The sequence below is a fragment of the Bordetella sp. genome, from assembly GCF_057362025.1.
In genome coordinates this window covers 1-57,671 of the sequence record NZ_JBMQQZ010000039.1, presented here as the reverse complement: position 1 = coordinate 57,671, position 57,671 = coordinate 1, and the positions used below count along the sequence as shown (strand labels likewise).

Annotated in this window: 48 protein-coding genes (1 of these 48 running past the window's edge); 26 read left to right on the top strand and 22 right to left on the bottom strand. The window is 66.5% G+C overall.

Annotated elements, in window-relative coordinates; genetic code table 11:
• The 6 genes from ACO1P8_RS08970 to ACO1P8_RS08945 all read left to right on the top strand — a co-directional run.
• Positions 1-794, top strand: the 3' portion of a protein-coding gene (locus tag ACO1P8_RS08970) for an ABC transporter ATP-binding protein (RefSeq protein ID WP_486295547.1). Its footprint begins 265 nt before the window's first position; the window shows 794 of its 1,059 coding nt (coding positions 266-1,059); its start codon lies off the left edge, out of view; it ends in the stop codon at positions 792-794.
• Between the two features lie 15 nt (positions 795-809).
• A complete protein-coding gene (locus ACO1P8_RS08965) occupies positions 810-1,865 on the top strand; it encodes an ABC transporter ATP-binding protein (RefSeq protein WP_486295537.1) in 1,056 nt (351 codons plus the stop codon).
• Positions 1,866-1,952: 87 nt separating this feature from the next.
• Entirely contained in the window at positions 1,953-3,356 is a 1,404-nt protein-coding gene (locus tag ACO1P8_RS08960; RefSeq protein ID WP_486295536.1) for an amidase, read from the top strand.
• Positions 3,357-3,404: 48 nt separating this feature from the next.
• Positions 3,405-4,808, top strand: coding sequence for an amidase (locus ACO1P8_RS08955; protein ID WP_486295535.1), 1,404 nt, complete (start codon positions 3,405-3,407; stop codon positions 4,806-4,808).
• Between the two features lie 16 nt (positions 4,809-4,824).
• The gene (locus ACO1P8_RS08950; protein ID WP_486295534.1) at positions 4,825-5,040 is read left to right on the top strand and encodes a hypothetical protein; all 216 of its coding nucleotides are present in this window, start codon (positions 4,825-4,827) and stop codon (positions 5,038-5,040) included.
• Entirely contained in the window at positions 5,040-6,371 is a 1,332-nt protein-coding gene (locus tag ACO1P8_RS08945) for an amidase (RefSeq protein ID WP_486295533.1), read from the top strand. The genes ACO1P8_RS08950 and ACO1P8_RS08945 overlap by 1 nt, the downstream gene beginning before the upstream one ends.
• 50 nt (positions 6,372-6,421) lie before the next feature.
• Here the strand turns inward: ACO1P8_RS08945 and ACO1P8_RS08940 are convergent, their stop codons facing one another.
• Genes ACO1P8_RS08940 through ACO1P8_RS08930 form a run of 3 tightly spaced genes read right to left on the bottom strand, consistent with a single transcriptional unit; the run spans position 6,422 to position 10,340 of the window.
• Positions 6,422-8,653, bottom strand: a complete 2,232-nt coding sequence (locus ACO1P8_RS08940) for a xanthine dehydrogenase family protein molybdopterin-binding subunit (RefSeq protein WP_486295532.1) — start codon at positions 8,651-8,653, stop codon at positions 6,422-6,424.
• A gap of 16 nt (positions 8,654-8,669) precedes the next feature.
• Positions 8,670-9,674 carry an FAD binding domain-containing protein gene (locus tag ACO1P8_RS08935; protein WP_486295531.1) on the bottom strand — a complete coding sequence of 335 codons (1,005 nt, stop codon included), beginning with the start codon at positions 9,672-9,674 and terminating at the stop codon, positions 8,670-8,672.
• Between the two features lie 9 nt (positions 9,675-9,683).
• The gene (locus ACO1P8_RS08930; protein ID WP_486295530.1) at positions 9,684-10,340 is read right to left on the bottom strand and encodes a (2Fe-2S)-binding protein; all 657 of its coding nucleotides are present in this window, start codon (positions 10,338-10,340) and stop codon (positions 9,684-9,686) included.
• A 289-nt stretch (positions 10,341-10,629) separates the two neighbouring features.
• Between ACO1P8_RS08930 and ACO1P8_RS08925 the strand changes: the two genes are divergently transcribed.
• The 8 genes from ACO1P8_RS08925 to ACO1P8_RS08890 all read left to right on the top strand — a co-directional run bounded on the left by ACO1P8_RS08925 (position 10,630) and on the right by ACO1P8_RS08890 (position 24,041).
• A complete protein-coding gene (locus tag ACO1P8_RS08925) occupies positions 10,630-13,221 on the top strand; it encodes an ATP-binding protein (protein ID WP_486295529.1) in 2,592 nt (863 codons plus the stop codon).
• 232 nt (positions 13,222-13,453) lie between these two features.
• Positions 13,454-14,455, top strand: a complete 1,002-nt coding sequence (locus ACO1P8_RS08920; RefSeq protein WP_486295528.1) for a hypothetical protein — start codon at positions 13,454-13,456, stop codon at positions 14,453-14,455.
• A gap of 13 nt (positions 14,456-14,468) precedes the next feature.
• Entirely contained in the window at positions 14,469-17,060 is a 2,592-nt protein-coding gene (locus ACO1P8_RS08915; protein ID WP_486295527.1) for an amino acid adenylation domain-containing protein, read from the top strand.
• Entirely contained in the window at positions 17,047-18,246 is a 1,200-nt protein-coding gene (locus ACO1P8_RS08910; RefSeq protein ID WP_486295526.1) for an MFS transporter, read from the top strand. The genes ACO1P8_RS08915 and ACO1P8_RS08910 overlap by 14 nt, the downstream gene beginning before the upstream one ends.
• Before the next feature lie 12 nt (positions 18,247-18,258).
• Entirely contained in the window at positions 18,259-19,725 is a 1,467-nt protein-coding gene (locus ACO1P8_RS08905) for an amidase family protein (protein ID WP_486295525.1), read from the top strand.
• A gap of 95 nt (positions 19,726-19,820) precedes the next feature.
• Positions 19,821-20,999 carry an NAD(P)/FAD-dependent oxidoreductase gene (locus tag ACO1P8_RS08900; RefSeq protein WP_486295524.1) on the top strand — a complete coding sequence of 393 codons (1,179 nt, stop codon included), beginning with the start codon at positions 19,821-19,823 and terminating at the stop codon, positions 20,997-20,999.
• Positions 21,000-21,103: 104 nt separating this feature from the next.
• Positions 21,104-22,774, top strand: a complete 1,671-nt coding sequence (locus ACO1P8_RS08895; RefSeq protein WP_486295523.1) for an argininosuccinate lyase — start codon at positions 21,104-21,106, stop codon at positions 22,772-22,774.
• A 103-nt stretch (positions 22,775-22,877) separates the two neighbouring features.
• On the top strand, positions 22,878-24,041 hold the full coding sequence (locus ACO1P8_RS08890) for a winged helix-turn-helix domain-containing protein (RefSeq protein ID WP_486295522.1): 1,164 nt from the start codon (positions 22,878-22,880) through the stop codon (positions 24,039-24,041).
• Positions 24,042-24,086: 45 nt separating this feature from the next.
• Here ACO1P8_RS08890 and ACO1P8_RS08885 read toward each other — a convergent pair whose 3' ends face one another.
• The 3 genes from ACO1P8_RS08885 to ACO1P8_RS08875 form a co-directional block, all read right to left on the bottom strand.
• Positions 24,087-24,557 (bottom strand): YaiI/YqxD family protein, encoded by a 471-nt coding sequence (locus ACO1P8_RS08885; RefSeq protein WP_486295521.1) that lies wholly within the window; start codon positions 24,555-24,557, stop codon positions 24,087-24,089.
• A gap of 5 nt (positions 24,558-24,562) precedes the next feature.
• On the bottom strand, positions 24,563-24,829 hold the full coding sequence (locus ACO1P8_RS08880; protein ID WP_486295520.1) for a hypothetical protein: 267 nt from the start codon (positions 24,827-24,829) through the stop codon (positions 24,563-24,565).
• Between the two features lie 576 nt (positions 24,830-25,405).
• On the bottom strand, positions 25,406-25,966 hold the full coding sequence (locus ACO1P8_RS08875) for a LuxR C-terminal-related transcriptional regulator (protein WP_486295519.1): 561 nt from the start codon (positions 25,964-25,966) through the stop codon (positions 25,406-25,408).
• A gap of 134 nt (positions 25,967-26,100) precedes the next feature.
• Here ACO1P8_RS08875 and ACO1P8_RS08870 point away from each other — a divergent pair, with 134 nt between their 5' ends.
• From ACO1P8_RS08870 to ACO1P8_RS08830, 9 genes are all read left to right on the top strand, one after another.
• Positions 26,101-26,538: a cupin domain-containing protein gene (locus ACO1P8_RS08870; RefSeq protein ID WP_486295518.1), complete on the top strand. Its 438-nt coding sequence runs from the start codon at positions 26,101-26,103 to the stop codon at positions 26,536-26,538.
• Positions 26,539-26,726: 188 nt separating this feature from the next.
• Complete coding sequence (locus ACO1P8_RS08865) at positions 26,727-27,629, top strand: SDR family NAD(P)-dependent oxidoreductase (protein WP_486295517.1); 903 nt, start codon at positions 26,727-26,729, stop codon at positions 27,627-27,629.
• Positions 27,630-27,648: 19 nt separating this feature from the next.
• Positions 27,649-28,065: a Zn-ribbon domain-containing OB-fold protein gene (locus ACO1P8_RS08860; RefSeq protein ID WP_486295516.1), complete on the top strand. Its 417-nt coding sequence runs from the start codon at positions 27,649-27,651 to the stop codon at positions 28,063-28,065.
• Positions 28,062-29,231: an acetyl-CoA acetyltransferase gene (locus ACO1P8_RS08855; RefSeq protein WP_486295515.1), complete on the top strand. Its 1,170-nt coding sequence runs from the start codon at positions 28,062-28,064 to the stop codon at positions 29,229-29,231. The genes ACO1P8_RS08860 and ACO1P8_RS08855 overlap by 4 nt, the downstream gene beginning before the upstream one ends.
• 96 nt (positions 29,232-29,327) lie before the next feature.
• Positions 29,328-29,996, top strand: coding sequence for a 3-oxoacid CoA-transferase subunit A (locus ACO1P8_RS08850; protein WP_094843812.1), 669 nt, complete (start codon positions 29,328-29,330; stop codon positions 29,994-29,996).
• The gene (locus ACO1P8_RS08845) at positions 29,993-30,664 is read left to right on the top strand and encodes a 3-oxoacid CoA-transferase subunit B (RefSeq protein WP_486295514.1); all 672 of its coding nucleotides are present in this window, start codon (positions 29,993-29,995) and stop codon (positions 30,662-30,664) included. The genes ACO1P8_RS08850 and ACO1P8_RS08845 overlap by 4 nt, the downstream gene beginning before the upstream one ends.
• A gap of 97 nt (positions 30,665-30,761) precedes the next feature.
• Positions 30,762-31,724, top strand: coding sequence for a Bug family tripartite tricarboxylate transporter substrate binding protein (locus ACO1P8_RS08840; protein ID WP_486295513.1), 963 nt, complete (start codon positions 30,762-30,764; stop codon positions 31,722-31,724).
• 61 nt (positions 31,725-31,785) lie between these two features.
• On the top strand, positions 31,786-33,132 hold the full coding sequence (locus ACO1P8_RS08835) for a class-II fumarase/aspartase family protein (protein WP_486295512.1): 1,347 nt from the start codon (positions 31,786-31,788) through the stop codon (positions 33,130-33,132).
• Between the two features lie 247 nt (positions 33,133-33,379).
• Positions 33,380-33,910 (top strand): hemerythrin domain-containing protein, encoded by a 531-nt coding sequence (locus tag ACO1P8_RS08830; RefSeq protein WP_486295546.1) that lies wholly within the window; start codon positions 33,380-33,382, stop codon positions 33,908-33,910.
• Between the two features lie 101 nt (positions 33,911-34,011).
• On the opposite strand, the gene ACO1P8_RS08825 is transcribed toward ACO1P8_RS08830, so the two are convergent.
• The 11 genes from ACO1P8_RS08825 to ACO1P8_RS08775 all read right to left on the bottom strand — a co-directional run bounded on the left by ACO1P8_RS08825 (position 34,012) and on the right by ACO1P8_RS08775 (position 45,580).
• Positions 34,012-35,496: a mannose-1-phosphate guanylyltransferase/mannose-6-phosphate isomerase gene (locus ACO1P8_RS08825; RefSeq protein WP_486295511.1), complete on the bottom strand. Its 1,485-nt coding sequence runs from the start codon at positions 35,494-35,496 to the stop codon at positions 34,012-34,014.
• Complete coding sequence (scpA, locus tag ACO1P8_RS08820) at positions 35,481-37,652, bottom strand: methylmalonyl-CoA mutase (protein WP_486295510.1); 2,172 nt, start codon at positions 37,650-37,652, stop codon at positions 35,481-35,483. Before scpA ends, ACO1P8_RS08825 begins: the two co-directional genes overlap by 16 nt.
• A gap of 73 nt (positions 37,653-37,725) precedes the next feature.
• Positions 37,726-38,601 (bottom strand): Pnap_2097 family protein, encoded by an 876-nt coding sequence (locus tag ACO1P8_RS08815; protein ID WP_486295509.1) that lies wholly within the window; start codon positions 38,599-38,601, stop codon positions 37,726-37,728.
• 13 nt (positions 38,602-38,614) lie between these two features.
• Positions 38,615-39,913, bottom strand: coding sequence for an MSMEG_0569 family flavin-dependent oxidoreductase (locus ACO1P8_RS08810; RefSeq protein WP_486295508.1), 1,299 nt, complete (start codon positions 39,911-39,913; stop codon positions 38,615-38,617).
• 24 nt (positions 39,914-39,937) lie between these two features.
• Positions 39,938-40,228 carry an MSMEG_0570 family nitrogen starvation response protein gene (locus ACO1P8_RS08805; protein WP_486295507.1) on the bottom strand — a complete coding sequence of 97 codons (291 nt, stop codon included), beginning with the start codon at positions 40,226-40,228 and terminating at the stop codon, positions 39,938-39,940.
• 14 nt (positions 40,229-40,242) lie between these two features.
• A complete protein-coding gene (locus ACO1P8_RS08800; protein ID WP_486295506.1) occupies positions 40,243-41,379 on the bottom strand; it encodes an MSMEG_0565 family glycosyltransferase in 1,137 nt (378 codons plus the stop codon).
• Complete coding sequence (locus ACO1P8_RS08795; protein ID WP_486295505.1) at positions 41,376-42,392, bottom strand: sll0787 family AIR synthase-like protein; 1,017 nt, start codon at positions 42,390-42,392, stop codon at positions 41,376-41,378. Before ACO1P8_RS08795 ends, ACO1P8_RS08800 begins: the two co-directional genes overlap by 4 nt.
• Positions 42,392-42,943: an MSMEG_0567/Sll0786 family nitrogen starvation N-acetyltransferase gene (locus ACO1P8_RS08790; RefSeq protein WP_486295545.1), complete on the bottom strand. Its 552-nt coding sequence runs from the start codon at positions 42,941-42,943 to the stop codon at positions 42,392-42,394. The genes ACO1P8_RS08795 and ACO1P8_RS08790 overlap by 1 nt, the downstream gene beginning before the upstream one ends.
• Before the next feature lie 40 nt (positions 42,944-42,983).
• A complete protein-coding gene (locus ACO1P8_RS08785; protein WP_486295544.1) occupies positions 42,984-44,054 on the bottom strand; it encodes an MSMEG_0568 family radical SAM protein in 1,071 nt (356 codons plus the stop codon).
• Positions 44,017-45,081, bottom strand: coding sequence for a Nit6803 family nitrilase (locus tag ACO1P8_RS08780; protein ID WP_094843824.1), 1,065 nt, complete (start codon positions 45,079-45,081; stop codon positions 44,017-44,019). The genes ACO1P8_RS08785 and ACO1P8_RS08780 overlap by 38 nt, the downstream gene beginning before the upstream one ends.
• Positions 45,082-45,097: 16 nt before the next feature.
• Positions 45,098-45,580, bottom strand: coding sequence for an MSMEG_0572/Sll0783 family nitrogen starvation response protein (locus ACO1P8_RS08775; RefSeq protein ID WP_094843825.1), 483 nt, complete (start codon positions 45,578-45,580; stop codon positions 45,098-45,100).
• Between the two features lie 363 nt (positions 45,581-45,943).
• Between ACO1P8_RS08775 and ACO1P8_RS08770 the strand changes: the two genes are divergently transcribed.
• Positions 45,944-47,314, top strand: coding sequence for an aminotransferase-like domain-containing protein (locus ACO1P8_RS08770; RefSeq protein WP_486295504.1), 1,371 nt, complete (start codon positions 45,944-45,946; stop codon positions 47,312-47,314).
• Between the two features lie 7 nt (positions 47,315-47,321).
• Here ACO1P8_RS08770 and ACO1P8_RS08765 read toward each other — a convergent pair whose 3' ends face one another.
• Both ACO1P8_RS08765 and ACO1P8_RS08760 read right to left on the bottom strand, forming a co-directional pair.
• Positions 47,322-48,221, bottom strand: coding sequence for an isocitrate lyase/PEP mutase family protein (locus ACO1P8_RS08765; protein WP_486295503.1), 900 nt, complete (start codon positions 48,219-48,221; stop codon positions 47,322-47,324).
• 101 nt (positions 48,222-48,322) lie between these two features.
• The gene (locus ACO1P8_RS08760) at positions 48,323-49,288 is read right to left on the bottom strand and encodes a tripartite tricarboxylate transporter substrate binding protein (RefSeq protein ID WP_486295502.1); all 966 of its coding nucleotides are present in this window, start codon (positions 49,286-49,288) and stop codon (positions 48,323-48,325) included.
• A gap of 122 nt (positions 49,289-49,410) precedes the next feature.
• On the opposite strand from ACO1P8_RS08760, the gene ACO1P8_RS08755 reads away from it, so the two are divergent.
• On the top strand, positions 49,411-50,388 hold the full coding sequence (locus ACO1P8_RS08755; protein ID WP_486295501.1) for a LysR family transcriptional regulator: 978 nt from the start codon (positions 49,411-49,413) through the stop codon (positions 50,386-50,388).
• Here the strand turns inward: ACO1P8_RS08755 and ACO1P8_RS08750 are convergent.
• From ACO1P8_RS08750 to acnA, 3 genes are all read right to left on the bottom strand, one after another.
• Positions 50,377-51,543 (bottom strand): tetratricopeptide repeat protein, encoded by a 1,167-nt coding sequence (locus ACO1P8_RS08750; protein WP_486295500.1) that lies wholly within the window; start codon positions 51,541-51,543, stop codon positions 50,377-50,379. The genes ACO1P8_RS08755 and ACO1P8_RS08750 overlap by 12 nt on opposite strands.
• A complete protein-coding gene (locus tag ACO1P8_RS08745; RefSeq protein ID WP_486295499.1) occupies positions 51,543-53,645 on the bottom strand; it encodes a tetratricopeptide repeat-containing sulfotransferase family protein in 2,103 nt (700 codons plus the stop codon). Before ACO1P8_RS08745 ends, ACO1P8_RS08750 begins: the two co-directional genes overlap by 1 nt.
• Before the next feature lie 181 nt (positions 53,646-53,826).
• A complete protein-coding gene (gene acnA, locus ACO1P8_RS08740; RefSeq protein ID WP_486295498.1) occupies positions 53,827-56,493 on the bottom strand; it encodes an aconitate hydratase AcnA in 2,667 nt (888 codons plus the stop codon).
• A gap of 145 nt (positions 56,494-56,638) precedes the next feature.
• On the opposite strand from acnA, the gene ACO1P8_RS08735 reads away from it, so the two are divergent.
• Entirely contained in the window at positions 56,639-57,541 is a 903-nt protein-coding gene (locus ACO1P8_RS08735; protein WP_486295497.1) for a LysR family transcriptional regulator, read from the top strand.
• Positions 57,542-57,671 lie beyond the last annotated feature (130 nt).

The following is a 57,671-nucleotide window of genomic DNA, read 5'->3' as shown; positions in this document are numbered from 1 at the left end:
CGCAAATGCAGATGGTATTCCAGGACAGCTATGCGTCGCTGAATCCGCGGCTGACCATCGCCGACAGCATCGCCTTCGGCCCCACCGTGGCCGGCATGTCCGGCGCGCAGGCCCGCGCACGTGCGGCAAGCCTGCTGCGCATGGTCGGGCTGGATCCCGAAACCCACGCGCGGCGTTATCCGCACGAACTATCCGGCGGGCAGCGGCAGCGCGTCAACATCGCGCGCGCCCTGGCGATGGGACCTCGCGTCCTGATCCTGGATGAGTCCGTGTCCGCGCTGGACAAGTCGGTCGAGGCACAGGTATTGAATCTCTTGCGCGAGCTCAAGCGCGAGCTGGGCCTGACGTATCTTTTTATCTCGCACGACCTGAATGTCGTGCAATACATCAGCGACCGCGTGCTGGTGATGTACCTGGGCCAGATCGTGGAATCCGGCCCGGTCGCGCGCATCTACGAAGCAACGCGGCATCCGTACACCGCCGCGCTGCTGGCATCCCGCCCGTCGATGGATCCGCGGCGCCGCGTCAGCAGCCCGCCCTTATCGGGAGATCCCCCCAATCCGATCGATCCGCCGTCGGGGTGCCGCTTCCGTACCCGGTGCCCGCGGGCGCAGGACCGCTGCGCGGCCGAGATGCCCATGCTGACGCCCGCGGACGATGAGTCCGGCCATCTGAGCGCCTGTCATTACCCGCTCGACCGCAGCCAGGCCATGCGCTTTCGGCCCGATGCGCGCGAAGGCGACGGCACGGCGAGCGCGATCACCGCGGACGCAATCTCGCGGCTGCGCGCCTGAAGGGAGATTTCGATCATGAACGCGATTTCCGAAGGTATCGACGATTCGCTCGTCCGGGTGCGCGACCTGACCGTGCGGTTCGTCAACCGCGACATGAACGTGCCGGTGGTCAACGGCGTTTCCTTCTCGCTGCGCGAAGGCGAGGTCCTGTGCCTGCTGGGGGAGTCCGGATCGGGCAAGAGTGTCACCATGCGCGCCCTCATGCGTCTGCTGCCGGACAACGCCCGTCTGGGCGGACAGGTCTCCGTGGGCGGCCACGACATCCTCGCGCTGCCCCGGAGCAAACTGCCGGACATACGGGGTTCGCTGATTTCGATGATTTTCCAGGAACCGCTGACCGCCCTGGATCCGGTCTATACCATCGGCCAGCAGATCGCCGAAACGGTGCGCCAGCACGAGGGCGCCAGCCATCGCGATGCCATGCGCCGGGCGCTGGAGCTGCTGGAATTGGTGCAGATACCGTCCGCAGCGCGCCGGCTGGCCGCGTATCCGCACGAACTGTCGGGAGGATTGCGGCAACGCGCCATGATCGCGCTGGCCCTGTCCTGCCGGCCACGGCTGCTGCTGGCCGACGAACCCACCACCGCGCTCGACGCCACCGTGCAGATCCAGGTACTGCTGCTCTTGCGAGAGCTGCAGCGCGAATTGGGCATGGCCACCCTGTTCGTCACGCACGACCTGGGCGTAGCCTGCGAGGTCGCCGACAAAGTCGCCGTAATGTATGCGGGCCGCTTCGTCGAAACCGGAACGATCGAGGATGTCATGGAACGGCCCGCCCATCCCTACACGCGCGGGCTTTTGAAATCGACCGTGCATGGGGGGCTGCGTGGCAATGATCTCGAGCCGATCCCGGGCGCGCCGCCCGACCTGGCCGATCTTCCGCCGGGCTGCTGCTTCGCGCCGCGCTGCGCTCTGCGCCAGCCGGAGTGCGATGCCGGCGTGCCTGCCCTGCGCGAACCGGTGGGCGCGGACCGCGGTCTGCTCGCCCTGCACGGCGGCGGCCACGCGGCACGCTGCATCCGCACAGGCGCGGCGGCGCCCCCGCGCGCGCAGGCCGCGGCATGGCGATGAGCATGGCGCCGGCCATACCGGACGGATGGCAAGGTTCGATCGATGTATCCAGGACCGGCGAGCGGTCCGTAAGAAGGAGTCCACGGCATGGGCGATGAATTGTGTTTTCTCTCGGTGGGCGAAGCGTCGCGCCTGCTGCAAACCCGCAAAGTGTCACCCGTGGAGCTGGTCGACGCCTTCCTGGCACGCATCGAGGCGTTGGACGACCGGTTGCACAGTTACCTGCTGGTGACGGGCGACGCCGCGCGTGCGCAGGCGAAAGCCGCCGAACAGGACATCCTGGCGGGCCGCTGGCGCGGACCGCTGCATGGCATTCCCTATGCCGTCAAGGACAACTACTACACGCGCGGCGTGCGGACCTGCGCGGCATCGCGGCTGTTGCTGGATCATGTCCCCGACCATGACGCCACGGCGATAACGCACCTGCGCGCGGCCGGCGCGATCCTGCTGGGCAAACTCAATACCTGGGAGTACGGCACGGGAACCGGCGCGGTGCATTTCGATCTGCCTTTCGAACCGGCGCGCAATCCCTGGAACCTGGCGCACTTCACCGGAGGCTCTTCGACGGGAGCCGGCGCCTCGGTGGCTGCCGGCACGGCCATGGCCGCCCTGGGATCGGACACCGGCGGCTCCGTGCGGCTGCCGGCGGCGGCGTGCGGACTGCAGGGCATGAAGCCTACCTATGGCCGGGTCAGCCGGCACGGCATCCTGCCGAACTGCTATACGCTGGACGTACCTGGGCCGCTGACGTGGACGGTCGAAGACAGCGCGCTGATGCTGCGGGCCATGGCGGGCCACGATCCGCGCGATCCGGCCAGCGCCCGCCAGCCGGTGCCCGACTACGTCGCGGGCCTGGAGACGGGCGTTAGCGGCATGACGATCGGAATGATCCGCGACCTGGGCCCCGAGGGCGAGCAGGTCGACGAGGCCAATCGCATCGGGATGGAGGACATGGCTCGCGTCCTGGAGGCCGGCGGCGCCCGCATTGTGGACGTCATGCTGCCCGCCGCCGTTTCGGACTATCGCCAGGCGAGTAGCGTGATCAACTGGACCGAATCCCTTTCCATCCACGAAGACGACTTCATGACGCGCGCCGACCAGATGGGCCAGGCACTGCGCGACAAGATGATGAACGGATTCATGGTGCGCGCCGTCGACTATCTGGCGGCCCAGCGCCGACGCCGCGAACTTGCCTCCGCGACGGATGCGCTGATACGCAGCGTCGATGCGCTGATCCTGCCGTGTGCTTTCCACACCGCGCCACCCATCGAGGATTTCGACCGTGTCAAGGCGTATACGGCCGATACCGCGTGCCCGCCATTCAATCTGTCGGGCCATCCCGCGATGGCGGTGTGTACCGGCTTCGATGACACGGGCCTGCCGTCCAACGCCCAGATCGTCGGCCGCTACTTCGACGAAACCACGGTCTTCCGCGTCGCCCGCGCCTACGAGCGCGCCACCCGCTGGCGCGACCGCCGTCCGGCGCTGTAGATCGCCGCCGGCCCGCCGCGCTTCCCCGCACTCCGGAGACCAACGTCCATGAACACACCGCTGTTCCATTTGTCCGTCGGCCAGGCATCGCGCCTGATCCAGCGCCGCGAAGTGTCGCCGGTGGCATTGGTGGATGCCTTTCTGGATCGCATCGCCGCGGTGGACGACAAGGTGAATAGCTACCTGCTGGTGGCTGCGGACCGCGCCCGGACCCAGGCGCTGCAGGCCGAGCGCGACATCGCTGCCGGCCGCTACCGGGGGCCGCTGCATGGCATACCCTACGCGGTCAAGGACAACTACTACACCCGCGGCATCCGCACGACCGCCGCCTCCCGCCTGATGCTGGATTTCGTCCCCGGACACGATGCCACGGCCGTCCGCAAGCTCGACGAGGCCGGGGGGATCATGCTGGGCAAGCTCAATACCTGGGAGTACGGTACCGGCAATGGAGGCGTCTACTTCGACCTGCCCTTCGAACCCGCGCGCAATCCGTGGGATCTCGATCGGTTCACCGGCGGCTCGTCCACGGGCGCGGGTGCGGCAGTGGCGGCCGGCACCGCCATGATCGCGCTGGGGTCGGACACCACGGGATCGGTACGCCTGCCTGCCGCGGCCTGCGGCCTGCAAGGCATGAAGCCGACCTACGGCCGGGTCAGCCGGCACGGCATCCTGCCCAACTGCTACACCATGGATACGCCCGGGCCCTTGACCTGGACGGTGGAGGACAGCGCGATCGTCCTTGGCGTGATCGCCGGCCGCGACGCCCACGACCACGCGACCGCCGATCGCCCGGTCCCGGACTATCTACGCTGCCTGGACGCCGGCGTCGCCGGAATGACGATAGGCGTGATCCGCGACCTCGGCGCCGACCCCGGCGTCATGGACGAGGCGAATGCCGCCGCATTCGCGGACATGGTCGCGGTACTGCGCGACGCCGGGGCGCGCATGATCGACGTCGCGCTACCCGAACCCATTGCGGAATACCGCAGCGTCACCTCGGTCATCAATTGGACCGAATCCCTATCCATCCATGAAGACGATTTCCTCCGGCGCGCCGGCGACATGGGCTACGCGCTGCGCGACAAACTCATGTCCGGCGCCATGACCCGCGCGGTGGACTATGTGGCGGCGCAGCGGCGAAGGCGCGAACTGGCTCACGCCACCGATGCGCTGGTCCGGTCCGTCGATGCGCTTGTCGCCCCTTGTGCGTTTCGTGTCGCGCCGCCGTTCTCCGACGAACCGGCAATGCGCGCATACACGCGCGAGAACGCCTGCCCGCCATTCAACGCATCCGGCCACCCTGCCATGACGGTGTGCACCGGCTATGACGCCGAAGGCCTGCCGACCAACGCGCAAATCGTCGGACGCTGGTTCGACGAGGCGCGCGTGTACCAGGTCGCGCGCGCCTACGAACGGGCCACGCCCTGGCGCGACCGCCGTCCCTCTCTTTGACCATAGGAGCCTCGCCATGACTTCCCCTCCGCTATGGAACGCCGCCGACATCCAGGCGCACTGCGATCGCTACGGCCTGCGCCTGTCAGAACCCATGATGCGGCGCATGCATGAGCTTTCATCCGCCGTCACCAGGACCGGCATGGCGATCCCGCGCATGCCGTCCAAGGAATACGAACCGGCTTTTGTATTCAACCTTCCCGTCGCATCGCCCAACCGCGAGGAACCATAATGGAACCGTATGAACTGACCGCCACCGAGGCCTCCGCCCTGATCGCCGCGCGCAAGTTGTCTTGCGAGGAGCTGGCCCGATCGACGCTGGACCGCATCCGTGCGCGCGACGCGGACGTGCGCGCCTGGAGCTGGTTCGACGAAGACATGATCGTGCGCAACGCGCGCGAACTGGACAAGCGCCCGCCGCGCAGCCCGCTGCATGGGCTGACCTTCGGCGTGAAAGACGTGATCGACACGGTCGATATGCCGACGCAGCACAACTCCCCCATCCACGTCGACCACCGCCCCGGCCAGGACGCGGCCTGCGTGGCCGTGGTCAGGCACAGCGGTTCTCTGATCGTCGGCAAGACCGATACGGTGGAATTCGCATCCGGCGGACGCCGTGCCGTCACGCGCAATCCGCACAACCCCGCCCATACGCCGGGCGGTTCGTCCTCCGGCTCCGGCGCGGCGGTAGGGGACAAGCAGGTGCAGTTGGCCTTCGGAACGCAGACGGGCGGCTCGCATATCCGTCCGGCCGCTTTCAACGGAATCTACGGCATCAAGCCCACGCACGGCATCGTCAGCCGCGAAGGCGCGAAGATGTATTCGCACACGCTGGATACGATAGGCTGGTACGGCCGCTCGGTGGAGGACCTGCAGCTGGTCGCCCGGGCCTTCCGCGTGGTGGAGTCCGACGCGCCCCCGCCGGCCGGTGTCCGCGGGCTGAAAATAGGGCTTTGCCGCACACCCGTCTGGTCCTCGGCCGACGCCTATGGACGCGCCGCCTTGATGGAAGCCGCGCGCAGGCTGGAGGCCGAGGGCGCCATCGTCCGGGAACTGGACCTGCCCCCCGCCTTCGACGGCATGGATGCCGCGCAGCAAACGATCATGCGCGGAGAAGGCCGCGCGGCGTTCCTGCCGGCTTACCTTGGCAGCCATCATCTGCTGCACGAGGACTTCCGCGAGATGGTCGAGAACACGCGGGCGATCACGCCGGCGCAGCTGGTACAGGCCTACGACCTGGCGGCATCATGCCGGCGGGCTTTCGATGGTCTGTTCGGCGCGGATCTGGACGCCGTGCTCACCCCCGCGTCTACCGGCGAGGCGCCGGAAGGACTGCAGGACACGGGGAATCCCGCCTTCAATGCCATGTGGACGCTGCTGCATGTTCCCTGCGTCGGCATCCCGGTGGGGAAAAGCGCGCGCAACCTGCCGCTGGGGATCCAGCTGGTCGGGCCGCGCTTCGCCGATTCGCGCCTGCTCGACATCGCCCGCGCCTGCGCGCCCGCCATCCATCGAAACGGCGTGCTGACGGAAATCCAACCGGACGAAGCCGTGGCGGCCTGATACCGGCGGGAACCGCCCTGTCGGCGTGTCGATTCCCGCCGGGCCGCCCGTCAGGCCCGCATCAAGTCCTCGATGGTCGCGGGCAGCTCGCGCACCCGGACACCCGTGGCGTGGTAGATGGCGTTGGCGATCGCGGCCGCCGTACCGGCCAGGCCGATTTCACCGACGCCGCGCGCGCCCAGCTCGTTCAACACCGGGTCGGGATAATCCAGGAAGGTCACATCGATATCCGGCGTATCCGCATTCGACGCCACGATGTAATCCGCCAGGTTGCTATTGACCGGCTTGCCCGTGCGCTCGTCGTACATCGTGTGCTCGAACAGCGCCATGCCCACCCCCATCACCACGGCCCCCTCGATCTGGTTGCGGGCTGCCGGCGGATTCAGGATGCGGCCCGCATCGATCACCGTCACGACACGGCTGACACGCAGGCGGGCGATTTCCGGCTGCCATTCGACTTCGACGAAATGCGCCCCGTAGGAATTGATGGAGTACTTCCGCTTCAGCGGGTCGTTGCCGAAGTTGCCCTCGGTTTCGCTGCCCTCGCCGGCAATGGCACGCAGGTCGGCCGCCGCCACGATCTGCCCGAACGGCTTGCCGCTGTCGGCGGGCTGGGTCTTCAAGTGCACCCGCCCGTTCGTGAATGCGAGCTCGTTCGGCTTGTGACCGGAAAACGCCGCGCCGTCGCCTGTGCAGGCCGTGCGCAGCATGGACTTCACCGCTGCCCGCGTTGCCTTGAACACCGCCGGAATCACCGATGACGTTACCGTTGACCCGCCAGAGACCGGGCCCGGCGGCAAAGCCGTATCGCCCAGCGCCACATCGATGCGGTCGACGGGAATACCGGTTTCGGCGCTGACCAGCTGTGCCATGATGGTGTACGTGCCCGTGCCGATGTCCTGCGTCGCGCAGGCGACATGCGCCGAACCGTCCGCGCGCAGCTCCACCCGCGCATGCGTGGGCTGGCGCGCGCCCAGCCACGAGCAACACGCCATGCCCCATCCCAGGATCCTGTCGTCGCGCCGCATGGAACCGATGCCGGGAGTCCGCCGCGACCAGCCGAACTTCTCCGCGCCCTGCCGGACGGATTCGGTCAAATGCCGCGACGAGAACGGCAGGCCGTTACCCTCGTCATGGTCCGGTTCGTTCTTCAGGCGCAACTCGACGGGATCCATGTTCAGGGCCACCGCCAGTTCGTCCATCGCCGATTCCAGGGCGAAAAGGCCGGGCACCGCGCCCGGACCGCGCATCGCCGTGGGCGTGCCCATATGCCGCCGGCACAGCGCCGCCGTCACGCGCAGATTCGGCGTGCTGTACATATGCGGCGTGGCCTCCGCGCAATCCTCTTCGTAATCGTCCAGGATCGATGTCTGGTTCACATAGTCCTGCTGCAGCGACACCAGCTTTCCCTGCGCCGTCGAGCCAAGGCGGATGCGCTGCTGCGTGATGGGCCGATGGCCCACGTTCTGAAACATCATTTGGCGCGACACGACCAGTTTGACGGGACGGTCCAGCTGCCTTGCCGCCACCGCAGCCACCATGCAGTGCGGCCAGGGCCACAGCTTTCCGCCGAAGCCCGATCCCAGGAAGTGCGTGACCACGCGTACTTTATCCGGCGTGGTCCCCAGCGACTGCGTCATGACCGCCTTGTGGTTGTCCACCGCCTGCGATGTCTCGTAGAGGGTGTAGCTTGAACCGTCCCATACGGCGACCGTGGCATGCAGTTCGATGGGGTTGTGCGTTTCCACCGGTGTGACATAGGTATGATCGACCTTGACTTCAGCGGCATCGAAGGCGGACTGTGCCTGCCCGCGCTCGCTGCCCACCTTGGGCGGTGTGTCCGCGGACAAACGCGTAGCCACGTTAGGCGTGTCCTCCTTGTATCGCACCTTGACCGCCGCGGCGGCCGCCGTCGCCTGCTCGAACGTATCGGCGATGACCGCCGCGACATACTGACCGTAGTAGCGTATGACGTCGTCATGGAAGGGCGGCCGTCCTTCGTCCACCTTGGCGCCCTGCACGCGGTAGAGTTTGCCGATATTGTCCCGGTGAAGGACCAACCGGACGCCGGGCATGGCCTGGGCCGCCGACGTATCCAGCGCCTCGATACGCCCATTGGCGATGGTGCTGCATACCGGAACGGCGTAAAGCATGCCCGGAAAATGAAAATCGGAGGTGTACATTGCCTTGCCGCTGACCTTCAGCGGGCCGTCCACGCGCGGCGTATCGCGGCCGATGATCTGCGCGGCCTGCGCGCGCGCGCCCTCTGCGACTGTGCTCATGACTCGGACTCCTGTCTTAGGCGGCCTGCGTGGCCTGTTTCAGCGTATGCACCAGGCAACGCCGCGCCAGTTCGATCTTGAACGCGTTCTGGCTTTGCGGGCGCGCGTCTTTCAGGGCGGCATCGGCGGCGGCGCGAAACGTTTGCTCGCCGGGCGCTTTACCCAGCAGAACGGCTTCGGCCTCGGGGGAGCGCCACGGTCTCGTCCCGACACCGCCCAGGGCCACGCGCGCGTGCGAGATCGTTCCCTCGCTGACCACGCACACGACGGCAGCCGATGCCAGCGCGAATTCATACGAGGCCCGGTCGCGCAGCTTCACATAGACCGAACGGCTGCCGGGTACCGGCGCGGGCAGCGTGACGTGCGTCACCAGGTCGCCCGGCAGCAGTACATGCTCGCGCTCCGGCGTATCGCCGGGCAGCGTATGGAAGTCGCCGATGGGCACCGCCCGTGTGCCCTGCACCCCCTGTATGTGCACGGTGGCCTCCAGCGCGGCCATGGCGACATTCATGTCCGAAGGGTTGCTGGCAATGCAGTGATCGCTGGTGCCCAGCACGGCGAGATTGCGGTTGTATCCGCCGATGGCGGCACAGCCCGAACCGGGATTGCGTTTATTGCAGGCCGCCGCCGTATCGCGGAAATACACGCAGCGCGTGCGCTGCAGCAGGTTGCCGCCGGTCGTCGCCATATTGCGCAACTGCGCCGAAGCGCCGGCAAGCAGCGCCTGGGACAGCACGGCGTAATCGCGCTTGACCCTTTCGTCATTGGCCAGGTCGGCATTGCGGACCATGGCGCCGATACGCAAGCCGCCCTCGTCCGCGGCCTCGATGCGGTCCAGCGCCAGGCGGCTGATGTCGATGACTTGCCCCGGACGCTCCACGTCCAGTTTCATCAAGTCGACCAGGGTGGTGCCGCCCGCCAGGAAACGGATATCGGCGCCCTGCTGCGCGGTACGCGCGGCGGCCCCCGCGCGCACGGCATCCTGCACATCGGCCGCGCGTGTCAATCGGAACATTTCCATGGCATTCTCCTAGGCCTTGCGGCGCACGTCCTGGATGGCCGCGACGATGTTGGGATAAGCACCGCAGCGGCAGATGTTGCCGCTCATGGCTTCGCGCACGGCGGCGTCGTCCGGTCCCCATGGCTCGCGCATCATGGCGACGGCCGACATGATCTGCCCGGAGGTGCAGTAGCCGCACTGGTAGCCATCGTGCTGCACGAAGGCCGCCTGCATGGGATGCAGGTGCCCGGGGTGGCCCAGTCCTTCGACGGTGGTGATGGTGTCGCCTTCATGCGCGGCGGCAAAACTAAGACAGGAATTCACACGCCGTCCATTGACGTGCACGGTGCACGCGCCGCATTGCCCGTGGTCGCAGCCCTTCTTCGTGCCCGTCAATTGCAGATGTTCACGCAGTGCGTCCAGCAGCGTCGTGCGGGGATCGAGATTCAGGTCATGAGTTTGACCGTTCACTGACAAGCGCATGGGAATGGCTCCTTCCGGCACGCCGGATGCGGGCGGATTCGTTGGGGATGCGTCGGCCGGGCTCGGGGCGGCGTCCGCGACAAGATGCGCCGCCGCGCTGGCCGATAATCCGGCCGCGCCGATGCCGGCCAGGAAATTGCGCCGCGCCGGCCGGTTCAAGCCGCCGTCGCCAGCGGACGGGGCGGGTGGCGTAGTTGAGGGCATGTCGATCTCCAGGAAGGCGGACGAAACCGCCCATGTCGGCAAGTCGCATACCTGATGCCTCGTACAAAGCCAAAAATGTGCACCGCACGTCACGGTGGACTGACGTTCCAACGGCTCCCCACCGCGCCACCGGCGCGCGAGGGGAAGTACAACTGGCGTATCCCGACGATTTATTGCAGTATTGCGCGTTAACCTGTCCTCCTAATGGTGTCGTGCCTTCGAATAAGCAATTAAGGGCCCGACACAACGTGATTGCGTAACGCGTCACCTCGACGCACAGGCCACCCGGATGCGGTCACTCAAAACACGCTTTGTCAATGGCACGCTGCTGTTCGCGTTGTGGTTCGGCATATGGGTGCCGGCCGCCGCCAGCGCGCTGGTGCTACCTGGCGAGCCGGAATTCGCGCAGCCCCTGCTGCCCGCTGCACAGATCTACGAAGACCGCACCGGGAGGCTCGATTTCGACCAGATTCGAAAACTCGCGGCGGACGAACCCGGTGTTTTTCACACAGTGGAAACCGGCGTCCGAACCGACCGGCATCCGGATTCAACGTGGTGGCTGCAAACCGCAATAACGAACGCGTCCGAGCTATCGCGTCGCCTGGTGCTGGTAGCCGGGCCACCCAACCTGGAGAACGTCGGCTTCTACCTGGAGCATCGCAACCAGATCCGGCACGGGCGCGCCGGTACGCTTGTCCCGATTCTCGAACAGGACGACCTGGGCCGCTTTCCTACCCTAATGCTCGACATGGCGCCGGGCGAGTCGGTGCGGGTTTGGATAAAAATCAAAAGCCGTACTCCTTCCCGACTGTATCCGATACTGTATACATCGCGTCTTTATTCCAACGCGGGAACCATAACAAGCAGCACCGACGGCATCCTGGCCGGCGCGGCCGGCGCCCTCGTCTGGTGCATGCTGGTCATCGGGATCATGGCCCGGCGCCCTCCGTTCCTATGGATAGCGGGCATCACCGCCGCGGCGCTTATGCGCGAAGCCGCAGCTCGCGCGTATTTGCAGCAATTGCTGTGGCCGCTGGGCGCCACGTGGGGCTATCGCGTGGAGCTGGCACTGGACTTCGCCTGCCTGGCGCTCTATGCGCTATTCGTCCGCGGCGCGAGCCGGCGCGAACTGCTACCGGTACCCGGCTCGCCCGTCTACACCGCGGTGGTGGTAGCGTTGTGCACGGGATTGCTGCTCGCCATGCTCGTACCCGCCCATGGCGCGTTGCTACCGGTACCCGCTACCGTCGGGCTGTTCCAGGTCTTGTCCTGCGCATTCGGTGCATGCATGGCGGGCTCCGCTGTCCTGCTGGTGGTCAGGGCTCGCAGGTCGCCATCCCCGGCGTTGGCGCGGCATGCCCTTCCGACTGCCGCGCTGCTATGCACCTCTGCCCTGCTCACCGTCGCCGATGCCATGATCAGGACCACCGGCCCTCTGCTGGACACGCCGCTGGTCCCGATTTCCTTCATTCTGGGTGGGGGCTCGCCTACCCTCGCGCTGCTGGTGACGATCGCCAACCTTGCCGTCCTGGCGCTGTGGGCTGCACGCCAATTAGGGCGATCGCAACAGTCCCGGATGCTCGCCATGCACCGGCCGCGTGCCCGTCTGGCGCCGACGACCTTGCCATCGTCCCGGAATATCTCGTCGGCCGATGAACAGCCGGCGCGCTCTCTCACACAGGGGGAAGACCAGGACCAGTCCGTATTCCCTCAGCCCGAATCGCCGGCCCCTCTTTCATCACAGGCTCATTCCTCGCGGCCCGCTTTTTCCCAGGCTGTCTCCTCACACCCCGATTCCTCGCAGCATGTGTCTTCGCCGCCGGTTTCCGCAGAGAATTTTTCCAGGCAGTCTGTTCCTGCGGCCGGATCCCGGCCGCTTACTCCCGCGCCACTGCCCACCACCGAAACGATCTCCGCATCCGCCGCGAGTGACGCCGAGCGCCAGGCGATTATCCTCAGCTATGTCGGCCATGACCTGCGCGCGCCGCTCGCCATCATCAGCGGCTATATCCGCCTGCTGCGGCAAGCCGCCGCGCCGGCGCAGCAGGGCCATCTCGACATCATCGAGCGCAGCATCAGCCATCAATTCGGTTTGATCGAAGAGGTTCTCGCCTACAGCAAGTCCGAGCTGCAACCCTTCGCCGTGCGGCCGGAGGAAACGCGCCTGCCCGGGCTGATGGAAGAACTGGCACACTTCGGGATCGCCTTGTGCACGGACCAGCGCAACACATTCGAATACCTGCCCGCTCCCACGTTGCCCGCTGCCGTATGGGTGGACGGCAAGCGGCTACGGCAGGCTGTGCTGAATCTGCTGAGCAATGCCTCCAAGTTCACCGCCAACGGCGTCGTGCGGCTGGATGCGCAGGTACGCCGCCGCGCGGGCCGCCAGGCCGATCTGCATGTAAGCGTCTTCAATGACGGGCCGCCCATCCCGGCGCACGACCAGGCCGGAATCTTCGTCGCGTTCAAGCAGCTTCATCGGCGCGAATCCGGCACGGGCCTGGGCCTGTTCATAGTCGAACGCATCGTCCAGAGCATGGGCGGCACCGTGCACTTGGACAGCTCGCCGGAAAGCGGCAACCGGTTCTCGTTGACGATCCCCGTCACACTGGCCGATCCCTCCGTGGTATCTACCCGCCAGATAGAGCGGGCCCCCGCGCAGGCCACGACCACGCCGCAGTTGGAAGCGCCGCCGCTGGCCTTGCGCCTGGTGCTGTCGCGGCTCGCCCGCGACGGCGAATTGTCCGAAATCGAAAACTGGGTTGTCGAGACCCGCGCGGCATATCCGCGATACACCGGTTTCTACGACGAGGTCGTGCGATGCGTGGAGATCTTCGATATGGAATGCCTGCAACGGCTGGCGTTGCAGGGCACGGTATGAAGCGGACTTAACCGTACAGAATCGTAGCCTCGTGTAGCCGCAGGCGAAAACTTGGGATACCTCTGATAGGGCCGATGTCCATCGACCCGGGATTAGTCCTGGATTTGGAAGGGTCTGGGTAATCAGGTCCGATATTCCACGGCCTAGCCAGGCCGGGCGCGAAGCGTCTCCTACTCTGCCGCGGCCAAACCGGATGCCCCCATCCGGTAATCCCGCCGCATGAGGTCTGCCCATGATGGAACTACCCGTCGATTTTTGCTTCACCCCCGAGGACTCCACGCGTCTGCAACGCGCGCTGATGGCGATCGAGGCCAATCCCTACGTGCGCTACAGCGATTTTGAAGCGCACGTCGATGCCGTGATCCGCGAAGGCCGGGTGCCCGCGGCTTTCCTGGACTGTTGCGCCAGGCGGCGCAATGCCGACAGCTACGAGGATCCCTACGTCGTGCTGCGAAATTGCCCGATAGACCCCGACCTCCCCTACCTGGACTTCGACGACCCTGTCGGCGACAAGCGCGCCCGCAAGACGACCTATGTCGCGGAAGCCTTCCTGCTGCTGTATGCCCGGCTGATGGGCCAGGAGCCGATCGGCTACGCCAACGTCAACGATGGCGACATCTTCCAGGACATTCATCCCAAGAAAAGCCTGGCGCAGACGCAGTCCCAGAAGGCGATCGATCCGATCTACTTCCACAAGGACCTGGCCAATCATTTCGTCCGCCCGGACTGGGTCAACATCCTGGGCCTGCGGGCTTCGCCGCACAACCAGATCTATACGTCCTACGTCCGCAACAAGGACCTGCTGGCCGAAGTGGGCGATGAGATCCGCGCCGATCTGCAGCGCGATGAATTCCATACGCCGTATGACGACCTGACGATGCACAACAGCAAGGTCAGGCTGGGCGAAGCCGACTTCCACCCGGTGCTGGGCGGCGCCACTCCCACGGATATCCGCTTCTTCGAGAACCGCACGCGCGGCCTGACCCCGCGCGCCAACCGCGCGGTCGACGTGCTTATCGCGGCCCTGCACAAGCTGAAGAAGCGGGTGCAGATCCTGCCGGGCGATCTGGTGGGCGCCGCCAACAACGATTGCCTGCACAACAAGGACGTCGGCTTCGTGCGCGACCCCGAAGCCCAGCGCAATCGGTGGCTGATGAAGACAGTCAATGTGCGTTCGCTCGCACAGCACGCGAAATATCTGGCCGACGACCGGCCCCGCATCGTCAACGGCTGAAAAGAGGTCCGCCATGCGCACGCCTACTCCTCTCGATCACTTCGACCTCGCTTCGCGCGCCATGGCGGCGCGCCCCGCCATCCTGCATCGCGGTCGCACATGTTCGTACGCTGAACTGCGGCTTGCCGCCGAACGAGTGGCCGCGCGCCTGCACGCCCACGGGGCCGGCCCGGGCACCACGGTCGGCATCGCACTGGACCGCTCCATCGAATGGGTCATCGCGATGCTGGGCATACTGAAGTGCGGCGCCGCCTACCTGCCGCTGGATCCCGCCTACCCCGAGGAACGCCTCGCGCTGTACATCGCCGATAGCGGAGCGCGACATGTGATCTGCGACGGCGCCACCCGCCACCTGAGTCCGTGCAACGCCCTCCCGATCGACGAACTGGCCGCGCCTGGCACCGCGCCGGCGCGGCTCCCCGGCGAGCCGGTCGACGGCGCATGCCCCGGCTACCTGCTGTATACCTCCGGGTCCACCGGCCGGCCCAAGGGCGTGGCGGTATCCCGCGATGCCCTGGCCTACCAGATGAACTGGTTCATACGCGAATTCGCGTGCTGCGCGGAAGACGTTTTCCTGCACAAGACACCCACCGCTTTCGACGCTTCGGTCTGGGAGTATCTTGCGCCGTTGATGGTCGGCGCCACCATGGTCATCGCCGACAACACGCCCGACGCCATCGCGCAGGCGGCACGCCGCCACGGTGCCACGTTGCTGCAGGCCGTACCGGCCATGCTGCAGGCCCTGGCCGAGCCGGAGGCGCTGCGCGACCTGGCCACCCTGCGGCTGCTTTTCAGCGGCGGCGAGCCCTTGCCGCGCCAACTGGTGACGCGAATCCAGGCGCACCTGCCCATCCCGGTCATCAACCTGTACGGGCCCACCGAAGCGACCGTGCAATGCGCCTATCATGCGTGCAGGCCGGGCGACACCGATACGCGGGATCCCGTTCCGCTGGGGCGACCGTTGCCGGGCACCTCTTTCCACATCGACGCCGACGCGGCAGACGGATCGGGAGAACTCATCATCGATGGGCCCGGCGTCGCCATCGGCTACCACGGCCAGCCCGAACTCACGGCGGCCCGCTTCGGCATTTCGCCGACCGGAGGGCGCACGTATCGATCGGGCGATAGGGTCAGGCGCGATCCTCGCGGGGACTATGTGTTCCTCGGGCGCACGGACAATCAGGTAAAACTGCGCGGGCTGCGCGTGGAGCCGGAAGAAATCGAGCATGCGCTGCTGCGGTCCATCGCGGCGCTGCGAGCGGCCGTTGCCATCGTCAACGAAGCACAGCAGATCGAGGTTTTCCTGGACATCGCGGCGGCGGACTGGAACGAGGCGGCCGCGCGCGCCTCCATGGCCGCGGCCCTGCCCGCTTTCATGCAGCCGCTCCTGTATACGCGGCTGGATTCCTTTCCCGCGCTTCCGAACGGCAAGCGCGATCGAGCCGCCGTGCGCCTGCTGAGCACCTTGCGGTCGACGCGGCCGGTGCCCGCCGCGACCACGCGCGAACCTGCCGCCGACGGTAGCGCCCAGGCCACGCAATCCCCGTCCGTCCCGGGCGACGTGGCGGCGCGCGTGCGGGCCGCCTGGTCCGGGCTGCTGCCGTTGGACGGCGGCGACGACAGCCATTTCTTCCGCGCCGGCGGCCATTCGTTGCTGGCCATGCAGTTGATCGCCACGCTGAACCGCGACTTCGATTTGAAACTCTCCGCCGGCGCCCTGTTCGCGCAACCCACGCTGGGGGCCTTGACGCGGATGGTCGAAGCCGCCGTCCTGGATACGGGCACGCGTCCCTTGCCCGCCAGCGGGGCCAGGCTCGGGGGGCCTGCCGGCGCGCAGCGGGTGTGGTTCGTGCACCCGGCCGGCGGCGGTATCTGGTGCTACCGGGACATCGCGCAATCCGCCACCGCGATGGAATCCTACGGCATCGCCTGCGAACCGCTGGACGATGCCGGCACCTACGAAACGGACATGCGGCGCATGGCCCGACGCTATGCGCAAGAGGTGCTGGCGCAGCAGCCGGATGGACCGGTCGTTCTGTGCGGCTACAGTTTCGGCGGCAACGTCGCCTATGAAATGGCCGTTCACCTGCAGTCGCTGGGTATCGAGCCCGCGTTGCTGGTCCTGCTGGACACCTACATCAGCCGCCCCACCGGCGCCGATACGCTGGACTTCATCGCCAGCTATGCGCGCAAGCTCGTCAACGGCGGCCCGCAAGCGCCTTCCCGCGGCGAGCTCGGCGCCATGCCGGTGGGCAGGCGCAATCTGCGGCTGCTGGACCTGGGCATCCGCGGAGGTCATCTGCCGGCGGGCGCCACGCTGCGCGATGTCGAGCAGGGACTGGCGATGTGGATCGCCAACAACCAGGCGTCCGAAACGCACGAGCCCACGGAAATCTTCGAAGGCCAGTCGCTCTTCATCCGATGTACGGGAAATACCCGCGACAGCCTGCAAGGGTGGCCCGCACTGTTGAAATGGCTGCACGTCCAGGACGTCGCGGCCGATCACTACACCGTGTACCAGGCACCCACCGCCGCAGCGGTAGCCGCCTTGATCGAGGCGGCGATTCAGCGTTCGATGCAGAGGAAGGTTCATGCCATGGCCTAGCGGGACCGCTGTGGCGCCCCCACGCCATCTTTCCCTGCTGGTCGCACTGACGTCCGTGTGCGGTTTCCTCGCCACGGACATCTTCCTGCCTGCCGTTCCCGCCCTATCGCGGGTCTACGAACGCAGCGCCACGGACATCCAGGCAATGTTCAGCGTGTTCCTGTACGCCATGGCCGTCGGCCAGCTGGTCCACGGCCCGCTGTCGGATGCGATCGGCCGGCGCGTCCCGCTGCTGTCGTCGCTGGCTGCGTATGCCATTGCATCGCTGGCGATTCCCTATACGGACGACTTCGACACCGTGCTTGTCTGGCGGGCCCTGCAGGCCGCCGGCGCCTGTGGCGCCATCGTGGTCGGCCGCGCCATCGCGGCGGATTTCCACCAGGGCGACAGCCTGCGCAATTTTTTCCTGGGCGTTTCCATCGCGGTGGGTATGTCGCCCGCGCTGGCGCCCGTTCTGGGCCAGCTGCTGTATGCGTCGCTGGGCTGGCAGGCATGCTTTCTGTTCACCGCGGCATTCGGGGCGGGACTGGCGCTCCTGGCCCACGCGATGCTACCCGAAAGCCCGCCGCGGCCTGTGGCATCCGGCGGCTGGGCGCAGCGCACGCTCGAAGGCTATCTCAGCCTGCTGCGGGCACCGGCCTTTCGGTTGAATACCGCCGTCATAGCGGTATCGCAGGCTGCCTATTTCGCGTATTTGTCGGAGTCGGCCTTCCTGTTGCTGGCGCAGGACGTGCCGGCAAGCGGGCTGGGCTACGCCTACATCAGCCTGTCGATCGCGTATGTCGTCGGCAATACCGTCGCGCGGGCGTACGCCCCGCGTATCGGCAGCGCGGCGCTATACCGCCACGGCTGCTGCCTGTTCCTGGGGGCGGGGCTGGCGCTGGGCGCGGGACTGGCCCTGCTGCCCGCGTCCACCGTCCTTTTGCTGGCCGGCGTATCCGCACTGACCTTCGCGAATGGTTTCCTGCTGCCGCTGGGCACGGCCGCCGCCGTCGGAGCCGTGCCGGGGCATGCAGCCAGCGCATCCGGGCTGGCGGGCTTCCTGCAGCTTTCCTGCGCGGCGCTGGCCGCCCAGGCGATCGGTCCGCTGACCGGGCATCGGCCCGCCGCGTTCGGCTACGTCATGCTGGGTTTCGGCATGGCCAATTTCGCGCTTTATCTCGCGCTTCGCAAACGCCTTGCTTGAAGGAAAAACATCGTGCCATTGCCGTTCCGTGCCGCATCGCTGCCCTCGGATGTCGCGGACTTCACGCTTACCCAGGCGGTCGCCGCTCTGCGTCGCCGCGCCATAAACACATACGACCTGCTCGATTCGGCACGCCGGCGCCACGCGCAATGCCAGGGCTTCGGCGCGTTCATTTCCTCCGCGTACGACGTCGTGCTGGAACAGGCGGGCGCCGGCGCGGCGACCGGCACGCCGGCGCCCGTATCGCTGCAGGGCGTGCCCATCGCGGTGAAGGACAATGTCCACGTGGCGGGCTTCGCCAACACCGCGGGCACACCGGGTCTGAAACACTTCCGGCCCACGCGCGATGCGGCGGTCATCCATCGCTTGCGCCAGGCAGGCGCGCTGTTCGTCGGCAAAACGAATATGCATGAACTTTCCCTGGGCGTCACCTCGCACAACGCGCACTTCGGCAACGTGCGCAATGCGCGCGATCCGTCGCGGTTGGCCGGCGGCTCCAGCGGTGGCAGCGCCGTCGCAGTGGCGCTGGGGCTGGCCTACGCGGCCATCGGCACCGATACGGCGGGATCGATCCGCATTCCGGCAGCCTTGAACGGCATCGTGGGACTACGCCCCACCGTCGGGCGATATCCCGGTGAAGGCGTGACCCCCGTCAGTCCCACGCGCGATACGGCGGGCCCGATGGCGCGCACCGTGGCGGATGTGGCCTTGCTGGATCAGGTCATCACCGGCTCCCAGCGTCCCGTCGTGGCGGCCAGGCCGGAACGCATACGCCTGGGGGTGGTCCCGGACTTCTACTTCGAGGGACTCGACACCGAAGTCCGGCAGGCGGTGCATGCCGCGCTGCGGCGACTGGAAGAAAGCGGCGTGCAGCTGATCGAACTGCGCATGCCGGGGCTGGGAGCGCTCAGCGAAGCCACCGGCACGGCCATCGGCTTCGCGGAGTTCTGGCCTGCCATGGAGCGCTACCTGTGCATCCACGAAACGGGCGTGACCATGCCCCAACTGACGCGCGATGCCGCCGGCGACGATGTCCGCGCCCTGATCGACAACTTCATCGGCCCGCGATCGCCGCACCGGGTGTCCGCCGGCCTGTACGAAGCTGCCCTCCGCACGCACAGGCCCGCGCTGCGCCGCATGTTCCTGGAGCAGTTCTGCCAGCACAAGCTGGACGGCATCCTACTGCCCACCACCATCGCCGTGGCGGGCAGGTTGACGTCGGCCCAAGGCATCGTCGCGTTGAACGAACAGCCGGTATCCGCCAACTACGCCTACCTGCGCAATACGCTGCCCGCCAGCAACGCGGGCCTGCCGGGCCTGGCCATGCCGGCGGGATATACGGCGCAGGGCCACGCGGTCGGGATCGAAATCGACGGCGCTCCGCATGCCGACCGCCAGTTGCTCGCCCTCGGGCTGACCGTCGAGGCGATTCTTTCAGTACCGGCGCGTAGCGTTTCGCACGCGCACGCCATGCCCTGACACCGCGGTCGCCGCGGCGGCGCAGGGTAAGCTCCGGCTGCCGGGATCCCGGCGGCAGTGGCATGATAGGCGGGTCTCCGTCACAGGATGAAAAGATGACGCTCGCCGAACACCCCCGTTATGACGTTGCCATCATCGGTGGTGGCATCGTCGGTTCCAGTACGGCCTATTTCCTCAAGCAGGCCGCTCCCGGCATCTCCGTCTGCGTGATCGAGCCCGACCCGACCTACGAGTTCGCGTCGGCACTCAGGGCCTCCGGGGGCTGCCGGGTGCAGTTCACCTGCCCGGAAAACATCGCCATGTCGCTTTTCAGCATCGACTTCATCAAGTCCTTCGAACGCACCATGGCCACCGCCACGCAGCCGGCGAACGTCGATTGGGTCCAGGGCGGGTACCTGTTCATCGTCCCGCCCGGGCATGCCGCCGCGCTGGAACGCAATGCCAGGCGCCAGCAGGCGCACGGTTGCACCGTAGACCTGCTGACACCAGCAGAACTGAAGAGGCGCTTTCCCTCCATGAACGTCGACGATCTCGGCGTCGGCGCGCTCACCCCCCTGGATGGCTGGTGCGATCCCCATGGCTTGCTGTGGGGATTTCGCCGCAAGGCGACGGAGCTGGGTGCCCAATACATCCAGGACCGCGTCATCGGCACCGATGCCGACCGCGTCAAGGCCACATCCCTACGCCTGCAAAGCGGCGCGGTCCTGCGGGCGGACAGCTTCGTCAATGCCGCCGGAGCCTGGAGCGGGGACGTCGCCCGCTTTTTCGGCATGGACCTTCCGATTTCGCCCTTGCGGCGCTTCGAACACTATTTCACCGCGGGCAGTCCCGTCGAACCGCTACCCTATGTCAAGGATGTCGCCCGGCTGGCATTCCGTTCGGAAGGCAAGGGATTCTCCGGAGGGCTCGTGGCCGGCGACGCGGCGCGCGGCTACAACTTCGACGTCGATCACGATTACTTCGAATCCGTCGTCTGGCCCGCGGTCGCCCACCGCTTCCCTCCTTTCGAAGCGGCCAGATGCCATCGTACGTGGTCGGGTCTTTACGAACAGAACGAACTGGACGGCAATCCCGTCATCGGACGCTGGAGCCGCATGCCCAACCTGCTGACCGTCGCCGGTTTCTCCGGGCACGGCATGATGCACGCGCCGGCTGCCGGCCGCGGCATCGCGGAACTGATCGTGCACGGGCGCTTCCGGACCATCGACCTCTCCCGCCTGGGATACGAACGCATCGAGGCCAACCAGCCGTATGCCGAGGAAGGGATACTGTAGGCGCCGGTGCTGTCGGACACCGGGGCGGCAATCCCTGCGCATGGGGGTGTAGCAATAAGAAGGGACTTCGCTAGAATGAAGCCCGACCAAAAAGGAGACTCCCCATGAGGCAACGCTACGCCCCGACCTGTCTTGCCATCGCGCTTGCCTGCTGCAGTGCGATAGCCGCCGCCCAGGGCGCACCGGCCACCAACGCCACGCCAGCCGGCGCGGCGCCTTCCCCTCAGCCTGGCGCTTCCGCGTTGCCCCAAACCGCCGCGCCGGCGCAACCGGCCACCACCGCCCAAGGCAGCGCGCCGGCACAGCCGGCCGCCAGCGGAAAACTGACCAAGGACCCCGGACGCGACGAGTTCTTCTGGCTGGGCGAAATCAACAAGGCGACCGCCGTCATCAACACCGACGAAGGCCTGCTGGACAAATCCATGGCACCGCGCCTGGCGGCCGCCGTCGCCAAGGTCATCCAGGACGGCAACCAGCCAGGCGGCAAGCGTCCTTCCACCGTCATTACGTTCGAACCCTTGCTGATCAAGGCCGGCGGCCTGGATGTGACGCTGTTGCACGCGGGACGCTCCAGCCAGGACATGCACGCCACCTATCGCGCGGCCATCCTGCGCGACAAACTGCTGGAACTCGCCGAACAGCTGAACGCGACGTCGACCACGCTGGTGAACCTGGCCGCCAAGCACGTCAATACCATCGTTCCCAACTATACGAACGGCGTGGCCGCACAACCCAACAGCTATGGCCATTACCTGTTGGGCCACGCCGCAGCCCTGGATCGCGATGCGCAACGCATCCGCGAAGCCTACGCCCGGGTGGACCGCTCGCCGATGGGCACCACGGTATTGAACGGCACCAGCTGGCCGCTGGACCGCAAGCGCATGGCGGACTACCTTGGCTTCGCCAAACTGGTGGATAACGCCTATGACGCTTCGCAGATTTCCTCCATGGACGAGCCGGTGGAAGTGTCCTCCATCGTCACCAGCATCGCGCTGCACACGGGCAACTTCATCGAAGACATCATGACGCAGTACGCGCAATCGCGGCCGTGGATCCTGCTGCAGGAAGGCGGCGGCAATACCTACGTGTCCAGCGCCATGCCGCAAAAGCGCAACCCCGGCCTGCTGAACTCGACGCGCAGCGATGCATCGACGGCCGTCACGCTGGCCATGGGACCCATCATCCAGACCCACAACATCACACCGGGCATGCCCGACCCCAAGGACGTCGCGCAGAACTCGGCGATGGTGGACAGCGCCATCAAGGTCCTGAAGAAATGGGACCGCGTGATGAAAGCGCTGGTCATCAACCCGGACCGCGCGCTGGAAGAGCTGAACAGCGACTGGACGGCTTCACAGGAACTGGCCGATCTGTTGATGCGCAAGTACAAGCTGCCTTTCCGCGAAGGCCACCATTTCGCATCCGAAGTGGTGGAGTATGCCCGGCAGAAAGATATCAAGCCGCTGGACTTTCCCTACGCGGACGCCAAGCGTATCTATGCCGACGTCGTAAAGGGCAGCAAGTATCCGCAGGAGCTTCCCATGAGCGAAGCGGAGTTCCGTTCGTCGCTGGATCCCGTCGCCATCGTCAGGAATCGCGCGACGTCGGGCGGACCGCAACCGGCGGAAATGGAGCGTATGCTCAAGGAAGCGCGTGAGCGGCTGTCCGCCCAGGCCGACTGGATCAAGGAGCACCGTGCGCATATCGACGATGCGCTGGGCCGCCTGGACAAGGATTTCGCGCAATTGGTCGCGACTTCTGCACCGGCGAAATAGGCGGCGGCATCGGCCGGGGCGCGATTGCGCGGAATGAAACGCGCAATCGCGGCGCCCGTGGGCGCGCATGGCCCTTGCCGTCAACAGCATGACCGGAGTTCCCTTGAGCAAACCGTCCTTCGCTGTCGCGCCCGCCCACGCACGGGCCATATGGCTGCGCGCCCAGTGCCTGGACCGGGTGGCGCCCTTCGGCGCCGGCCCGGGCGCCACCCGCAAGGCGGTCGAGCACCTGGGCTATGTGCAGATCGATACCATCCATGTGATCGAGCGCAGCCATCATCACATCCTTCACACCCGCATACCGGATTACGCGCGTGCCGACCTGGAACGGACGCAATCCGTCGACAAATCGGTCTTCGAATACTGGACGCATGCGCTGTCGTATGTGCCGACGGCGGACTACCGCTATTTCATGCCCGCCATGGCGCAGCATCGCGCCGGCCCGCGCACCGCGTTCACGACCGTCGCCGACGCCGACTATGCCGCCCTGCTGAAGCGGATACGCAAGGAAGGGGCGCTTTCGATCCGCGATATCGATGAAGCGCTCGTCGAAAAGACCCACCCCTGGGACAGCCGCAAGCCGTCCAAGCGGGCCCTGCGCCTGGGCTTTTTGATCGGCGACCTGACCATCAGCCGGCGCGCCGGCATGGTCAAGACCTACGAGCTGGCACCCCGCCATTTCGGCTGGCCTCCACGTCCCCGGGCGGCCTCGCAGGCGCAGTTCGCGCAGTATCTGCTGGACCGCGCGATCCGCGCGCAGGGCATGGCCAGCCTGGACTCGATCTGCTACGGCAATGCGGCGATGAAGGCCCCGGTGGCCGAACTGATCGCCGCCCGTATCCGTCGCAAGCGGCTGGTGCCCGTCCATATCGACGGCCATGACGGCTTTCAGCACTGGGCCGAGCCTTCGGCTCTGGAGACGCCGCCGGCGCGCGAAGGCGCACCGCTTGTCCACATTCTGTCGCCCTTCGACCCCCTGGTGATCCAACGCAAGCGGTTGCAACACTTCTTCGGCTACGAGCATCGTTTCGAAGCCTATGTGCCGCCAGCCAGGCGCGTGCTGGGCTATTTCGCGCTGCCGGTGCTCATGGGCGACGAGGTCGTCGCCGCCATCGACCTGAAGGCGGACCGGCAGGCGGGAAAGCTGGTCGTCAAGCAATGGACCTGGCTGAAGAAGCGCCGCGCGGGCGATAAGGCGGCGATCGAAGAAGCCCTGGACCCTTTCGAGCGTTTCCAATTGGGAGGAAGCCCCGAACCCGACGCTTGACCGGCCGGCCTATCGTCACGCCAGGGGGGCGTCGTCAACGATCCATTATGGCCGGGCCAGGCGGTCGGCGCGCAGCCGGGCCGCGATGAGGCTGTCCAGCGCATTGCCGAACGCGCGCCGGTCGGCCTGGCTGAACGCCGGCGGCCCGCCCGTGTCCACACCCGCGCTGCGCAGTTCCTCCATCATGTCGCGCATCGACAAGCGCTCGCGTATCGTATCCACGCTATAGCGTTCGCCGCGCGGGTTGAGCACCAGCGCGCCTTTTTCCAGCACTTGCGCCGCCAGGGGGATATCGCCGGTGATGACCAGGTCCCCCGCGCTGGCGTGCAGCACGATATAGTCGTCCGCCACGTCGAAGCCGCGCGGCACCTGGACGGCGTGCAGCCATGGCGACGGCGGCGTGCGCAGCATTTGGTTGGCCACCAGCGTCAGATGCCGCTGCGCGCGTTGCGCCGCACGGTACAGGATGTCCTTGATGACCGCGGGACAGGCGTCGGCATCGACCCAGATATGCATACGCGTCAGTCTTTCAGCGCTTCGGCCAGCAGCGTATTGATCAGATCGTTCGTGCTGATACCTTCGGCCTGCGCCCTGGCGCGCAGGGCCTCGGCCAGCGGCTGCCGCAGCTTGACCGGAAAGGGAACCAGGCCCGCCGCCTGGTCCAGCCGCCGCTGTTCGCGGCGATCCGGCACGGATTCGGTGCCCGCGTAGCGGCCCGGCGGGACAGCCGCGTTGAGCTTGCCCATCAGTTTCAGGGCTTTGTTTTTTTCGAGATCGGTTTTCTTCATCGGGGGTCCGGAAATGGCGGCTTGCCGGCGCATGGGCGCCGGCGCCTATGCTTGTACCACGTTCGCCGCCGCGTCGGACTTTGCCGGCATTTGGGCGCGGACAGGCCCGGGGAGGCATCGAGGAAGGAATGCATGGCGTCGGACGGCCACGGAGCAGGCCCGGTGGCCAGCCCTTGCGGCTGGGCACTTTTTTCAGCCCTTGCATCCTTTCGAGGCACCATGTCCAACATCACATCTTCGCCCCCGACCGCCCTCCTTCACACAGACGCCACGTTTGCCTCGTCGCACGTACCGCGGTCGCAGACCCGGTCATCCGTCCATTGCGACACCTGCGATACGGCCACGACGCCGGCGAACAGGAAGGTACTCGACATGGTCGCGCTGCTCGACGCCGCGGCGCGCGAGCCGGAAAGAACGCGGGATAGCGGCCCGGCATACTATTCCATCCGGCCGTCCCGGGAAGAAGCATCCGCGGGGTGGCCGGCGTAACAACCGTTCCTGCCGCCGCGAAGCGCGCCGGACGAGGCAGCAGCGGCGTATTGGCCGGCCCCGCGCACGCGGCTTCGGGGCCGGCGCCTATGCCGCGGAGAAACTCATCAGCTTGTGGATCAGGCCGGCCGAGGTCTTGGCCGCGAATTTCGTCATTAGCCGGGCGCGGTACATTTCGACGGTACGCGGACTCAGGTCCAGCTGCCTCGCGATGACCTTGCTGGTCTTGCCTTCAGCGATAAGGGCCGCGATTTCGCGCTCGCGCGCGGTCAGTCCCGACGCGACCGGCCGCTTGGCGCTCAGGTCTTCGAATACCCAGATGACGGCGGCGTGCGGGTTGCGCGACACCAGCGAGCGCCCATTCGTATGGCACCAGAAAAGCTCGCCTCCCTGGCGCTTCATGATGCGTTCATCGGAGTAGGCATCCGACTGGCCGAGCAGGCGCAGCAGGCGACGGCCCGTGCGCGTGAATTCCGCGACGCTGGGGTACAGAAACTCGAAGGAAATGCCGTTCAATGCACCCTCGCCATAACCAAACATTTTCTCGAGTGCTGGATTGGCGAACTGAATGACACGGTTGCGGGACACGCACATTCCCACCGGCGCGCGCATCAGGACTTCCTTGTAGTCTATGTCGGGCGGGCTCATCGTTCGATCTCCGGACCGGGAAGGGACATCATCCGCGCGCGCCAAAGTAGTTTTACGGTATTGCCGCTGGCCTGGCGGACTCCTACAGTCGATTCGGGCTGGACGCTCGAATCTTTCTTCTTGGAGACAGGGCCATGGACAACGACAAAGCGAACGCGGGTTCGGAAACTTTATTCTCACATGTACGGCCGGGCGATACGGAATTCCGGTCCGGAGGCTTGCGGGATTTCTTCGTATACCGGGACCTGGGCATCGCCAAGGCTACGCGTGGCAAGGTGATCGCCCAGCTCGTCAGGGCCAACGAGGCGCCGGAAGCCGGGACCGGCTGGCATATCCACGAGGCGCAGTTCCACATCGTCTATATGCTGAAGGGCTGGGCGCGCTTCATGTACGAGGAGCGCGAAACGCTGGTCAGCGCAGGCGATTGCGTGCACCAGCGCCCCGGGATCCGCCACTATCTGTTCGACTATTCCAGGGACATGGAATACCTGGAGATCGTGGGCCCGGCGGACTTCACCAGCATACCGGTCAGCGGGCCCTGTGCCGTCCCGGCGCCGAAGGCCTGGAGCTAGACGGCTCGACGCCCGATCAGCCACACATCGGCCACGTGCCGACCGCCCCGCCGCCCCGCGCGGGGGGGCGCCCCCCAGTTGACAGGGAATATGTACTGTACTTAATATTATGTACATACATATTAGAGATGAGCGGCCCGGGCGCAATCCCGACACGCCGCGCATCCCCTGAACGGCGGACGGGCGACATGGAAGACAAGGTAGTCATACTCACCGGTGCCGGCGGCGGCATCGGACGCGGCATCGCGCATGCGTTGGCACGGGCCGGCGCGCGCGTCGTGGTCAACGACGTCGGCGTCTCGCTGTCCGGCCAGGGCGGCGACAGCGGCGTGGCGCAGTCGCTGGCCGAGGAACTGCGGACCGGCGGCGGCACCGCGGTCGCCTGCGCCGAAAGCGTCGCGGACTGGAACAGCGCCCAGCGCATCGTCGCCTGCGCGCTCGATACCTATGGGCGCGTCGACGCGGTCATCAACAACGCCGGCAATCTGCGCGACCGCTTCTTCCACAACATGGACGAAGACGAGTGGCGTTCGGTCATCGACGTGCACCTGCATGGCACCTTCTTCGTCAGCCGCGCGGCCGCGCCGCACTTCCGCGCCCAGCATGCCGGTGCCTACGTGCACATGACCTCCACATCGGGGCTGATAGGGAACTTCGGCCAGGCGAATTATTCCGCGGCCAAACTGGGCATCGTCGCGCTATCGAAATCCATCGCGCTGGACATGCAAAAGTACGGCGTCCGCTCCAACTGCATCGCACCCTTCGCCTGGAGCCGCATGACGGACTCGATTCCGGCCGACACGCCGGAAGAAGCGGCGCGCGTCGAAAAGCTCAAGAAGATGGAAGCCGGCAAAATCGCGCCCATGGCGGTATTCCTGGCCAGCGACGCCGCCGGCGACGTCACCGGCCAGATATTCGGTGTGCGCGCCAATGAAATCCTGCTGTTCAGCCAGCCGCGTCCGGTGCGTTCCGTCCATATGAGCGAAGGCTGGACGCCGCAGGCCATCGCGCGGATCGCCATACCGGCCATGCGTTCCAGCTTCCATGCGCTGGAACGGTCGCCCGACGTGGTGAGCTGGGATCCCATCTGACTTTCGCGAGGTACCCCGTATGTCGAATGCATCCAGCGGACGCGGCGACGCGTCCCCGGGCCCGCTCGGCCCCGAACAGACCTATTTCCGCTATCTGGGCGATGGCGACTGGCGTATCCCGCACTGCCGGGGCTGCGGCAAGGCCGTGTTCTACCCTCGCGTCGCCTGCCCGGCCTGCGACGGGCAGGAATTCGATTGGCGCCAGCCCTCGGGCCTGGGCACGGTGTACTCCACCACGGTCATGCGCCGCCCCCCCCAGGCCGGTGGCGACCGCAACCTGTGCCTGGTCGATCTCGACGAGGGCGTACGCATGATGAGCCGCGTCGAGGACGTCGACCCGTCGGTCCCGCGCATCGGCGACAGGGTACGCGCGCAGGTACGCCGCGAGGGCGAGCAAAATCTGGTGGTCTTCACGCTGACGGAGCAGGCACGATGAACGCGAACGCATTGCGCGGCGCCGCCGCGGTGGTGGGCGTGGGACAGGCGGGCATGGGCTCCGCCGCCGGCTATACCGAAATGGAAATCCTGGCGCAGGCCGCGGCCCGCGCCGTCGCGGATGCCGGATTGCGGATGTCCGATATCGACGGGCTTTGTACCTGCAGCGCCTCCGCGACGATGTGGGCGATGCCGGTCGCCGAGTACCTGGGTATACGCCCCGCCTTCATCGACAGCACCATGCTGGGCGGATCCAGCTTCGTCGCGCACCTGCTGCCCGCCATCCAGGCGCTGGCGGCCGGCGTATGCAACGCCGTGCTGGTCTGCTACGGCAGCACGCAACGCTCGGGAACGGTCAACCGCGCCGCCGTCGGGAAGATGCGCCAGGTCCTCGATCCCCAGCCCTACGAGACGCCCTACGAACCGATGCAGCCGATCAGTGCCTACGCACTGGCCGCGGCTCGCCACATGGCGCAATACGGCACCACGCGCGAACAACTCGCCGAGGTCGCGGTGGCGGCGCGGGCCTGGGCGCGGCTCAATCCCGAAGCCTACTCGCGCGATCCGCTTTCCGTACGCGACGTACTGGATGCCCGCATGGTGTGCGACCCGTTGACCGTGCGCGATTGCTGCCTGCTCACCGACGGCGCCGGCGCCTTCGTGCTGGTACGCGCCGAACGCGCCCGCGATCTGCCGCATCCGCCGGCCTACGTCCTGGGCAACGCCACCGCGGTCTGGCACCGGCAGATCTCCAGCATGGAAGACCTGACGGTGACCGCCGCCGCGGAATCCGGCCCGCGCGCCTTGCGCATGGCCGGCATGTCCACCGCCGATGTGGACCTGCTCTGCCTGTACGACGCCTTCACCATCAACACCATCCTCTTCCTGGAGGACCTGGGGTTTTGCCCCAAGGGCGAAGGCGGACGCTTCGTCGCCGACGGCGCCATCGCGCCCGGCGGCAGGCTGCCGGTCAACACCAACGGCGGCGGCCTGTCGTTCGGCCATCCGGGCATGTACGGCGTGTTCCTGGTGATCGAGGCTGTGCGGCAGCTGCGAGGTCAGGCCGGCGAACGGCAACAGCGCTGCGATGTGGCCCTGGTCCACGGCAACGGCGCGACGCTGTCGAGCCAGTCCACGGCCATCCTCGGCAGCGCCGCGGCATTGTGAAGACGGGTTGCCGGCGCCCGTGGCGCATGGACCGTGGCGCGCGGCCACGCGGACAAACGGCACTCCGGCGCGTGTTTCATTTCTATGAGGGAACCCATGATTAACAAAATATCCCCCAGCCTGCGCGACGCGGTCTCCTGCATCGGCGACGGGGCATCGGTCATGGTGACCGGCTTCGGCGACTCCGGCCTGCCGCGCGAGCTGCTGCACGCGTTGATCGATCACGGTGCCACCGACCTGACCATCATCAGCAACAACGCCGGCACCGGGAGCACCGGACTGGCGGCGCTGCTGGCCGCCGGACGCGTGCGCAAGATGATCTGCACATACCCGAAATCGTCCGGCGCGGACGTGTTCGCGGCGCTGTACCGGGAAAAGAAGATCGAGCTCGAACTCGTCCCGCAGGGCACGCTGCTGGAGCGCATGCGCGCCGCCGGCGCGGGGCTGGGCCCCTTCTACACGCCGACCGGTTACGGCACGCCCATCGCCGAGGGCAAGCCGCAGTGCGTCTACCAGGGCAAGGGCTACGTCCTCGAAGAACCGCTGCCCGCGGACTTCGCCCTGGTCAAGGCCTACCAGGCCGACCGCTGGGGCAACCTGACCTACCGGCTTGCCGGTCGCGGCTTCGGGCCGGTGATGTGCATGGCGGCCGGTACGGCGATCGTGCAGGTCGACGACATCCTGCCCCTGGGGCTGATCCATCCCGAAACCATCGTCACGCCCGGCATCTTCGTCGGGCGCGTCGTGCGCAAGGACAGCAAATGACGAACACCCTGAAGAAGCTCAGCCGCGACCGCGTTGCACAGCAAGTGGCCGCGGAGATCCCCGCCGGCAGCTACGTCAACATCGGGTTGGGCATGCCCACGCTGGTCGCCAAGTACCTGGACCCCGACAAGGAAATCATCCTGCACAGCGAGAACGGCATCCTCGGCATCGAAGACGTCACGCCCGGCGACCCGGGAGACGAAGACCTGATCAATGCCAGCAAGGCACGGCTGCAACTGATCGCCGGGGCATCGATCTGCGACCAATCGCTGTCCTTCGCCATGATGCGCGGTGGTCATCTGGACGCCACCATCCTGGGCGCGTTCCAGGTTTCCTGCGACGGCGACATCGCCAGCTGGGCGACCGACGATACCGATGCCGTACCCGGCATCGGCGGCGCCATGGATCTGGTCGCCGGCGCTCGCAAAGTCATCGTCGTCATGGAACACACCACGCGCGATGGCCGCCCCAAGCTGTTGCGTTCCTGCACTTTTCCGCTGACCGGCAAGGGCGTCGTCGACGTCGTCTACACCGACATGGCCGTGATCGACGTCGATCCGGCGCGCGGATTCGTCGTGCGCGCCATGGCCGAAGGCTTGACGCGCGCGGCGCTGGAAGCGGCGACCGATGCGCCGCTGGACTATGCCGAAAACCTGGTTTTCCTTTGACGGCACGACAACGTACCGAAGCACCACCGCCACGACGAACGCACACGACAGCAACGACGCGACGGCGCGGCCAAGACACCACTACCGGAGACAAGCAATGAAACACGCAATCAAACACCTGGCCAGCGCAGCGGCGCTGGCCCTGGCCGCCGCGGCCCAGGCCGCCCCCTTCCCCGACCGCCCCGTGGAGATGATCATTCCGTATCCGCCCGGCGGCACCGCCGACGCGGTGGCGCGACCGCTCTCGGCCGCGCTGCAGGAAAAGCTGGGTGTGCCGATCGTGGTGTCGTACAAGCCCGGCGCCGGCGGCGTCATCGCCACGCAGTACGTCGCGCGGGCCAAGCCCGACGGCTATACCCTGGTGATGGTATTGGCCTCCCACGCCATCAATCCGAGCCTCTATCCGAACCTGCCCTACGACTCGGTGAAGGACTTCACGTCCATCGGTATGGTCGCCAAGCTGCCGCTGGTGCTCTATACCAGCCCCAAGTTCCCGGCCAAGACCATGCCGCAATTCCTGCAATACGCCAAGGAGCACCCGGGCCGCTTGTCGGTGGCGTCGGCAGGCAACGGCAATACCAGCCACCTGGCCACCGAACTGCTCGCGGCCACGGCGGGAGTCAAGCTGCTCCATGTTCCCTACAAGGGCGGTGGCCCGTCGGTCACGGCGGCGATGGGCGGCGAGGTCGACGCCGTCTTCGCCGGTCCGGACTCGCTGCACCTGGCGAAGGCCGGCCGGCTGAACACGGTCGCGGTTACCAGCCCGCAGCGGATCAGCCTGATGCCGGACGTGCCGACCGTGCAGGAAGCCGGATTGAAAGGTTACGAGGTGCAGGGCTGGTACGGTCTGCTGGCGCCCGCCGGCACACCCGACAGCGTCGTCGGGGTGCTGAACAAGGCCGTCACCCAGGCGGTAAACGATCCGAAGTTCGTCAAGACCGTGGAGGCATTGGGTTACATCCCGTCGCCGTCCACGCCGTCCGGTTTCATGGACTACATCCAGCAGGAAACGGCTCGCTGGGCCAAGGTCATCAAGGACGCCGACATCAAGCTCCAGTAGCCGCACCGCCCGGCGAGCGCACCGCCGGGCTTTCTTTTCAAAACCAGCGACACACCCTCATATGCCTATCTCCGTAATCGAATCCACCGTGTTCAAAGACATGTTCGGCACCGCCGCGATGCGCGCGGTATTCGACGACGCCGCCACGCTGCGCCGCTATGTCGAAACGGAAGTCGCCCTGGCACGCGTACAGGCCGGCCTGGGCATCATCCCGCAGGCCGCGGCCGACGCCATCGCGGCCCGTGCCGACGCCTCCCGGCTGGACATGGAGGTCCTCAAGCACGAGACCGAGATCGTCGGTTATCCCATCCTGCCGCTGGTCAACCAGCTGGCGCGCATGTGCGGCCCGGAAGGCGAGTACCTGCATTGGGGTGCGACCACGCAGGACATCATGGACACCGCCACCGTACTGCAGGTGCGCGAGGCACTGGACCTGATCGACTCCGACCTGGCCGAGCTGGACGGCATCCTCGATACGCTGGCCCAGCGCTATCGCGACACGCCGATGGCCGGGCGTACGCATCTGCAGCACGCCTTGCCCATCACCTTCGGCTACAAGGCGGCGGTCTGGCTGCTGATGATACGGCGCCACCGCGAACGGTTGTCGCAACTGCGTCCGCGCGCGCTGGTCGGCCAGTTCGGCGGCGCGGCCGGCACCCTGGCCTCGCTGGGGGAACAGGGCATCGCGGTGCACGAGGCGCTGATGCAAGCGCTCGGGCTGCATGCCGCGCCGGTAACCTGGCACGTGGCGCGCGACGGCCTGGCGGAGACCATCCAGTTCCTGGGGCTGGTGACGGGCTCGCTGGGCAAGATCGCCCTGGACGTCATGCTGATGATGACCAACGAGCTTGCCGAGGCCTTCGAGCCCTTCGTCAAAAGCCGCGGGGCGTCCAGCACCATGCCGCAAAAGCGCAATCCGATTTCCTGCGAGCTGATGCTCAGCGCATCCAAGGTGGTGCGGCAGCACGCCGGCCTGGCGCTGGACGCCATGGTGCAGGACTTCGAACGCGCCACCGGGCCGTGGCACATCGAATGGTCCGCCATTCCCGAATCCTTCGTGCTGACCGCCGGCGCACTGCGCCAGGCCAAGTTCATGCTGGGCGGCCTGGAAGTGGATACGCAGCGCATGCGCCGCAACCTGGACCTGACCGGCGGCCTGATCGTCGCCGAAGCGGTGATGATGGGACTCGCGCCCCATCTGGGCCGCCAGACGGCGCACGATGTGGTCTACGATGCCTGCCGGGTGGCGCTGGCCGGGCAGCAGCCCCTGGCGGAGGTACTGGCGCGCGAGGCGCGCGTCACCGCCCACCTGGACCGCGCCGCCATCGACAGGCTGTGCGATCCGGCCAATTACCTTGGGGCCGCGCCGGCGATGGTGGACCGGATGCGGGGAACCTCCGTCCGCTAGCGAAACAAGCCGACCTTCCCGGCACCGCCCGGCTTGCCGAAGGGCTGCCGCGGCGCGGCTTTGTTGTTCGCGAAGACCGATCGACGTGGGAATGGGGCTTGCGCCATGGACAGCCCGGCCGGATTGCGGCCGTCCTGCCCCTGGAGCCATCCCGATGAACGCGACCGACTTCCCCTCCGACTCCGCCGGCTTCCCCCAAGGCGGCGGCCAGCCCTTGTATCAGCGGCTGATCCCCCGCGCCACCAGCATGATCCGCCTGGATCACACCCATGTCCTGACCACCTTCCACCGCTACCGTGCCGGCATCCCGCCTTCGCGCAAGGCCGGCCTGGTCGGCGTGATCTGTACGGCGCTGGAAATCCACGCCACGCTGGAGGAAGAAATCTTCTATCCCGCGCTGCGCGCCGTTACGGATGACGAGGTGCTGCGCAAGAGCGTGCCCGAGCACATGGAAATGCGCCGCCTCATCGACGAGCTGCGCGCCATGGCGCCGACCGACCCGCGCTACGACGACACCGTGATGGCGCTGATGCGCGACGTCATTCACCATGTGGCGGATGAGGAGACCGTGCTGCTGCCCGCGGCCGAGCGCCTGTTTTCCGAGACGCGCCTGCAGGAACTCGGCGCCGAGATGACGCGGCGTCGCCTGCGGCTGGCCGGGCCCCGCGCGCCGCAGTTCGCCCGGGACATGGCGCGCGGCATGCCTGTGGCGACGTTCGCCATGGGCGCGCTGGCCGCGCTGGCTGTCGGCTGGGTGTTGCGTGCCGGGCGGCACTGAGCACCTATCCCGACACTCTCCAGCATCTGAAAAGCCGGGATAGAACCGAATCCGACGCTGGCGAGAACTCCCGGGCGGGCTTGAACTTCGGAGCATCCGGCTCAGGCGCGCCCGTACCTGTCGGCGACGCGTTCGATGTCGCGCTCGTCGCAGTTGCCGCCCAGTTGGGTTTCCAGGACTTCCAGGCAAGCGCTGCCGGCGTTCGCCAGCCGGTGCAAGACACCCTCCGGGATGGAGACCGATCCCCCGGCCGCCAGCGTGAAAATACGGCCGTCCAGTGTCACCCGCGCCTGTCCGCGCAGCACCATCCAGTGTTCGCTGCGATGCCGGTGGCGCTGCAACGAGAGGCTGTGCCCCGGCTCCACCAACAGACGCTTGACCCGGTAACCGGTACCTTCCGAGAGCACCTCGTAACGGCCCCATGGACGCACGGCGCCGCCCTCTGTGTCCCCGGTGCGCTCAGGCACCGTTTCGCTCTGCGCGAACTGGCCCAGTTCCTGCGCGCGGCCGCGCTCGGCCACCAGAACCGCCTGAGCGGTCTCGACCACGACGATATCCTTGAGCCCCAGGCAAACAACCTGACGGGCATGAGCGTATACGAGGCTGTCCTCGACGTCCCGCAACGCCACCTCGCCCCGGCTTGCATTACCGCGCCCATCGTGGCCGGCAATACGCCACAAGGCGTCCCAGGACCCCAGGTCCGACCATGCCGATCGCAAGGGAACGACGACAGGAAGGTGCGGCATCCGTGCCGGCAGGCGTTCCATCACGCCGTGGTCGATGGAACGGGTCGGACTGGCGCCGAAGGCCCGTGCATCGAGCGCGTGGCGGACCGACTCCTTCGGCAAAGGCGGCAACGCCGCCTCGCAGGCGGCCAGGATGGCGGGCTCATATCGCCCCACCAACGACAGCCACAGCGAAGCCCGCAGGATCAGGATACCGGTGTTCCAAACATGGCGGCCATCTTCGACATAGCCCGCCGCCGTCGCCCCGTCCGGCTTCTCGCGGAATGCGCGCATGACGCGCGCGCCTTGTTCGTCCGCGGATTCGCCTATCTCGATATAGCCGTACCCGGTCTCCGGATGCCGCGGATGGACGCCCAGGGACACCGCCCTGCCCGCCGATGCCAGCCGGCATGACTGGGCGATGCTGGCCTGCAGCGCCGGTTCATCGTCGATGTGATGATCGGCGGGCGAGACGATCATAATGGGATCGCCGTACCGTCGAGCGGCCCACAGGGCCGCGGCGGTGAGTGCCGGCGCCGTATTGCGGCGTACCGGTTCGAGCAGCAGTTCCCACTGGCCGGGCGCCGCCTCCTCCAACTGCTCCGAGGTAAGCTGCGCATGCGCCGCACCGCATACCACGAGCATCGGCGTGTCGTGTCCCGGCAGCGAGGCACAGCGCCGAAGCCGCGCGACGGTACGTTGCAGCAGGGACGGGCTGGCCAGGGCGCGCGCCAACTGCTTGGGTTCCTCGCCGTTCGAAAGCGGCCACAGCCGGCTACCGATGCCGCCGGCCAGCACCACCGCGACGCGCGCATCGGCGCCGACGGGCGGCATCCTGGCTTCCATCAGCGCCCGCACCATTGCTGCTCCCACGCCGCGCCGGCCGCATCCGCCAACGAAATGGCCCTGTCGACGCCGTCCCAGGTGTCCGCGCGCTTCCCACGCGCACGGGCCGCCTCGATAACGCGGGCCACGCCGTGGACCACGGTGTCCATCGGCGTGCCGGGAGTAAACATCGCCGCCACTCCGGCCTCGACCAGGGCTGCGCGATCCGCATCCGGCACGACACCGCCCAGGATCAACGGCACATGATCCATCGCCCGCTCGCGCAGGCACTGCGCCAGACGCGGCACCAGTTCCAGATGCGCGCCGGCCAGGCTGGACACGCCCACCGCCTCCACGCCCAGACGCGCGGCCTCGCCCGCGGCCGATTCCGGCGTGTCGAAGAGCCCGCCCAAATGGACCTGAAAGCCGGCATCGGCCAACGCCGCCGCGACCGCCTTCGCGCCGCGATCGTGACCGTCCTGTCCAAGCTTGACGATCAGCACGGAAGGTCCGCGCCCGTCGCGTTGGCGCATGGCGTCGACCGTCCTGCACGCGGCGGACCATGCCGGGTCATCGGGCGGTCGGGCGCCCGAATACGCGCCCACGGAAAACTCCGGGCGCGCCCGGTAACGCGGCCAGACACGCTCCAGGGCCGCCGTGCATTCGCCGACAGTGGCGCGGACTTCCAATGCCGAGATCGTGGCTTCCAGCAGGTTACCGTTTCCACGTTCCGCGAGACCGGCCAGGCGATCCAGCGCCGCCTCCACCTTGCCGCCATCGCGCCGCGCACGCAGCGCCGCCAGGCGCGCGGCCTGCTCGGCCCGGATCTGCCGGCCGTCGATGCGCCGCATCTCCACCGGCTGCGCATCGCCGCGCAGCCCCGGTAACGCTTGCGCGGCGTCATCCTGGAATGCATTGACGCCGACGATCCTGCGCTCGCCGGAATCGATCGCCGCCTGCGTCCGACTGGCGGCGATATGGATGCGCCGGGTAAGCCACCCGGATTCCAATGCGGCGAGGACGCCGCCCGCGGCATCGATCTCCTCCATCAGCACCCGGACTGTCCGCACGGTGTCGGCAGTCAGCCGCTCCATCACGTAGGATCCCGCCCAAGGATCGATCACCCCGCACAGGCCCGCCTCGTGTTGCAGGATCAACTGCGTGTTGCGTGCCAGCCGCGCCGCGGCGTCGGAGGGCAACGCCCATGCTTCATCGCAGGCATTGGTATGCAGGGACTGGGTACCGCCGAACACGGCAGCCATGGCCTCCAGCGTGGTACGCGCCGCATTGTTCAAAGGATCGGCGGCGGTCAGGGACCAGCCCGACGTCTGGCAGTGCATCCGCATGGCTTGCGACCGCGGGGTATCGCCGCCGTGGGCCCGCACGATATCCGACCACAGGATGCGGGCCGCGCGCAGCTTGGCGATTTCCCCGAAGAAATCCATGCCGACACCGAAGAAAAAGCTCAGATTCCTGCAAAAATCGTCCGCCTCCATGCCCCGTTCCGCCAGCATGCGCAGGTAGGCGCGGGCGTTGGCCAGGGTCAGCGCCAACTCCAGGGGACCGTCGGCGCCGGCTTCCTGGAAGTGGTAGCCGGAGATCGACATCGCATTGAAGCGCGGCATATGGCGCGCCACATACTCGACGACATCGCCGGCGATACGCATCGATGGCCCGGGCGCGTGGATATAGGTGTTGCGCACCATGAACTCTTTCAGGATGTCGTTCTGGATGGTGCCCGCAAGCCGCTCTTGCGGAATGCCGCGCTCGCGCGCGGCCAGGATGAAACTGCCCAGCACGGGCAGGACCGCGCCGCTCATGGTCATCGATACCGATACGCGGTCCAGCGCGATACCGTCGAAGAGGCGTTCCATATCCTCGACGCTGTCGATCGCGACACCGGCCACGCCCACGTCCGCGACCGCCATCGGATGGTCGGAATCGTATCCCCGGTGGGTGGGCAGGTCGAAGGCAACGGACAGCGCCTGCGCGCCGCCGCTCAGCAGCGCGTGGAAGAAGGCGTTCGATTCCCGCGCCCCGGCGAAGCCGGCGTACTGGCGTATCGTCCAAGGCCGCTCCGTGTACATGGTTTCATAGGGCCCGCGCACGAAAGGATAGGCGCCTGGCCGCGTATCCAGATGATCGATGTCCCGCAGGTCCTGCGGCGTGTACAGGTCTTTGCGAGGCGGCATTGCCGTGGTACCTGGATATGGGTTGGGCATGGAATGGTTCTTCGGAATTGGGAGCCTTCGCGCGGCGGGCTGCCTAGTCGCTGTCCAGGGGCACCGCGGGCCGCTTGCGCGTGAAGACCTCGGCTATCCAGGCGTCGTCGGTCGCTCGAAAGACGCCGCAGCGGTGCGCCAGCACACCGTCCGGTTCGCGCTGCCACGCCAGGCAGCGCACCGTCACGTCTTCGCCCAGGTTCACATTGCCGTAGTAATGCACGTCGCGCGACATGACCGCCAGCAATGGGAAGGGACGGAAGAACTGCCATTCCGCCCGGTCGACCAGGGCCGCGAATGTGGCGAAATACAAAAAGCTGGCACCATTGAAATCGGTGTCCGGACAGGGCGAATACCGCCACTCCAAGGGGATGCCGGCGGGGCCGGCCGCCACGGCGCAGGCGCTGCGATCGTCCCGCGCGATGCGCCGGCGCACGCGAGCCGCATCCGCATAGTCTTGCGCCTCGTCCGGACCGGGACTGTGAGCGCGCGGCCGCCACGATTCGACCGCCGTCAGCGCCGCGCGCGCCACCGACCGGTTATCGCCCCGCGCCTGTCGATAGACAAACGCCGACAGCATCTCCACGCGCGCCAGCCGGCCGCTCGGGCCGCGCGCGAGATGGCGGCTGAAGAACTGGGCATGGCCGGCCGGCGCCAGGCCGCTATCGATGTGAAACGCATCATTGACCGCGATGCGATCCAGGGCGCCCTCCGATACGCGCACGCGTGTAAAGGCGGCATAGGCGCGCTTGCCGGAAGCGTCGCGGAAGTCCGGCAACGGCAGCCCATGGGCTTGCGCCAGACGTTCCCAATGCACGTCACCGCATTCTTTCAGCAACCAGTTCTCGGACAGGCCGGAATATGCCAGTTGCGGCATGCCGGCGGTATAGCAGCGGGAAAGCGAGGTATCCATCGTCATGCTCGCGAAGCGCCTATGCGGCCATCGCCCCGGGGGATTGCCGGCCGTCGGTCTGGGCGTGCTGCCGGGACAGATGCCCGGCCAGGTATTCCGCATCGCGGGCGATGCCGGAAAAGCGCCCGGATCCCCAGGTGTGCAACCACGGCAGTCCCAGGAAATACAAGCCTTTCTGTCCCGTCACGCCGCGCGCATGCACCGGCTGGCCGCGGCCGTTGAAGACGGGCGCGTCGACCCAGGCAAAGTCGGGCCGGAAGCCGATGCACCAGATGATGGATCCGATCCCGGCCGCATGCAGATCCAGTTCGGTGCGTTCGCCCGCCGGCCGCCACACCGGTTCATAGACGGATGGCGGTGGCACCCCGGGAACGCCGCGCGCCGCGATGTGCTTATCGATGGAGGCATTGATGCCGTTGTAAACCTGGTCGGCCCGGTCGAGATTGTCCGCCAGGGTCGGCGCGAATCGCACGACACCGGCATCCGCGTCCGTGAGCGGGCCATAGAGCTGCATGCCTTCCAGCGCGAACCTGCGCAGATCGATGTCGCGTCCACCATCGCGGCCGGTAACGTAGTGATTGGTATTGTCCCGTACGCCTTCCCGCAAGGGGTGCTTCTCCACCGGCATGTCGTAGTACTGCATGTCCGCCAGCCAATCCACCACGTCGCGCCCGCGATAGAAGCGCGCGCAGCGGGGCGCGTCGCCGGTCGCCAAATGCACCTGGCGTCCCGCCAGATGCAGGTCCTCGGCGATCTGGGCGCCCGACTGGCCGGACCCCACGACCAGGACCCCTCCCGGGGGCAACTGCCGCGGGTTGCGATACGCATTCGAATGGATCTGCACGATGGCCCTATCGATCCGTTCCGCGGCGCGCGGCACGATAGGCGTGTGGTAACCGCCGGAAGCCACCACGACCTGCCCGGCCGTGCATTCGCCCGCGCTGGTACGCAGCTCGAAGCCGCTTTCGCCCGACGGGCGCGCCAGCATGACTTCCACCCCCTCTCGGGCGGGCGCGGCTACCTTGGCGACGAAGCCGGCCAGATAGTCGTTGATCGCATCACGCGTCATGAAACCATGGGGGTCGTCGCCATCGTAAGCATGCCCGGGCAGCGCGCACTGCCAGTTCGGCGTGACCAGGCTGAACGCGTCCCAGCGCTGGGTGCGCCAGGTATGCGTCAGGCGGTGCTTCTCCAGGACGACGTGCGGGATGCCCTGGCGCGTCAGGTAATAGCTTAGGGAAAGCCCGGCCTGCCCGCCGCCGACAATGGCGACGGGATAGTGGGCGTCGAGCGGATCGGAGCTGCTGGAATTCGACATGATGGCTGCCTGTGGGAAGAAGGGTCAGGGGGCGTCAGAGAAGGACACCACGGTCACACGGCCGGGTTCGTTCGTATGAAGCGCGCCGCGCGCTTCCAGGATCTCCAGCTGGTCCGCCGCGCGCGAACAGGCGAAGCCGAACTTCAGCCGGACACGTTCGCTGGCGATCTCCAGCGCGATGCGGGCGCGCGACATGAAGTCGTCGACCTCGTATGCGGTCCCGGGAACGAAGTAGTCCTTGATGACCAGGGAAGGCGAATAGCACTCGGTTTCGCTGCCGTCGGGCCAACGGACGAGAAAATGCATGGCGGGCATGGTGCGTCTCCGGTTCACGCCGCGACGCAATGCGCGGCTTCGTAGAGTTCGGCATGCCGCGACGCGCTGGCCTGCCATGAATGGCGCGCCAGCAGGGCCGCCGCATCGGGGATGTCGTCCAACGCGTCGCGCATGGCGCGCGCGATGGAATCGACGGATTCGGGATCGGCGAAACGACAATCTGCGGGTGTCAGGTATTCCGTGAACGGCCGGCGGTTCGACACCACCGCCGGCGTACCGCATGCAAGCGCCTCCAGCACGGCCAGGCCGAAGCCTTCGCGCAATGACGGCATGACCAGGACATCGGCCAGCCGATAGAGCGCCGGCATGTGGGGATCGGGCACGGCACCCGTCAGCACGACCGGTGCCGTCAGGCCATGCCTCGCCACACCGGACAGCACGCGGCGGAACTCGTCCGCATAGCGGTCGTGGTCGAGAAGGCTGGCGCCGCCCGCCACCACCAGTTGCGCGTCTGCATGCGTGCGGCGGACCTCTATGAAGGCTTGCAGGATGGCCAGCGTATTCTTGCGCGCCTCCACCCCGCCCACGGCCAGGAATACCGGGCCATCCGCCCGGATGCCATGGCGCTTGGCCACCGACGTGTCGCCGGCGTCGCTGCGCGCATGGAAACGCCGCAGATCCACGCCGTTGGCGACGCGCCGCGCTTCGATCCCATGGTGCCTGGCAAGGTACTCCACCCAGGTATCGCTGACACAGTAAACATGCGCGGCGCGCTCGAAAGCACGAGCCTGCCAGGCCGTCAGGCAAGGATCGTCGAACGCGTCCAGGTGATGCACCGTGCGTGCGTAGCGCGGGACGATGCCGAGGTCCGCCAGATCCGCCAGCGCATTGCCGCTGATGCTGTCCTGGGCATGCAGGATGTCGTAGCCCTGCCCCGGCAAGTGATGACGCAGGTGGGCCACGTAGGCATCGATGCGTGCCCGGACCATGGCGCGCATGCCGGGACCGTGCGGCGCCAACGCCGCCAACGACGTCCGTGACCGGGGCCGACGAAAGAACGCCTGCCCGGGCGTTGCGGGCGCGAACACCGTAACGTCATGCCCCAGGTCCGTCAGGCCGTCGGCCAGTTCCAGGGTATGCACCACGCCGCCTCGCGGATTGACCGAATGGGTCAGCAAGCCGATCTTCATGATTGCCCCTCGGCGGGCGCCACGGGCGCGGGCATATCGCCATCCAGGATGAATCCCTCGCGGTCCAGATTCCAGAACGGCATGCTGTCGCGGCCCATCGTCAATACCACCGACCGGTCCTGCGTCACCTGCCCGCACGTCCGCGCCTCGATGCCGCGGCTGGCGAAGCGCGCGAGGACCGCCTGCGCATTGCGGGGCCGTACGCTCAGGACGAAGCCATAACTGGGAAAGGACACCAGCCAGCGCGACAATGGCGTGTCCGGCGGCCGGGGAAGCGAGTCGAGGTCGATACGGGCGCCGCAACCCGAGCATTCCAGCAGCATCAGCGCGGTGCCCACCGGGCCTGCCATGCTGATGTCCTTGCCCGCGTCGCACAGGCCGTCTTCGGCCAATAGGGGAAGCAGCTCCAGGTCCGCGCGCAAGCGTTCGCCCGGCGCGTCCGTCGACGCATTCCAATACGGAAAGGGCTCCTGGTACGCACCGCGCAAGTCCGTCGCGACCACCAGCACATCGCCGGGCCGTGCCGCGAAACTGCTGATCAGGCGGCGCGCGCGGCCCAGGATGGCCACGGCCAACTGGCCCCGCGCGCTGCGATAGTTGCTGTGGCCGCCCACGATGGGTACGCCGTAGGCACGCGATGCCGCCACCATGCCTTCCAGCACCGCGTCGCCCGGGGTGGCGCCAGCACTCCACAGCGCGTCGACGACCGCGATCGGCCTGCCGCCCATGGCATAGATGTCGCTGACATTGACCATCACGCCGCAGTAACCCGCGAACCAGGGCATGGCTTCGATGAAGTCTTCGACGAAGCCCTCGATGGCGAACAGCAAATGGCCATCTCCGTCCGGCAAGGCCGCGCAATCGTCGCCCAGGGCGGTGGCCTGGCCGGCACGCCCCCACCCGTCGGGCAGATGCCGCGACAAGGCGCGGGACACCGCCGCGATGTCTCGCTTGTGGGCAAATCCCCGGCTGCCGCGCAGCTGCGCGGCCAGGTCAGCGAGCGTTTCGGACATCAGTGCCTCCCTCGGACGACAAAGCCTGCGCTCATGTCGTGGAACGGCGGATACGCATCCAGGTCGGCGCGCATCAGCGTATGCGGGCGTCCTCGCAACGCCACATCCTCCAGCGCGCGCCAATGCAGGCGCCGGAACAGGGGCACGTTCTGGCGCTGCACATGCGCCAGGAACGTGTGACAGCCGATCGCGCTGGCGCTGCACACCGCCAGGCGGATCAGCGCGGCGCCCAGGCTGCCATGACGGCGGAAGTCGCCGCGCACCGCAAGGCGCGATCCCCACCACCGCCCCCTATCGTCGAGGTGGATGCGTACCGTGCCGGCCACTTCTTCGGGCATGCCCCCCACGCAGGCCAGGGCCACCAACAGATGCGCGTGGCCATCTATGGCGTCGCGGTCATCGCCGTCGAAGATGCCTTGCTCCTCGCAGAACACATCGCGGCGCAACTGGAAGGCGCCGGCGCGCTCCCAGGCCTGGGTTGCGTGCTTGATCCGGAACTCCACCGGCCGGAAATCGCAGGGCAGGTCGCTGACCGTGCTCGCGAATGCCATCGGCGCGGACAAGGGTGCGTGCGCTTGGGGATGTTTCATCTCAGGCCTCGTACAACGCGAGCGAGGAACAGGCGCCGCACTTGCCGCAGCCCGCCTTAATATCGCGGGAGTGCAGCGATGCCTGGCCCACCAGCCGGCCTAAAGGCTCCAGGATTTCGCGCATGAAGGCAGGCGCGGGCGCGGGATGGTCCTCCAGCGGCGTACCGCTTATCGGCACGAAGGGGACCACGAAGGGATACACGCCCAGCCCGACCAGCTTTTCGCACATTTGCAGGATGGCCTGCGGCGTATCGCCCAGCCCCGCCAGGATGTAGGTACTGACCTGGCCCCGGCCGAAGACGCCCACCGCCGCCTCGAAGGCCGATAGATAACGCTCCACGGGGACCGTGGCCTTGCCGGGCATGATGCGCGCCCGCACCTCCGGTGTAACGGCCTCCAGGTGCATGCCCAGCGCATCGACGCCGGATTGGCGCATGCGAACGAACCATTTGTCGTCATCCGGCGGTTCGCATTGCCCCTGTATCGGCAGATCGACGGCGGCCTTGATGGCGAAGGCGCTTTCGCACAGGATGGCCGCGCCCCGGTCCGTGGCGTTGGGCGTCCCGGTGGTCAGGACCATATGCTTGACGCCGTCCAGCAGCACCGCGGCGCGCGCGACTTCCGCGAGCTGCTCCGGCGTCTTGCGCGCGATGGTGCGGCGCGCGGCCAGCGATTGCCCTATGGCGCAGAACTGGCAGGCCTTGCGGCGGCTTTCATAACGGATGCAGGTTTGCAGCACCGTAGTGGCGAGCACATCGGAACCATGCAGGGTCGCGATATGCGAGTACGGAACGCCGTCCAGCGTTTGCATCGCATAAAAGCGCGGCGCCTTGGGAAACGAAATCGTGGCGATGGGTATGGCGCCCCGCATGAGCGTACTGCGGCCATTGGCATCCGGCGGCATCGCCACGAACGGCGAATTCCAGGCGGTCGAGGTATGGACCGGCACCATGAAGGCGCGGTCCTCCACGAGGACCGCCTTATGATCCGACGGACCCGCACCGCCCCGGCGGCTGGCCGCGCCGGCACCGGGATCAAGCAGCCTGAGCCCTGACGATTGCAGCTCCGTCATCAGCTGGCGGTTCGCACTGACCGGCGAAAGCGGTGTTTCCATGATCGGCCTCTTCGGAAAACGGTGTAGCGGTGTCGGCGGGACGTTCGCCGGGATTCTTGGGAAATGCGTGCGGCGCCGCGCGCCGATCGATGGCCAGGCTAAGCAGTTCCGGGCGCGCGTAATGCCCCACGCTGTCCATCATGCGCTTGCGCTTGATGATCAAAGAGAGGTCGAGATCGGCTACGAGCAGCCCTTCGCCTTCGCGCAGGGGCTCGACCAGATGGTTGCCTTCCGGCCCCACGATGGCGGTATTGCAGCCGCCTCGCAGCGCCTTTTGCAGCGCGGGGTCCGGCGTGATGGAGGCAATCTGGCGATCCGTCAGCCACCCGGTGGCGTTGACCACGAAGCAGCCCGATTCCAGCGCGTGATGCCGGATCGTGACCTCGATCTGTTCGGCGAAGACCGGCCCCACCATGGAGCCGGGAAACTGACTGCAGTGGATCTGCTCGTGCTGCGTCATCAGGGCGTAGCGCGCGAGCGGGTTGTAGTGTTCCCAACAGGCCAGCGCGCCGACGCGGCCGACGGCCGTCTGCACGACCTCCAGCCCGCTGCCGTCGCCCTGCCCCCAGATCATCCGCTCGTGAAATGTCGGCGTGATCTTGCGGCGCCGCTGCAACAGCCTCCCGTCGGCATCGAACACCAGCTGGGTGTTGTAGAGCGATCCATGATCGCGTTCGTTCACGCCCAGCACCACGACGATGCCGTTTGCGCGCGCCCGCTCCGACACCGCCTGGGTGTCAGGGCCAGGCACGACCACGGCGCCTTCGTACAACCGCATATGCTCCGCGCCCGAAAGCACCGGCGGCTTCACAAACGAGAAGTACGGGTAGTACGGCACGAAGGTTTCGGGAAACACGATCAGGCCCGCGCCCTGGCGCGCGGCATCGTCGATGGCCTCGCATACCTTGCGCAGCGTGCCGCCCGGCGTCTCCAGGTCCGGAGACATCTGTACCGCGGCGACCCGTATGACACGTTTGTCGTACATGGCTGTTTCCCGTGGCCTATAGCGTCCAGGTGTCGAGGATGAAGGCGTTGTCGCGCCGGTGCAGCAGCACGAGATCCAGCACGTCCAGCGGATTGATGGGCCGGATGCCTTCGATCAGCGACGGCTCTCCATGACCGTACAGCGCCTGCAATGCGAAGCGGCAGGCGTAGACCTTGCCGCCTTCCTGCATGAACTTCTCGATCTGTTTATTGAAGTTCTGGTGCCCGGGAAATGCTTCGTCGCCCAATGTGGGGAAGCCGCGCTTGACGCCCAGCGTCACGCCAGGCCCGTAGAGCAATACCGAAGTTTCGAAGCCCTTGCGCTGCAGTCGCGTGGCCTGGAGCAGGTTTACGAAGCCGATGGAGCCTTCGAAGGCGACGGTATGGAAGGTGACCAGCGCTTTTTCTCCCGGCTCGGCCTTGACGTCTTCGAATACTTTCTCTTCGTAGTCGACCAGGAAGTCGCCTTTTTCGTGAGCGGGTTTGGTGACGGCGGGCATGGGATGTTCTCCAGAGAGATGAACGGAATACGCGGGGCTGCGTACGGCAAGTCTTGCAACGCCCATGCCATCGAGGGCGGTGTGAAATGCGATCAACATCCAATCAAGCGGAGTGGATTTGGCTTGCGCACGCCATCGGTGCCGGCCGGATGCCGTCCGCGCGGCTCACATCAGCGCCGCCGGAGCGCCCGCGTGCACCGACGATGTGCGATCCGCGGTCAATGGCGAACCGTACCGGTGCGTGGCGCGCCGGTACGGTGCAAAACGTCCCGGCGAGGCTCGCGCCCGGGGTGCTACTCATGTCATCGCCCTTGTGCCACCATTGCGCCATCCGCCGTTCACATCGATCCGGAGCAACAAGAGATGAGCTATTCCACGCGCCACTGGATAGGGAAACTCGCTCGCAGCGAACGCCCCGTCTACCTCCTGCTGCCCGAGCTGATCGAACAGGACATGGAGCAAGGCCGCCTGACATCGGGCGACCGCCTCCCCCCTTTGCGCGAACTGGCGGAAGCACTCAGCCTGGACTACACGACGGTGGCGCGCGGCTACGCCGAAGCCCGCAAACGCGGCCTGGTCGAATCGCATCCGGGCGCGGGCACTTACGTCAAAGGGGGCAATCCCTCGCTGGTTTCGCGCGGTGGAATCAGCGCGGAAATGAGCATGAATCTGCCGCCGGAGCCGCGGTCGGCCGCCTTGCTGGCGCGGGTGCGCAGAAGCGCTTCCTCGATTTTCGACGCCGACGATTTCTATGGCTTGCTGCGATACCAGGAATTCGGTGGCATGGCAGCGGACCGCGATGCGGGCGCGCGATGGCTGCGCCGCCAGCTGCCAGGCGTTAAAGGCGATCTGGTCCTGGTGTGTCCCGGTATACACAGCGTGCTGCTGGCATTGATCTCGCAATTGGTGCCGCACGGCGAATACCTCTGCGTGGAATCGCTGAGCTATCCCGGCATCAAGGCCATCGCGACACAACTCGGCGTGAAACTATTGCCGCTGCCGATGGATAGCGACGGCATCCGCGCCGATGCCTTCGAAGACGTCTGCAGATCCCTGCGCCCCAAAGCGCTCTATTGCAATCCGACGGTACAGAATCCCACTGCGATCACGATTCCGGCGCGGCGCCGCGAAGCGCTGGCCGACGTCGCGCAGCGCTATAACGTGGCCATCATCGAAGACGATCCCTACGCCATGCTGCCGGCGCAGATGCCGGAGCCCTTGACCTTGCTCGCGCCGGAGCTGTCCTACTACATCACCGGTTTCTCGAAGTGCCTGGGTGCGGGCATGCGAACGGCCTACGTCAAAGCGCCGGATGCCCTGCGTCGTGAAAGGCTGGCGGCGACGATGCGTGCCTTCACGGTGATGTCCTCGCCCATCACGAACGCGCTGGCGACCCGGTGGGTCAACGACGGGACGGCCGAAGCCATGCTGGAGGCCGTGCGTGCCGAATCCGCGGATCGCCAGGACCTCGCACGCAACGTGCTTGACGGCATGTCCTACACCGCCGACCCGGACGGGTTTCACCTCTGGCTGGAACTCCCGCCCCACCTGTCGTCGGTGGGGTTCGCCAAAAATATGAGGGACAAGGGTGTATGGGTCGTCGCGAGCGCGGCCTTCGCGACGGACGGCGCGCCGCCGTCGGCGGCGCGGGTCTGCCTGGGTGGCGCGATGACCTGGTCCGAATGTTCCGCCGGCCTGAACGTCCTGCGCGACGGGCTTCTCGCGGACGCCTGAGCGGTCTTTAGTCCAGCCGCAGCAACGTATCCTCGAAGGCATGCTGGGCGGATGCGCCGAACAACTCGTCGAAGCCGGCGACGCCGCGGTCGATCTCCTCAGGCCTCATGCCCGGGAATTCCTTGCCCGCCAGCGCGTCCAGGGCACCGCGCATCCCCGCGACCATGCCGCCCGGCAGCAGGGTGGTAAGGCTGACGCGGCGCACACCCAACCGTTCGATTTGGCGCAGCGTCAGGCCGGCCGCGCCGGGCGCACTGCCCAGCCCCGTTCCGGCGCTCAGCGTAATGGGGATGTTTAGTACCTCGACGAGCGCGCGGATCTCAGCCTCGGATCTCGGCCCCATCGGCAGCAGCATGTCCGCGCCGGCGGCCTGGTAGGCCAGGGCGCGTTCGACCAGCTGCTTGGTATCTTCCAGGCCCGGCGCATCCGTGCGGACGATGATCAGGAAGTCCGCATCGCGGCGCGCGCGGCAGGCGGCTGCAATCTTGCCGACCATTTCACGAATCGACACGACCTCCTTGCCCATCGAGCCGGCACGCCGCGGAACGACCTGATCCTCGATGTTGACGCCCGCGGCCCCAGCTTCTTCGAACAACGCTACGGCGTAATGGACGCCGCGGGCGTTACCATACCCGGCGTCCGCGTCGGCGGTTAAGGGAATGCGGGCCACGCGTGCCAGCCGGCGACAGTGCTCGACGCTTTCGGTCAGCGTCAACAAGCCGATGTCCGGCACGCCCAGTAATCCGTAGGCCAGCATGGCCCCGCTGATGCAGGCGCTGGCGTAGCCGGCCTGTTCGACCAGGCGCAGGCTGAAAATGTCATGCACCGCCGGCGCAACGACGAAGGACTGTTCGCGCAGCAATCGCCGCAAGGCGGCGCGTTTCTCGGAAGCTGTGGTCTGGGTCATCGAGAAAAACAGAATAGATAAAGGACTCAGGCCGGGCGCGCCTGGAAGTCAGCACAGGCGGCGGTACGCCGAGCATGCCGGGTGTCTGGCAGGGCAGGCCTTCAATCCTTGGGCATGCCGGCGGCCAGTCGCGCCCACGTATCGTGCTGCCTTGCGATCGCTTCGGCCCACGCATCGCCTGGCAGATAGGCCAGCACGGCCGCGTCGTTGCCTGCCTTTTTCAGGTAGGCCGGATCCTTCAATGTGGCCTGGATGGCCGCCTGCAATTTCTGCACGATGGCGGGGGCGGTCCCCGGCGGCGCGGCAAAGCCGCGTTCGGCAGGCATGACATCGTCATAACCCTGTTCGCGCGCGGTTGGCACGTCCGGCATCGAGGTGGCCCGTGTCTCGCTCATCTGGGCGATCACCTTCAAGGGAACCGCTTCCTTGTCGGGCTCCGGCACTTCTCCCGTCGTGACGGCGGAGAAGTCGATATAGCCTCCCAGCAGGGCCGTCTTGGACTGCGATGTGCCGTTGTACGGGATATCGTTCAGCTTGATACCCGTCACCTGTTCCAGGCGCAGCAGGGCCAACTGTCCGTTGGTCCCGACCCCGTTATGGCCGACGGACAACGAGCCGGGTTTCCGTTTCAGGGCTGCGACCACATCATTCAGGTTGCTATACGGTGAGTCCTTGCGCGCGACGAGTATGGTCGGATCGCTCAGAACGCGCGCGACCAGGATCATCCGCGCGGGGTCGTAGAGCGTTTTCTTGTACAGCGGGACGAAAGCCATCGCCGGCAGATTCACGACTCCTACCGTATAGCCGTCAGGGGCGGCCCGATACACCGCGCTGTTCGATATCTCGCTGGCCGCACCGGGCTTGTTGATGATGACAACGGAAGCTTTCCCGCCCAGGTATTTCTGGATGAACGGCGCCATGGTCCGTGCCATAACATCGGTTCCGCCGCCTGCGGCGAAGCCCACATACACCTGGATGGGCCGGTCGTTGGGCCATTCCGCATGCGCGGCGGCCACGCCGGACAGCAATGCAAATAGCGCGGTTATCTGAAAATGGCGTCGGATCATGGAAGGCTCGCGTTCTAGCAATCGGTGATCGGGAGAATACGCATCGGCAGACGATAGAAAAAGCGATATATTTTCACTTCGGCCCATGAATTTAGCGAATAACTCCCGGCGACGGCATCTGCATGACGCTCAAGCAATTGGAAGCCTTCTATTGGGCAGCAACGCTGCACAGTTTCTCCATCGCCGCGTCGCACCTGCACGTCACCCAGTCCACGCTGTCCAAGCGGGTTGCCGAGCTGGAAAGCGATCTCGGCAAACCGCTGTTCGACCGCAGCCGACAACGGGCCGTTATGACCGACACCGGCGAACGGCTGCTACCCCACGCCAGGCAAATGCTGGAACTCGAAGGACGGGCACGCGCCGAACTGGACGCGCCCGTCGCCGTGCGTGGCACATGCCGCCTGGGCATCAGCGAACTGGTCGCGGCCACCTGGTTCCCTGCATTCGTCTCCGCGGTCACCCAGTCCTACCCTGCCCTCGTCCTGGAACCGCATGTTGATCTAACGCGTGTCCTGGAAAGGAAACTTGTCCGTGGCGACCTCGACCTCGCCATCATCCCCGGCCCTTCGGAACTGCCGACGGTGGCCGCCTGGAAGATCGGCGAGCTGGACTATGCCTGGATGGCATCGCCTGGGCTCATGCGTGCGGGTACCGTGCTGGAACCGCGCCATCTGGCCGATCATCCGGTCATCACGCTGAACAAGGAATCGCGCCTGGCGGGTGTATTCGACGATTGGGCCGATCAGGCAGGAGTGGCGGTACCGAAGGCACTGGTATGCAACAGCTTGACGGCGCTTATCGCCCTGACCATCGCCGGTGTGGGCATCAGCTATTTCCCCCGTATCTACATACAGCCCTTCCTGCGCGCGGGAAAACTGGTCGAGCTAGCCGGCGAACCGCAGTTGGACACACTGAGCTACTTCTGCCAGTGGCGCAAGGACGACAGACGGGCCATGGTGGGGGCACTTCGGCAATTGGTCGCGCAAGTCGCGGATTTCAGCCGATCGCCGCTATGGGATGCGGGACATTTGCCATCCCCATCGCCGGCACGCGCCGGCAAGGCTTCCGGAAAGCAACCGGAAGCCCCCCTATCTGGCTAGCCGGCCACCGGGAAAGGTCCGCGCGAGCGCCTGAGCGACATCGCGCAGCACCGCCGCCCAATCGCCGGGCGCCGGCTGCCGGAACAGGCGCAGGGACGGATACCACGGCGTATCGGTACGGTCCATCAGCCAGCGCCAGTCCGGCAGGAAAGGCAGCATGACCCATGCGGGACGATTCAAGCCGCCCGCCAGGTGCACCGGCGACGAGTCGATGGAGATCAGCAGATCGGCCAGCGCCAGGATGGCGGCGGTGTCCTCGAAGTCGTGGATCTCGTCGTCCAACGGCACGATATTCATGCCCGATGGCGGCGTCCTGGCCTGCTCGGCCGCCGGCCCCTTCTGGATGGCCAGATACGTGATGCCCGGCAAGGCCAGCGGCGCCAGGTCGGACAGGGCCAGCGAGCGGTTGGCGTCGTTCGGATGCGAGGGCCGGCCCGCCCACACCAGCGCCACCCACGGTCGCGGCAAGGCCGCCAGCCGGGCGCGCCATTTGGACACGCGAGCAGGGTCCGGCGACAAGTAAGGAATTTCGCCAGGAAGATCCTGCGAACGCAGTCCCATCGCCATCGGCAGGGACATCATCTCGCAATGCTGGTCGAAAGGCGGCGGAAGATCTCCACGCGTGGAGATCGCGTCGTGGCCTGCGGCGCGCCGCGCAATGCCGAGCAGATCGGGATGGATTTCCAGGACGATGCGCGCGGCGCTGCGCGCCTTGGCCCAGGCGACCATGCGAATGAATTGCAGCGTGTCGCCATAGCCCTGCTCGTCGTGGATCAAAAGCGTCTGCCCGGCGATACGGCGACCGTCCCACCGGGGGAGCGGCACCTTGCGTTCGATCGCGGCGGTATGCGCCAGGCTGTAGCGCCAGCGATACTCGCGCCATCCACGCGCGAAATCGCCTTGCAGCAGCAGTGTTTCGGCCAGGTCGAAGCGCGCGGACAGGTCGCCGGGCATGGCGCGGACCAGCATCTCCTGTATCTCCGCCGCCTCGGCGACGCGGCCCAGGTGCTTGACGGCCTGCGCCAGCAGGCGCCACAGTGCGCTCGGCGCACCCGCCGGATCGATCCCCGCCCGCAACAGGCTTTCGGCCTCCGCATACTGCCTGTCGTCCAGCAGCTTGCCGGCCTGGCGCGCCAGCTCTTCGGCATTCCGCATCACGTCGCCTCGACGCCCAGTTCGGACAATAGAGGACCAAGATGATGCGCGTAGGCGCGCCAGCGGCCCCTGGCATGCCGATAAATGGGCTGCCGCACCTCGTTCATGCTGGCGCCGCGCACGGGCCGCGGCGATCGGTGATACGCCAGGCAGGCGGGCTCCCAGTGCAGGCCCAGGAACTCGACGAGCCGCCGGCTTTGCCCTTCCGGGTCATCGACCAGCGCTTCGTAATCGACTTCGATGTAGCGGTCCGCCGGCAGTATCCGCCGCCAGCATGCCATCAAGGCATCGTAGGCCCGGTAGTAGCGTCCCAGCTCCACCAGATCGCAGCTGTAAGCGTGCTCCGCGCCGAAGGGCTTGCTGAAGCAGGAAAGGCAGGTATCCACCGGATCGCGACGGCAATGGATGATGCGGGCGCGGGGAAGAATGCGCGCGATCAGGCCGGCGTAGAGGAAGTTCGACGGCGTCCTGTCGATGATGCGGTCCTTTCCCATGGACAGGGCCGCGAGCCTTTCCACGCAGGCATCGCCCAGCGCGTCCAGCGTCGGCAGGTCCGCCTGCGCCATGCCTTCGGGAAAGCCGGCAATGCGCGAGACCAGATCGCGCATCAGCGGCAATTCTCCCGCGCCATGCACCCGCGAATGCGAGGCCAGTATCTGCTCCACCAGCGTCGTGCCGGAACGCGGCATGCCCACGATGAAGACCGGCAGGTCACTGGCATTGCCGGTTTGCGAGGAAGCCGGCGGCAATGCGGTGAAGGCATCCGCGATGCGCGCCATCCCGCCGGTCGCCACGCCGATGTCGAAATCGAAGCTGGCGCGCTTTTCGCGATTGGCCTCCACCAGATGCGTCCATGCCTCTTCGGTGGCGTCGCAATCCATGTAGGCCTTGCCCAATGCGAAGCGCAGGGCGGTCCGGCGCGGGACGTCCCCCGCGCGGTCTTCGCGCAACAGCTTTTCCATGGCGTCGATCGCCGGATCGCCGCGCTCGAAGCGTGTTATGTCGGCGCGCGCGCTCCATGCCTGCGCATTGTCGGGATAGCATGCAAGCAGATCATCCAGCGCGGCGCGGGCTTCGTCGGCACGCCCCAGGATCATCAGCAGCCGCGCCCGATTCAGCCACGCCGCTTCTCGCGCGATACCGGGAAGCGATATCGCCCGATCGAACGAATCCAACGCTTCTTCGAACCGATCCTGCGCCTGCTGCGCCTCGCCGAACATGTTGTAGGCGTCGGCGTTTTGCGGCGCGGCAGCCACGGCCTGGCGGGCAGCCTCCAACGCCGCCTGGAACTGGCCGCACTGAAGCAGCAGCCTGGCCTTGGCAAGCAGCCCGCCTGCATGCGACGGCGCGAAGGCCAGCAAGGCCTCGATCCAATGCAGGGCCTCGTCCGGGCGTTGCCGCGCGGCTTCGATGCCCGCCATGTTGATGTAGGCGTCAGCCAGGCGGGGGTTGTAGTCGATGGCCAGCCGCGCGGCCTCGGCGGCTTCCGCGTATTCGCCCAGATCGCTCAGCAGGAAGGCAAGGTTGCTGTGCGCTTCCGCGTAGGCGGGGTGCAGCGCCAGAGCCTTGCCGTATTCGGCCCGCGCATCGGCCAGCCGGCCGGCACGCTTGTAGGTGTTGCCCAGATTGTTGTGGGCCTCGGGACTATCGGGCTGGATCGCGATGACGCGCTCCAGGCACGCCGCGCTTTCGTCGTAGCGTCCGCATTCCTGCAAGACAATGCCCAAATTGTTCCAGGCGGTGGGAAGTTCGGGCGCGAGCCGGGTGGCCTGGCGGGCCGCGGTCTCCGCCTCGGCCAGCAGGCCCTGCTGGCGGCACATTTCCGCCAGATTGCTGAAATACACCGCCGGGGCGTGCGGCGCCCGGCAAGCCTCGCGCAGGCACTCGACGGCCAGCGCGGGTTTGCCATAGGCGTGCGCGATCAGCCCCAGCAGATGCAGCGCGTCCGCCTGCCCCGGCCACACCGCCAGCACCCGTCTGGCCAGCATTTCCGCCTGCGCCGCCTGGCCCGCATTCCAGTGCGCGTAGGCCTGTTGCAGTGCTTGCGTCGGGTCCGGTTGCGGTTCGGCGGCAGGTGGCGGTGCGGAGCGTTTGCGGGTCATCTCGGGTATGGCCGTGGGGGCAGTCAGAACCGGTAACGCCCCCTGCCGCAGGAAGATCTGCGCCGAGACATTGCCGGTATCGAAACAGCGATCGTAACTCGCCGTGACATCGACCGCCTTGCTGCGCGGCAGCGTCGGGCCCGGCCCCCGTTACACGGGCGGACAGGGGACCGCCAGCTACTCAGGCTTGGCCCGCGCCGGCCACATGGCGGGCAAGCCGCTGCCTCAATACGTAGGGCAGGATTCCACCATTTTTGAAATAAGCCTCTTCGATCGCCGAATCGATACGCACGCGCAACGGCACTTTCGCCGTTTCCCCATCACGTCGATGGATAACCAGTTCGAAAACCTGGCCGGTGCGAACATTGTCCACGTCTCCGTTCACATCGAAGGTCTCGTTTCCCACCAGCGCCAGGCTCTGTGCGCTGACACCTTCGGGAAGCTCCAGCGGCAATATTCCCATGCCGACCAGATTGCTGCGGTGGATACGCTCGAAACTGCGCGCGATCACGGCGCGAACACCCAGCAGGCTGGGGCCTTTGGCTGCCCAATCGCGGCTGGAACCGTTACCGTATTCCTCGCCTGCGAACACTATCATCGGCACGCCTTCCGATACGTATTTCGTGGCGGCTTCGAATATGCTCATGCGCTGGCCGTCCGGTTGGTGCAATGTATGGCTGCCCACCTCGCTGACCATCAGGTTGCGGATGCGAACGTTCGCGAAGCTGCTGCGCACCATGACGCGGTCATGCGCGCGGCGCGATATATAGCTGTTGAAATCGCGCGGCTCCACACCCAGCGATATCAGGAATTTTCCGGATTCGGATTCGGGTGGAATCGAACCGCCGGGATTGATGTGATCGGTGGTCACCGAATCACCCAGGATCGCCAGCGCTCGGGCACCTTCGATAGCGCCCTTGGGCGGAATATCCAGCGTCACACCATCGAAAAAGGGCGGCTGCTTCAGATAGGTCGAATCGCCATCCCACACGAACAGGTCGCCCTTGGGCGCGGGCAGTGCCTCCCATAGCTCGTTCCTCTGTCCGGCCTGGGCGTAGATGCCGAGCACATGCTTGGGATCCTGCGCGACCGGCAGTACCTGCGCCATTTCCTCCGCCGTGGGCCAGAGATCGGCCAGATAGACTTTCTTGCCGTCCGCCCCTTCGCCCAGGGCGTCGTCGGCCGGATTGAAATCCGCCCTGCCCACGATGGCGAACGCCACCACCAGCGGCGGACTCATCAGGAAGTTTGCCTTGATGGCCTGGTGGATACGCGCCTCGAAATTCCGGTTGCCCGAAAGAACCGCGGCCACGGTGAGATTGCCGTCATTGATACGGCCAAGAATTTCCGCATCCAGCGGGCCGGAATTTCCCATACAGGTTGCGCAGCCGTAGCCGGCAACGTTGAAGCCAAGTGTGTCCAGATACCGGTCCAGGCCGGTCGCCTGCAAATACGAGGTGACGACCCGGGAGCCGGGTGTGAAGGAGGTCTTCACATGCGGCGCGGTTTTCAATCCTTTTTGGACGGCCTTTTTTGCCAGGATCCCGGCCGCCAACATCAGCCGGGGATTGGAGGTATTGGTACAGGAAGTAATGGCGGCCAGGACGACATCGCCATGACGCAGTGCCTTGCCGGAACCGGATCCGGCAGGTGCTTCCTGGGGCAACAGGCCACGCACCTTTTCCTTCAGGTCGCCCAGCGCGATACGGTCCTGCGGACGTGAAGGTCCGGCCACGCTCGGCACGACGGAAGACAGGTCGATATGAACGGTATCGGTGTAATCGATCTGGCCCAAAGACGGCATGCCGAACATGCCCTGCGCCTGGAAATAAGCCTTCAAAGCCGCGATCTCCGCCTTTGTCCTGCCGGTGGCCTTGAGATATTCCAGCGTATTGGCATCGACCGGGAAAAAGGCCGCCGTCGCGCCATACTCGGGAGCCATGTTCGATATCGTCGCGCGGTCCGGCGCGGTCAGGGCCGCGGCACCCGAGCCGAAGAACTCGACAAACTTCCCTACCACTTTCCTGGCACGCAAAGCCTGGACCACCGTTAGCACGATGTCCGTGGCCATCATCCCCGGAGCGGGCGCACCGGTCAACTCGACACCGATCACGTCGGGCGCTACCAGATATATCGGCTCGCCCAGCATGGCGGCTTCGGCTTCGATGCCCCCAACGCCCCAACCCAGCACACCGATGCCATTGACCATGGGCGTATGGCTGTCGGTGCCGACCAACGAATCGAAATACGTCACCCCGCCTTTCTGATGCACGCCCCGCGCCAGATTTTCCAGATTCACCTGGTGGACGATGCCCGAGCCCGGCGGAAAGATTCGGAACGCCTTGAATGCATTGGCTGCCCATTTCAGGAACGAATACCTTTCCGCGTTGCGCTCGTACTCGATCTCCATATTCAGCTTGAGCGCATCGGCGGATCCGGCATGTTCGACGATGATGGAATGGTCGACGACCAGATCGACCGGCACCAGGGGCTCGATTTCCGCGGGCGACATGCCGAGTCCAGCCGCGGCGTCGCGCATGGCGGCCAGATCCGCCAACAGCGGGACGCCCGAAGAATCCGGCGCCACGATGCGCGACACCACGAACGGGACTTCACCGCTGCGCTCGCCGTTCGGCTGCCACCCGGCCAATTGGCGCAGATGGTGCTCCTGCACGCTGGAGCCGTTCAGATTACGCAGCACGGATTCCAGGATGACGCGTATCGAATGCGGCAAGCGGGAAATTTTTCCCAGGCCCATTTCCTCCAGCACGGCCAGCGAATAGAAACGGCTATCGGGGCTTCCCTCGATGGAAAGCGGGCGTACGGTGTCGGCGGATTGGAATGCCATGATCTCCTCGCTATTCGAATGTGCAAGCCGGGCGCTCGCGCTGCGTAGCCCGGGCGAATACGCAACCGCGGGATTCCGCTGAGTCTAGGCAATGGCTGGCGATCCGTCTAATATATTGTGTCTGCACTCCCGATACTTATAGGATATGGAGCTACGCCACCTTCGGTACTTCGTCGCCGTTGCCGAGGAGCTGCATTTCACCCGGGCCGCACAGCGCATCGGTATCGCCCAACCTCCTCTGACGGCCCAGATCAAGGCGCTCGAAAGCGAATTGGGCGTGCAGCTGTTCAACCGCCAGCCCGGGCGGGTCAGCCTGACGCTACCCGGCCAGGTCTATCTGGAAGAAGCGCGCGCGATCCTGGAGCACGTCAAAAAGGCCGCCCTGCGCTGCCAGCTCAGCGCGCAAGGCATGGTGGGACGAATCAGCGTCGGCTTCACCGAGTCGGCCTCGTTCCGGGCGGAAGTCACGACCGCGCTCCAACGCTATCGCAGCCTCTATCCGCGCGTCGAGATGTCCCTGGAGGAGAACCGCACGGGACCGCTTATGGATTCCCTGCGCCAGGGCCGCATCGACGTCGCCTTCGTGCGGCTGCCCATCGGCGACGATAGCGGAATCACGTTCTCACTGCTCTCGACCGAACCCATGATGGCGGTCGTCCCCAACGGCCACCGGCTGGACGGCCGCAAGAGCGTGCGACTGGAAGCACTACGCGAGGAACTGTTCGTGCTCTATCCACGCGCCACCCGCTCCGGCGTGCCCGAAATGGTCGTTGCCGCATGCGAGGCCAGAGGATTCAGTCCCAAGGTGGTACAGCACGCGCCGCAGGTCTCGTCGACCATCAACCTGGTCGCCAGCGGCCTGGGCATTTCCATCGTGCCGGCATGCATGCGAGGCACACGATCGGACGACGTGCACTACATTTCCCTGGAAGACTCGGGTCTGGTCGCCAGCCTGGGCATGGCGCACCGGGCGGGCGAGCTATCGCCCGCGCTGCGGAACTTTGTCGACTTGGTCTTGAGCGGCGTTTCGAGCGGTCAGAAGCGGTAGCTGCCCTTTAGCTGGAAGGCCTGCGCCGAGACATTGCCGGTATCGAAGAGGCGATCGTAACTCGCCGTGATATCGACCGCCTTGCCCAGCGGCAGCGTCAGGCCCACGCCGGCCGTCAGCATGCCGCGCG

Coding starts and splice junctions, on each gene's coding strand:
- ACO1P8_RS08965 (WP_486295537.1), top strand. CDS start 810: ATGAACGCGATTTCCGAAGGTATCGACGATTCGCTCGTCCGGGTGCGC.
- ACO1P8_RS08960 (WP_486295536.1), top strand. CDS start 1,953: ATGGGCGATGAATTGTGTTTTCTCTCGGTGGGCGAAGCGTCGCGCCTG.
- ACO1P8_RS08955 (WP_486295535.1), top strand. CDS start 3,405: ATGAACACACCGCTGTTCCATTTGTCCGTCGGCCAGGCATCGCGCCTG.
- ACO1P8_RS08950 (WP_486295534.1), top strand. CDS start 4,825: ATGACTTCCCCTCCGCTATGGAACGCCGCCGACATCCAGGCGCACTGC.
- ACO1P8_RS08945 (WP_486295533.1), top strand. CDS start 5,040: ATGGAACCGTATGAACTGACCGCCACCGAGGCCTCCGCCCTGATCGCC.
- ACO1P8_RS08940 (WP_486295532.1), bottom strand. CDS start 8,653: ATGAGCACAGTCGCAGAGGGCGCGCGCGCGCAGGCCGCGCAGATCATC.
- ACO1P8_RS08935 (WP_486295531.1), bottom strand. CDS start 9,674: ATGGAAATGTTCCGATTGACACGCGCGGCCGATGTGCAGGATGCCGTG.
- ACO1P8_RS08930 (WP_486295530.1), bottom strand. CDS start 10,340: ATGCCCTCAACTACGCCACCCGCCCCGTCCGCTGGCGACGGCGGCTTG.
- ACO1P8_RS08925 (WP_486295529.1), top strand. CDS start 10,630: ATGCGGTCACTCAAAACACGCTTTGTCAATGGCACGCTGCTGTTCGCG.
- ACO1P8_RS08920 (WP_486295528.1), top strand. CDS start 13,454: ATGATGGAACTACCCGTCGATTTTTGCTTCACCCCCGAGGACTCCACG.
- ACO1P8_RS08915 (WP_486295527.1), top strand. CDS start 14,469: ATGCGCACGCCTACTCCTCTCGATCACTTCGACCTCGCTTCGCGCGCC.
- ACO1P8_RS08910 (WP_486295526.1), top strand. CDS start 17,047: ATGCCATGGCCTAGCGGGACCGCTGTGGCGCCCCCACGCCATCTTTCC.
- ACO1P8_RS08900 (WP_486295524.1), top strand. CDS start 19,821: ATGACGCTCGCCGAACACCCCCGTTATGACGTTGCCATCATCGGTGGT.
- ACO1P8_RS08895 (WP_486295523.1), top strand. CDS start 21,104: ATGAGGCAACGCTACGCCCCGACCTGTCTTGCCATCGCGCTTGCCTGC.
- ACO1P8_RS08885 (WP_486295521.1), bottom strand. CDS start 24,557: ATGCATATCTGGGTCGATGCCGACGCCTGTCCCGCGGTCATCAAGGAC.
- ACO1P8_RS08880 (WP_486295520.1), bottom strand. CDS start 24,829: ATGAAGAAAACCGATCTCGAAAAAAACAAAGCCCTGAAACTGATGGGC.
- ACO1P8_RS08875 (WP_486295519.1), bottom strand. CDS start 25,966: ATGAGCCCGCCCGACATAGACTACAAGGAAGTCCTGATGCGCGCGCCG.
- ACO1P8_RS08870 (WP_486295518.1), top strand. CDS start 26,101: ATGGACAACGACAAAGCGAACGCGGGTTCGGAAACTTTATTCTCACAT.
- ACO1P8_RS08865 (WP_486295517.1), top strand. CDS start 26,727: ATGGAAGACAAGGTAGTCATACTCACCGGTGCCGGCGGCGGCATCGGA.
- ACO1P8_RS08860 (WP_486295516.1), top strand. CDS start 27,649: ATGTCGAATGCATCCAGCGGACGCGGCGACGCGTCCCCGGGCCCGCTC.
- ACO1P8_RS08855 (WP_486295515.1), top strand. CDS start 28,062: ATGAACGCGAACGCATTGCGCGGCGCCGCCGCGGTGGTGGGCGTGGGA.
- ACO1P8_RS08850 (WP_094843812.1), top strand. CDS start 29,328: ATGATTAACAAAATATCCCCCAGCCTGCGCGACGCGGTCTCCTGCATC.
- ACO1P8_RS08845 (WP_486295514.1), top strand. CDS start 29,993: ATGACGAACACCCTGAAGAAGCTCAGCCGCGACCGCGTTGCACAGCAA.
- ACO1P8_RS08840 (WP_486295513.1), top strand. CDS start 30,762: ATGAAACACGCAATCAAACACCTGGCCAGCGCAGCGGCGCTGGCCCTG.
- ACO1P8_RS08835 (WP_486295512.1), top strand. CDS start 31,786: ATGCCTATCTCCGTAATCGAATCCACCGTGTTCAAAGACATGTTCGGC.
- ACO1P8_RS08830 (WP_486295546.1), top strand. CDS start 33,380: ATGATCCGCCTGGATCACACCCATGTCCTGACCACCTTCCACCGCTAC.
- ACO1P8_RS08825 (WP_486295511.1), bottom strand. CDS start 35,496: ATGGTGCGGGCGCTGATGGAAGCCAGGATGCCGCCCGTCGGCGCCGAT.
- scpA (WP_486295510.1), bottom strand. CDS start 37,652: ATGCCGCCTCGCAAAGACCTGTACACGCCGCAGGACCTGCGGGACATC.
- ACO1P8_RS08815 (WP_486295509.1), bottom strand. CDS start 38,601: ATGACGATGGATACCTCGCTTTCCCGCTGCTATACCGCCGGCATGCCG.
- ACO1P8_RS08810 (WP_486295508.1), bottom strand. CDS start 39,913: ATGTCGAATTCCAGCAGCTCCGATCCGCTCGACGCCCACTATCCCGTC.
- ACO1P8_RS08805 (WP_486295507.1), bottom strand. CDS start 40,228: ATGCCCGCCATGCATTTTCTCGTCCGTTGGCCCGACGGCAGCGAAACC.
- ACO1P8_RS08800 (WP_486295506.1), bottom strand. CDS start 41,379: ATGAAGATCGGCTTGCTGACCCATTCGGTCAATCCGCGAGGCGGCGTG.
- ACO1P8_RS08795 (WP_486295505.1), bottom strand. CDS start 42,392: ATGTCCGAAACGCTCGCTGACCTGGCCGCGCAGCTGCGCGGCAGCCGG.
- ACO1P8_RS08790 (WP_486295545.1), bottom strand. CDS start 42,943: ATGGCATTCGCGAGCACGGTCAGCGACCTGCCCTGCGATTTCCGGCCG.
- ACO1P8_RS08785 (WP_486295544.1), bottom strand. CDS start 44,054: ATGACGGAGCTGCAATCGTCAGGGCTCAGGCTGCTTGATCCCGGTGCC.
- ACO1P8_RS08780 (WP_094843824.1), bottom strand. CDS start 45,081: ATGTACGACAAACGTGTCATACGGGTCGCCGCGGTACAGATGTCTCCG.
- ACO1P8_RS08775 (WP_094843825.1), bottom strand. CDS start 45,580: ATGCCCGCCGTCACCAAACCCGCTCACGAAAAAGGCGACTTCCTGGTC.
- ACO1P8_RS08770 (WP_486295504.1), top strand. CDS start 45,944: ATGAGCTATTCCACGCGCCACTGGATAGGGAAACTCGCTCGCAGCGAA.
- ACO1P8_RS08765 (WP_486295503.1), bottom strand. CDS start 48,221: ATGACCCAGACCACAGCTTCCGAGAAACGCGCCGCCTTGCGGCGATTG.
- ACO1P8_RS08760 (WP_486295502.1), bottom strand. CDS start 49,288: ATGATCCGACGCCATTTTCAGATAACCGCGCTATTTGCATTGCTGTCC.
- ACO1P8_RS08755 (WP_486295501.1), top strand. CDS start 49,411: ATGACGCTCAAGCAATTGGAAGCCTTCTATTGGGCAGCAACGCTGCAC.
- ACO1P8_RS08750 (WP_486295500.1), bottom strand. CDS start 51,543: ATGCGGAATGCCGAAGAGCTGGCGCGCCAGGCCGGCAAGCTGCTGGAC.
- ACO1P8_RS08745 (WP_486295499.1), bottom strand. CDS start 53,645: ATGACCCGCAAACGCTCCGCACCGCCACCTGCCGCCGAACCGCAACCG.
- acnA (WP_486295498.1), bottom strand. CDS start 56,493: ATGGCATTCCAATCCGCCGACACCGTACGCCCGCTTTCCATCGAGGGA.
- ACO1P8_RS08735 (WP_486295497.1), top strand. CDS start 56,639: ATGGAGCTACGCCACCTTCGGTACTTCGTCGCCGTTGCCGAGGAGCTG.